Source organism: Flavobacterium sp. GT3R68, assembly GCF_007109225.1.
In the GTDB taxonomy this organism is placed as follows: domain Bacteria; phylum Bacteroidota; class Bacteroidia; order Flavobacteriales; family Flavobacteriaceae; genus Flavobacterium.
The window spans coordinates 960,788-1,001,977 of record NZ_VJZK01000001.1; the positions used below are offsets into that span (position 1 = coordinate 960,788).

Annotated in this window: 41 protein-coding genes and 1 riboswitch (1 of these 42 running past the window's edge); of the genes, 31 read left to right on the top strand and 10 right to left on the bottom strand. The window is 38.8% G+C overall.

Annotated elements, in window-relative coordinates; genetic code table 11:
• The 8 genes from thrA to FNW07_RS04175 form a co-directional block, all read left to right on the top strand.
• Nucleotides 1-1,439 carry the 3' portion of a bifunctional aspartate kinase/homoserine dehydrogenase I gene (thrA, locus tag FNW07_RS04140; protein ID WP_126743704.1) on the top strand. 973 nt of this gene lie to the left of the window's left edge, so only the last 1,439 of its 2,412 coding nucleotides appear in the window; its start codon lies off the left edge, out of view; it ends in the stop codon at nucleotides 1,437-1,439.
• 13 nt (nucleotides 1,440-1,452) lie between these two features.
• Nucleotides 1,453-1,878 carry an OsmC family protein gene (locus tag FNW07_RS04145; RefSeq protein WP_126743705.1) on the top strand — a complete coding sequence of 142 codons (426 nt, stop codon included), beginning with the start codon at nucleotides 1,453-1,455 and terminating at the stop codon, nucleotides 1,876-1,878.
• Nucleotides 1,875-3,047: a PLP-dependent aspartate aminotransferase family protein gene (locus FNW07_RS04150; RefSeq protein WP_126743706.1), complete on the top strand. Its 1,173-nt coding sequence runs from the start codon at nucleotides 1,875-1,877 to the stop codon at nucleotides 3,045-3,047. The genes FNW07_RS04145 and FNW07_RS04150 overlap by 4 nt, the downstream gene beginning before the upstream one ends.
• A gap of 146 nt (nucleotides 3,048-3,193) precedes the next feature.
• Nucleotides 3,194-3,296: riboswitch (SAM riboswitch) on the top strand.
• A gap of 208 nt (nucleotides 3,297-3,504) precedes the next feature.
• On the top strand, nucleotides 3,505-4,503 hold the full coding sequence (locus tag FNW07_RS04155) for a homocysteine S-methyltransferase family protein (protein ID WP_126743707.1): 999 nt from the start codon (nucleotides 3,505-3,507) through the stop codon (nucleotides 4,501-4,503).
• On the top strand, nucleotides 4,503-7,184 hold the full coding sequence (metH, locus tag FNW07_RS04160; RefSeq protein ID WP_126743708.1) for a methionine synthase: 2,682 nt from the start codon (nucleotides 4,503-4,505) through the stop codon (nucleotides 7,182-7,184). Before FNW07_RS04155 ends, metH begins: the two co-directional genes overlap by 1 nt.
• A 31-nt stretch (nucleotides 7,185-7,215) precedes the next feature.
• On the top strand, nucleotides 7,216-8,172 hold the full coding sequence (metF, locus tag FNW07_RS04165; protein WP_126743709.1) for a methylenetetrahydrofolate reductase [NAD(P)H]: 957 nt from the start codon (nucleotides 7,216-7,218) through the stop codon (nucleotides 8,170-8,172).
• A 32-nt stretch (nucleotides 8,173-8,204) separates the two neighbouring features.
• Complete coding sequence (locus FNW07_RS04170; RefSeq protein ID WP_126743710.1) at nucleotides 8,205-9,293, top strand: acyloxyacyl hydrolase; 1,089 nt, start codon at nucleotides 8,205-8,207, stop codon at nucleotides 9,291-9,293.
• Nucleotides 9,294-9,302: 9 nt separating this feature from the next.
• Nucleotides 9,303-10,055 (top strand): GIN domain-containing protein, encoded by a 753-nt coding sequence (locus FNW07_RS04175; RefSeq protein WP_126743711.1) that lies wholly within the window; start codon nucleotides 9,303-9,305, stop codon nucleotides 10,053-10,055.
• 11 nt (nucleotides 10,056-10,066) lie between these two features.
• Here the strand turns inward: FNW07_RS04175 and gldA are convergent, their stop codons facing one another.
• Nucleotides 10,067-10,969 (bottom strand): gliding motility-associated ABC transporter ATP-binding subunit GldA, encoded by a 903-nt coding sequence (gene gldA, locus FNW07_RS04180; protein ID WP_126743712.1) that lies wholly within the window; start codon nucleotides 10,967-10,969, stop codon nucleotides 10,067-10,069.
• 280 nt (nucleotides 10,970-11,249) lie between these two features.
• Here gldA and FNW07_RS04185 point away from each other — a divergent pair, with 280 nt between their 5' ends.
• The 7 genes from FNW07_RS04185 to queA all read left to right on the top strand — a co-directional run bounded on the left by FNW07_RS04185 (nucleotide 11,250) and on the right by queA (nucleotide 16,960).
• The gene (locus tag FNW07_RS04185) at nucleotides 11,250-12,332 is read left to right on the top strand and encodes a bifunctional 3-deoxy-7-phosphoheptulonate synthase/chorismate mutase type II (protein ID WP_126743713.1); all 1,083 of its coding nucleotides are present in this window, start codon (nucleotides 11,250-11,252) and stop codon (nucleotides 12,330-12,332) included.
• A 40-nt stretch (nucleotides 12,333-12,372) separates the two neighbouring features.
• Nucleotides 12,373-13,356 carry a ribosome small subunit-dependent GTPase A gene (rsgA, locus tag FNW07_RS04190; RefSeq protein WP_126743714.1) on the top strand — a complete coding sequence of 328 codons (984 nt, stop codon included), beginning with the start codon at nucleotides 12,373-12,375 and terminating at the stop codon, nucleotides 13,354-13,356.
• A gap of 3 nt (nucleotides 13,357-13,359) precedes the next feature.
• Nucleotides 13,360-13,812, top strand: a complete 453-nt coding sequence (gene dtd, locus FNW07_RS04195; RefSeq protein WP_126743715.1) for a D-aminoacyl-tRNA deacylase — start codon at nucleotides 13,360-13,362, stop codon at nucleotides 13,810-13,812.
• A gap of 162 nt (nucleotides 13,813-13,974) precedes the next feature.
• Complete coding sequence (locus FNW07_RS04200) at nucleotides 13,975-14,157, top strand: hypothetical protein (protein ID WP_126743716.1); 183 nt, start codon at nucleotides 13,975-13,977, stop codon at nucleotides 14,155-14,157.
• Between the two features lie 65 nt (nucleotides 14,158-14,222).
• Complete coding sequence (locus tag FNW07_RS04205; RefSeq protein WP_126743717.1) at nucleotides 14,223-14,549, top strand: nucleotide pyrophosphohydrolase; 327 nt, start codon at nucleotides 14,223-14,225, stop codon at nucleotides 14,547-14,549.
• Nucleotides 14,550-15,773, top strand: coding sequence for a 3-phosphoshikimate 1-carboxyvinyltransferase (gene aroA / locus FNW07_RS04210; RefSeq protein WP_126743718.1), 1,224 nt, complete (start codon nucleotides 14,550-14,552; stop codon nucleotides 15,771-15,773).
• A 137-nt stretch (nucleotides 15,774-15,910) separates the two neighbouring features.
• Nucleotides 15,911-16,960, top strand: coding sequence for a tRNA preQ1(34) S-adenosylmethionine ribosyltransferase-isomerase QueA (gene queA / locus FNW07_RS04215; RefSeq protein WP_126743719.1), 1,050 nt, complete (start codon nucleotides 15,911-15,913; stop codon nucleotides 16,958-16,960).
• A gap of 69 nt (nucleotides 16,961-17,029) precedes the next feature.
• Here queA and FNW07_RS04220 read toward each other — a convergent pair whose 3' ends face one another.
• Nucleotides 17,030-17,761, bottom strand: a complete 732-nt coding sequence (locus FNW07_RS04220) for an SIMPL domain-containing protein (protein ID WP_126743720.1) — start codon at nucleotides 17,759-17,761, stop codon at nucleotides 17,030-17,032.
• A gap of 103 nt (nucleotides 17,762-17,864) precedes the next feature.
• Here FNW07_RS04220 and kynU point away from each other — a divergent pair, with 103 nt between their 5' ends.
• Both kynU and FNW07_RS04230 read left to right on the top strand, forming a co-directional pair.
• Nucleotides 17,865-19,139 carry a kynureninase gene (gene kynU / locus FNW07_RS04225; protein WP_126743721.1) on the top strand — a complete coding sequence of 425 codons (1,275 nt, stop codon included), beginning with the start codon at nucleotides 17,865-17,867 and terminating at the stop codon, nucleotides 19,137-19,139.
• A 26-nt stretch (nucleotides 19,140-19,165) separates the two neighbouring features.
• On the top strand, nucleotides 19,166-20,254 hold the full coding sequence (locus FNW07_RS04230; RefSeq protein WP_126743722.1) for an agmatinase family protein: 1,089 nt from the start codon (nucleotides 19,166-19,168) through the stop codon (nucleotides 20,252-20,254).
• Nucleotides 20,255-20,303: 49 nt separating this feature from the next.
• On the opposite strand, the gene FNW07_RS04235 is transcribed toward FNW07_RS04230, so the two are convergent.
• Nucleotides 20,304-21,866, bottom strand: coding sequence for a hypothetical protein (locus FNW07_RS04235; RefSeq protein ID WP_126743723.1), 1,563 nt, complete (start codon nucleotides 21,864-21,866; stop codon nucleotides 20,304-20,306).
• A 285-nt stretch (nucleotides 21,867-22,151) separates the two neighbouring features.
• Between FNW07_RS04235 and FNW07_RS04240 the strand changes: the two genes are divergently transcribed.
• A complete protein-coding gene (locus tag FNW07_RS04240; protein ID WP_126743724.1) occupies nucleotides 22,152-23,489 on the top strand; it encodes an NAD(P)/FAD-dependent oxidoreductase in 1,338 nt (445 codons plus the stop codon).
• A 28-nt stretch (nucleotides 23,490-23,517) separates the two neighbouring features.
• On the opposite strand, the gene FNW07_RS04245 is transcribed toward FNW07_RS04240, so the two are convergent.
• The 4 genes from FNW07_RS04245 to FNW07_RS04260 form a co-directional block, all read right to left on the bottom strand.
• Nucleotides 23,518-23,880 carry a cupin domain-containing protein gene (locus FNW07_RS04245; RefSeq protein WP_126743725.1) on the bottom strand — a complete coding sequence of 121 codons (363 nt, stop codon included), beginning with the start codon at nucleotides 23,878-23,880 and terminating at the stop codon, nucleotides 23,518-23,520.
• 14 nt (nucleotides 23,881-23,894) lie between these two features.
• Nucleotides 23,895-24,350, bottom strand: a complete 456-nt coding sequence (locus FNW07_RS04250) for a DUF4440 domain-containing protein (protein ID WP_126743726.1) — start codon at nucleotides 24,348-24,350, stop codon at nucleotides 23,895-23,897.
• 56 nt (nucleotides 24,351-24,406) lie between these two features.
• A complete protein-coding gene (locus FNW07_RS04255; RefSeq protein ID WP_126743727.1) occupies nucleotides 24,407-24,958 on the bottom strand; it encodes a hypothetical protein in 552 nt (183 codons plus the stop codon).
• A gap of 124 nt (nucleotides 24,959-25,082) precedes the next feature.
• Nucleotides 25,083-26,603: a helicase HerA-like domain-containing protein gene (locus FNW07_RS04260; RefSeq protein ID WP_126743728.1), complete on the bottom strand. Its 1,521-nt coding sequence runs from the start codon at nucleotides 26,601-26,603 to the stop codon at nucleotides 25,083-25,085.
• 340 nt (nucleotides 26,604-26,943) lie between these two features.
• Between FNW07_RS04260 and FNW07_RS04265 the strand changes: the two genes are divergently transcribed.
• The 11 genes from FNW07_RS04265 to FNW07_RS04315 all read left to right on the top strand — a co-directional run bounded on the left by FNW07_RS04265 (nucleotide 26,944) and on the right by FNW07_RS04315 (nucleotide 36,021).
• Nucleotides 26,944-27,762 (top strand): MotA/TolQ/ExbB proton channel family protein, encoded by an 819-nt coding sequence (locus tag FNW07_RS04265; protein ID WP_126743729.1) that lies wholly within the window; start codon nucleotides 26,944-26,946, stop codon nucleotides 27,760-27,762.
• Between the two features lie 38 nt (nucleotides 27,763-27,800).
• Nucleotides 27,801-28,415: a biopolymer transporter ExbD gene (locus tag FNW07_RS04270; RefSeq protein WP_126743730.1), complete on the top strand. Its 615-nt coding sequence runs from the start codon at nucleotides 27,801-27,803 to the stop codon at nucleotides 28,413-28,415.
• Nucleotides 28,416-28,434: 19 nt separating this feature from the next.
• Entirely contained in the window at nucleotides 28,435-29,019 is a 585-nt protein-coding gene (locus FNW07_RS04275; RefSeq protein ID WP_126743731.1) for a biopolymer transporter ExbD, read from the top strand.
• A 26-nt stretch (nucleotides 29,020-29,045) separates the two neighbouring features.
• Entirely contained in the window at nucleotides 29,046-29,840 is a 795-nt protein-coding gene (locus tag FNW07_RS04280; RefSeq protein WP_126743732.1) for an energy transducer TonB, read from the top strand.
• Entirely contained in the window at nucleotides 29,840-30,070 is a 231-nt protein-coding gene (locus FNW07_RS13865) for a hypothetical protein (protein WP_126743733.1), read from the top strand. The genes FNW07_RS04280 and FNW07_RS13865 overlap by 1 nt, the downstream gene beginning before the upstream one ends.
• Nucleotides 30,071-30,073: 3 nt before the next feature.
• A complete protein-coding gene (locus tag FNW07_RS04290) occupies nucleotides 30,074-31,000 on the top strand; it encodes a PstS family phosphate ABC transporter substrate-binding protein (RefSeq protein WP_126743734.1) in 927 nt (308 codons plus the stop codon).
• 11 nt (nucleotides 31,001-31,011) lie between these two features.
• Nucleotides 31,012-32,682 carry a tetratricopeptide repeat protein gene (locus tag FNW07_RS04295; RefSeq protein ID WP_126743735.1) on the top strand — a complete coding sequence of 557 codons (1,671 nt, stop codon included), beginning with the start codon at nucleotides 31,012-31,014 and terminating at the stop codon, nucleotides 32,680-32,682.
• A 266-nt stretch (nucleotides 32,683-32,948) separates the two neighbouring features.
• A complete protein-coding gene (locus tag FNW07_RS04300; RefSeq protein WP_126743736.1) occupies nucleotides 32,949-33,581 on the top strand; it encodes a 7-carboxy-7-deazaguanine synthase QueE in 633 nt (210 codons plus the stop codon).
• 8 nt (nucleotides 33,582-33,589) lie between these two features.
• Nucleotides 33,590-34,300: an energy transducer TonB gene (locus FNW07_RS04305; protein ID WP_126743737.1), complete on the top strand. Its 711-nt coding sequence runs from the start codon at nucleotides 33,590-33,592 to the stop codon at nucleotides 34,298-34,300.
• Between the two features lie 85 nt (nucleotides 34,301-34,385).
• Nucleotides 34,386-34,790: a DUF2059 domain-containing protein gene (locus FNW07_RS04310; RefSeq protein ID WP_126743738.1), complete on the top strand. Its 405-nt coding sequence runs from the start codon at nucleotides 34,386-34,388 to the stop codon at nucleotides 34,788-34,790.
• A gap of 76 nt (nucleotides 34,791-34,866) precedes the next feature.
• Nucleotides 34,867-36,021 (top strand): aminotransferase class V-fold PLP-dependent enzyme, encoded by a 1,155-nt coding sequence (locus tag FNW07_RS04315; protein WP_126743739.1) that lies wholly within the window; start codon nucleotides 34,867-34,869, stop codon nucleotides 36,019-36,021.
• Here FNW07_RS04315 and FNW07_RS04320 read toward each other — a convergent pair whose 3' ends face one another.
• Nucleotides 36,022-36,564, bottom strand: a complete 543-nt coding sequence (locus FNW07_RS04320; RefSeq protein ID WP_126743740.1) for a YfiT family bacillithiol transferase — start codon at nucleotides 36,562-36,564, stop codon at nucleotides 36,022-36,024.
• A gap of 23 nt (nucleotides 36,565-36,587) precedes the next feature.
• Nucleotides 36,588-37,295: a bifunctional 2-polyprenyl-6-hydroxyphenol methylase/3-demethylubiquinol 3-O-methyltransferase UbiG gene (locus FNW07_RS04325; protein WP_126743741.1), complete on the bottom strand. Its 708-nt coding sequence runs from the start codon at nucleotides 37,293-37,295 to the stop codon at nucleotides 36,588-36,590.
• Nucleotides 37,296-37,372: 77 nt separating this feature from the next.
• Between FNW07_RS04325 and FNW07_RS04330 the strand changes: the two genes are divergently transcribed.
• On the top strand, nucleotides 37,373-37,867 hold the full coding sequence (locus tag FNW07_RS04330) for a YkgJ family cysteine cluster protein (protein ID WP_126743742.1): 495 nt from the start codon (nucleotides 37,373-37,375) through the stop codon (nucleotides 37,865-37,867).
• Nucleotides 37,868-37,928: 61 nt separating this feature from the next.
• Here FNW07_RS04330 and FNW07_RS04335 read toward each other — a convergent pair whose 3' ends face one another.
• Nucleotides 37,929-39,158, bottom strand: coding sequence for an exo-beta-N-acetylmuramidase NamZ domain-containing protein (locus FNW07_RS04335; protein WP_126743743.1), 1,230 nt, complete (start codon nucleotides 39,156-39,158; stop codon nucleotides 37,929-37,931).
• Nucleotides 39,159-39,163: 5 nt separating this feature from the next.
• On the opposite strand from FNW07_RS04335, the gene FNW07_RS04340 reads away from it, so the two are divergent.
• Entirely contained in the window at nucleotides 39,164-40,390 is a 1,227-nt protein-coding gene (locus tag FNW07_RS04340; protein WP_126743744.1) for an ABC transporter permease, read from the top strand.
• Nucleotides 40,391-41,190 lie beyond the last annotated feature (800 nt).

Below are 41,190 nucleotides of genomic sequence, written 5' to 3' on the forward strand. Positions count from 1 at the left end.
TGGGCGATCATGATATCAGCGTCAGCATTATATCTCAGGGTTCTTCCGAAAGAGGAATCGGAATTGTGGTCGCTGCCGATAAAGCATCAAAAGCCATTATTGAATTGGAAAAAGAATTTGAAAATGATTTCTATTCGAAAGACGTCAATAAGATTTCAGTGACCGATAATGTTTCAGTGATTTCAATTATTGGCCAGGATTTAAGCACGTTTCATAAACCCTATACTGCGTTAATCAAAAATAAGATTGTGCCGATACTCTTCAACAATACCGTGACAGGCAAAAATGTGAGTCTGGTAGTGCATAAGTCACAATTATATAAAGCACTCAATGTGATTCATGGAGAAATTTTCGGGGTTTCCAAAAAAATAAACATTGCCATTTTCGGTCATGGTGTCGTGGGAGGAACGCTAATCAGCCAAATTTTGACATCGGCCGAAAGCATTGAAAAACGCAAAGCCATTAAACTGAATATTTTTGCCATCGCGAATTCCAAAAAAGTGTTATTGAACAAAAACGGAATCACATCCAATTGGGAAACCGAAATCCAAAATAACGGAATTTCATATACCATTGAAGATATTATCGCTTTTGCCAATGAACATCATCTTGAAAATTTAATTGCTATCGATAATACGGCAAGTAGCACGTTCGTCGAAAATTATATTCCACTGGCGGAGAGTAGTTTCGATTTGATTTCTTCCAATAAAACGGCCAATACATTAAGCTATGATTTCTACAAAAAAATCCGCAAATCCCTCGCCGACAACCAAAAGAATTATTTGTATGAAACCAATGTAGGTGCCGGTCTACCTCTTATCGACACCATCAAATTACTGCACCATTCCGGTGAAAACATCACGAAAATCAAAGGAGTGTTTTCGGGAACCTTAAGTTATCTGTTCAATCATTTCTCTTCAGAAGACCGGCCTTTTAGCGAAGTGTTGCAGGAAGCCATCAACAAAGGTTTCACCGAACCAGATCCACGGGATGATTTGAGTGGCAATGATGTCGGAAGGAAATTATTGATTTTAGCCCGGGAACTTGATCTGCAGAATGAATTCGATGAAGTCAATATTCAAAATTTAATTCCCGACAAATTGATCAATGGCGATAAATCTGATTTTCTGAATCGTTTAACCGAGATGGATGCGGAATACCAAGCAATTAAAGAGAACCAAAAACCGAATCACGTATTGCGATATATTGGGGAATTGTCCGGAGATTTACAACAACAGAAAGGAAATCTGGAAGTGAAATTAGTTTCAGTTCCCGTCGATACAGCATTAGGCCAATTGAAAGGTTCCGATTCATTCTTTGAAATCTATACTGAATCTTACGGCGACCGTCCTATTGTCATTCAGGGTGCAGGGGCAGGTTCGGCGGTGACCGCCAGAGGAGTTTTTGGGGATATTTTAAGACTATCAGAAAAAGGATAAAAACAATATACACATGAAAATAACATTAAACAGAATCAACGACAATTTCCATTTTCAACTAAAAAATGAAAGAGGCCACATTGTAGAATTGGACAGTAAGTCCGAATTTGGCGGCAATGATTTGGCCCCAAGCCCCATGGAACTATTACTGATGGGAGTGGCAGGCTGCAGTGCCATAGATGTAATTTCGATACTCAAAAAACAACGTCAGCAAATCATTTCGTATAAAACAGAAGTGGAGGGTATCCGGGAACAAATTATGGACGCCAAACCTTTCAAAATCATCGATGTTACGATTTTTATCGAAGGGAAAATCACAGCAGAAAAAGCGCTTAAAGCCGCAGAGCTTTCTTTTGAAAAATATTGTTCGGTTTCCAAAACATTAGAACCAACAGCCAAAATCAACTATAAAATAGTTTTAAACAATATAATATTATGAGTGAAACGCAATTTGGTTTTGAAACCAAAGCCATCCGGACTCAATTAGAACGGTCGCAATATCAGGAACATTCGGTGCCCTTATATCTGACGTCCAGTTTCCTTTTTGAAGATGCCGAAGACATGCGCGCTTCGTTTGCAGAGGAGAAAGAAAAGAACATTTACAGCCGTTTCAGTAACCCGAACACCAATGAGTTCATTGATAAGATCTGCCAGATGGAAGGCGCCGAAGCAGGTTACGCTTTCGCCACAGGAATGGCGGCTGTGTATTCGACCTTTGCGGCGTTGCTGAATTCCGGGGATCACATCGTTTCGGCCAGCAGTGTTTTTGGTTCTACACATACTTTATTTACCAAGTATTTCCCGAAATGGAATATCGAAACCTCGTATTTCAATATTAACGAACCGGAAACGATTGAGAATTTTATTCAGCCCAATACCAAAATCCTGTACGCGGAATCACCAACGAATCCCGCAGTGGACATTTTAGATTTGAAATATTTGGGCAAAATCGCCAAAAAACACAGCTTGCTACTAATCATCGACAATTGTTTTGCGACACCGTATCTCCAAAACCCAATCCAATTTGGGGCCGATTTGGTAATTCACTCTGCCACGAAATTAATCGACGGTCAGGGACGTGTGCTCGGCGGAATTACGGTCGGCCGGGAAGATTTAATCCGGGAAATTTATTTGTTCTCCCGAAATACAGGTCCTTCATTGTCGCCTTTCAACGCCTGGGTATTATCCAAAAGTTTGGAAACATTAGCTGTCAGGGTCGAAAAACATTGTGAAAATGCGTTAAAAGTTGCCCGGTTTCTAGAAAGCCATACCAATGTAGAACTTGTGAAATATCCTTTCCTGAAGTCGCATCCGCAACATGAAATTGCCAAGAAACAAATGCGTCTGGGAGGAAACATCGTTGCTTTCGAAATCAAAGGCGGCATCGAAGCTGGACGCAAATTCATAGACAAAATAAAACTCTGTTCGCTGTCGGCAAATCTTGGTGACACCCGGACCATCGTCACGCATCCGGCCTCAACAACCCACAGTAAATTAACTGAGGACGAACGATTGGCGGTTAGTATCACCGATGGATTGGTACGGGTATCGGTCGGATTGGAAACGGTTCAGGATATTATCGATGATTTAAAACAGGCTTTGGAATAATAGCTGTATTTTAGATATAAAATCTATATACTCGATATTAAACAGAATAAAAATCTAATGTAGCATTTAATTAAAGTAGATTTTAGAAAATATTTCCGAATCTGATTTTTATTGTTACATTTGCAGTGTTCATACACACACTGATTTTGTTATCACGAAAGGCCGAGGGATTAGACCCAATGAAGCCTTAGCAACCCTTTATCCGTAAAGAAGGTGCTAAATTCTACCAAGCAATTGGATAGATAACGACAGAATACTTCCTGAGTATTCCCTCGACTTTTCCTGATTACTTATCGCTATTTTTTGAAGCAGACGGCTTGGGTACTTCAACCAATCCTGTTCCCGCTTTTTGTTGCAATCTTTTATTTTTTAAAGAAAAAAATAAAAGGATTTTCACTTCAATCGGGGCTAAAAAATAGATGTATTGAAGTTTTGTAAATTTTTTAAAGAAAACTAAATGTCAAAAATTCACGACGCGATTAAAAACCGGATATTGATCCTCGATGGAGCGATGGGAACGATGTTGCAGCGCTATAATTTCTCCGAAGAAGATTTTCGGGGCGAACGTTTCAAAGATTTTCCTCATTCCCTGAAAGGAAATAACGATTTGTTATCACTCACCCAGCCACAGGCGATTCGGGATATCCATGCCCAATATTTTACAGCAGGAGCCGATATTGTAGAGACCAATACTTTCTCGGGAACCACCATCGGTATGGCCGATTATCACCTGGAAGATTTAGTATATGAACTTAACTACGAATCGGCACGAATTGCCCGTGAAGTAGCAGACGAATTTACCACCAAAAACCCTAATAAACCAAGGTTTGTAGCCGGTTCTATCGGACCTACAAACCGAACAGCGAGTATGTCGCCCGACGTAAACGACCCGGGGTACCGCGCTGTCACTTTTGATGATTTGCGGATTGCCTACAAGCAACAAGTAGAAGCGCTGATCGATGGCGGCAGCGATATTCTGTTAGTGGAAACCATCTTCGATACGCTCAATGCCAAAGCGGCCTTGTTCGCCATTGAAGAAGTAAAGGAAGATCGAAAAATTGATATTCCAATTATGGTTTCAGGAACCATTACCGATGCTTCCGGAAGAACTCTTTCAGGTCAAACTGTGGAAGCTTTCCTGATTTCCATTTCCCATATCCCGTTGTTGAGTGTGGGATTCAATTGTGCTTTGGGTGCCGACCAGCTCAAGCCTTATTTAAAACAATTGGCGCACAATACCTCATTCAATATTTCGGCACATCCCAATGCCGGTTTACCCAATGCTTTTGGGCAATACGACCAGACGCCGGCGGAAATGCAGGCACTGATAAAAGAATATTTAGAAGATAACTTAATCAATATCATCGGTGGTTGCTGCGGAACCAATCCGGAACACATCCGCTTAATAGCAGAAGTCGCCAAAGAATACCAACCGAGAACTTTAGAAACGATATAATGGCAGAAGCTGACTGTAAAAAGTACCTGAAACTTTCAGGATTGGAACCTTTGATTATTACTCCCCAAACGAATTTCGTTAATGTCGGAGAACGGACCAATGTAACCGGTTCCCGAAAATTCCTTCGTCTGATCAAAGAAGAGCGCTACGACGAAGCGCTTTCTGTAGCCCGTGACCAGGTGGAAGGCGGCGCGCAAATCATCGATATCAATATGGATGAAGGCATGCTTGACGGCGTGCACGCGATGACGACTTTCCTAAATTTAATTGCGTCTGAACCGGATATTTCCCGCGTTCCGGTAATGATTGACAGCTCCAAATGGGAAATCATCGAAGCCGGTCTGAAAGTCGCTCAAGGCAAAAGTGTGGTAAATTCCATTTCGTTAAAAGAAGGAGAAGAAACGTTTATCCATCACGCCAAATTAGTAAAACGCTACGGTGCGGCTGTGATTGTCATGGCATTTGACGAAAAAGGCCAGGCCGATAACTACGAACGACGCATCGAAATTTGCAAACGTTCTTATGATATTTTAGTGGATAAAGTAGATTTTCCTGCCGAAGACATTATTTTCGATCCCAATATTTTCCCGGTGGCCACGGGAATGGATGAACATAAACTGAATGCGCTTGATTTCTTCAGAGCGACCAAATGGATTCGGGAAAATTTGCCATACGCTCATGTTAGTGGTGGTGTGAGTAATGTCTCGTTTTCTTTCCGTGGCAACGATAAAGTGCGTGAGGCCATGCATTCCGCCTTTTTATACCATGCCATTCAACATGGAATGACCATGGGAATCGTCAATCCCGAAATGCTTGAAATCTATGATGAAATCCCAAAAGATTTACTCGAACGCGTCGAAGATGTTTTACTCAATAGGAGAGAAGATGCTACCGAAAGATTGCTCGATTTTGCCGAAAATGTAAAAGGCGATGTCAAGAGTACTGAAAAAGCAATCCAAGAGTGGCGTTCGGGAACAATTCAGGAAAGATTGACGCATTCCTTAGTCAAAGGTATTGATGAATTTATCGAACTGGATATTGAAGAAGCCAGACAAGCGGCATCAAAACCCATCGAAGTTATCGAAATCAATCTTATGGCAGGTATGAACGTTGTCGGTGATTTATTCGGAAACGGGAAAATGTTTTTGCCTCAAGTGGTGAAATCTGCAAGGGTAATGAAAAAAGCAGTAGCGTATCTTTTGCCATTCATCGAATTGGAAAAAGACGGTAAGTCTACCTCTGCCGGAAAAGTCCTGATGGCGACCGTAAAAGGGGATGTTCACGATATCGGAAAAAATATTGTAGCGGTGGTTTTGGGCTGCAACAATTACGAAATCATTGATTTAGGGGTAATGGTTTCGCCGGAAAAAATCATCGAAACTGCCATCAGAGAAAACGTAGACATCATTGGATTGAGCGGATTGATTACGCCATCACTCGACGAAATGGTGTATCTGGCGAAAGAACTGGACAAACTCAACATCAAAATCCCAATAATGATTGGTGGTGCCACAACGTCAAGAGCACATACGGCCGTGAAAATTGCACCCGAATACACCGAAACTGTGGTTCATGTAAACGATGCTTCACGTGCAGTGACCGTTGCCGGAAATTTATTGAATATTGAAAGTAAAGTAGAATACTCCAAAGCTCTGCGTTCCGAATATGATGAATTACGGGAAGGGTATTTAAACAGAAGCCGGGATAAAAATTTCCTGACCATTGAAGAGGCGAGACTCAATAAACTAAAATTGGATTGGGAAAATTTCACTCCGGTAAAACCGAATTTCATCGGAACAAAAACCATTGAAGTCAGTATAGAAACTTTAGTCCCTTATATCGATTGGACACCATTCTTCAGGACGTGGGAATTATTCGGAAAATACCCAGCCATCTTAAATGATGAGGTTGTGGGTGAACAGGCAAAAGACGTTTTTAAAGATGCGCAGCAAATGCTGGCTGTGATTTTGAAAGAAAATAAACTTTCGGCTAAAGGGATTTACGGTATTTTCCCGGCGAACCAAATCAACGATGACGACATTGAATTATCAGATGCAAACGGAAAAAAATTACACACATTTTTGACCTTACGCCAGCAATCACAGAAAACCAAAGGAGCTTGTAACTTGGCTTTAGCCGATTTCATAGCGCCAAAAGACACCGGGAAAACGGATTATATGGGCGCGTTTTGCGTCACGACCGGTTTCGGTGTGGATGAATGGGCAGCCGAATTTGAGAAAAATCTAGATGATTATAATTCAATAATGGTCAAAGCACTCGCCGACCGTTTAGCCGAAGCTTTTGCGGAATACCTGCATGAAAAAATACGGACAGAAATCTGGGGCTACGCTTCCGAGGAACATCTTTCCAAACAGGATCTGATTGAAGAAGAATATAAAGGGATTCGTCCCGCGCCTGGTTATCCTGCCTGTCCCGATCATTTGGAAAAACCGACCATCTGGAAATTATTAAATGTGGAAGAGCAAATCGGTGTGAAACTTACAGAAAGTATGGCGATGTGGCCCGCTTCATCGGTTTCAGGATATTATTTCGGAAATCCGCAGAGCAAATACTTCGGTTTGGGAAAAATCAAGGAGGATCAGGTAATCGATTATGCCAAACGAAGAAATATTCCAACCGAAACGGCCAAAAAATGGCTCAATCCTAACATTGCCGATTAAATTTCAATTTTAAAATAAAACAATTACTTAAATGAAAGTAACGCAACATATAGAAAATGCAAAGGGGAAATCACTATTCTCTTTTGAAATATTACCTCCCTTAAAAGGACAAAACATACAATCTATTTTCGACAGCATCGATCCGTTGATGGAATTCAATCCGCCTTTCATAGATGTAACCTATCACCGGGAAGAATTTGAATTCAAGGAATTACCAAGTGGTTTATTGGAGAAAAAAATCGTCAAAAAACGCCCGGGAACTGTTGGGATATGTGCTGCCATTCAAAATAAATACCAGGTTGATGCGATTCCTCACATCCTTTGTGGCGGTTTTACCAAAGAAGACACGGAGAATTTCCTGATTGATATCGACTTTTTGGGCATTCAAAATGTAGTGGCGCTTCGCGGGGATGCCATCAAAAGCGAAACATATTTCAAGGCGGAAAAGGGGGGCCATCTGTATGCATCCGATTTGGTATCCCAAATATCAAATCTGAACAATGGCGTGTATTTAGATGCTGATTTACAAAATTCGTGCAGAACTGATTTTTGCATTGGTGTCGCCGGTTATCCCGAAAAACATATAGAAGCTCCCAGTCTGGATAGTGACATTCATTTTTTAAAGAAAAAAATCAAACATGGCGCAGAATACATCATCACTCAGATGTTTTTCGACAATCAAAAATATTTCGATTTTGTGGCAAAATGCAGGGCTGCAGGAATTACGGTTCCCATTATTCCCGGATTAAAACCCATCGCCACCAAAAAACAACTGAATTTAATTCCACATCGTTTTAGTGTAGAATTACCGGATGATCTGATTATGGAAGTCGTTCGTGCAACCGATGCAGAAGCGGTAAATCAGATTGGGATTGAATGGTGTATCAACCAAAGCAAGGAATTGATAAAAGCAGGAATTCCCGTATTGCATTACTACTCAATGGGTAAATCCCAAAACATAAAACAAATAGCGCAGTCCATATTCTAAAAAAGAATATATTTGCGGCTTTAATTGGTCAGATGAGAGTTTATTTAACGGGAGTATTGTTGTTGTTTTTCGGATTCGTTTCAGCGCAGGAATTTAACGATTCCAATGCTTTTGATGTGAATTATTTCACAGGAAATGTAATGCGACATGCACCGGATTTATCGCATTTGATAACCGGTCATCCCGAGGCCGTAATGTTTAGTTTTTCGAAAGAGACACATGGGAAAGAAGAATGGCATGCTATTTATAATTATCCGGATTATGGCGCTTATTTTTTATACCAGGATTTAAAGAATGAATATTTGGGACAATGCTATGCACTGGGTGGGCACTATAATTTTTATTTCCTGAAAAGAAAGCTGATGGTAAAAATAGCGGAAGGAATTGCAATGACTACCAATCCTCATGATAATATAACCAACAGTAAAAACAACGCATTTGGTTCCAAAATCATGGCCAATACCGATTTCGTCGTGAATTATAAGAAGGAAAATCTGATTGACAGATTTGGTATTCAGGCGGGATTTGTCTTTACGCATTTTTCCAACGGAAGAATTAAATCACCAAACAGCGGAATAAATACGTACAATATCAATTTTGGAATTAACTATAATTTTGGCAAGATTCAGCAAAATGCACCGGATACCATTTTTAACAGAGTAAAATTTACACAACCTATTAAATACAATTTCGTCCTGAGAACCGGAATTAATGAGAGTCCTATAATTGGTAGCGGAACGCATACTTTCTACCATATTGGATTGTATGCAGACAAACGCTTGGGCAGAAAAAGTGCAGTACAATTTGGGACCGAACTTTTTTTAACCAATTCTTTTAAAGATTTTATCAAGTACCAAGCTGTAGCTTATGAAAATGTAGATCCAAATACCGATTATAAAAGAATAGGAGTATTTATTGGTCACGAACTGTTCATCAACAAAATTTCGCTGGAAGCACAAGTGGGATATTATGTATACCAGCCTTACAAATATGATATCCCGGTTTATGACAGATTGGGAATGAAATATTATATCAGCGATAAATTTTTTACTGGCGTGTCCATTAAGACCCACGGATTTTTAGCGGAAGCATTAGAGTTTGCAATTGGAGCACGATTATAATTATTATATATGAAAAAAATACTACCCGTAATTGCATTATTATTTTTGATTTTAGGTTGTTCCAAACCTGGTGACTGTGTGGAATCAACCGGACCGATAACTTCCAAAGAATATGGTGTTCCGGAAGGAACTAACTTTGATAAAATAATTGTTTATCCCGGCATTGCACTTGTGGTCGCCGAAGGGCCTTATAAAATCGAGGTAAAAACGGGTGAGAATTTAATCGACGATATCGAAGTAAAAATCGTCGATGGATTATTGTCCTTACGCGATAATACTACGTGTAATTGGGTCCGTGAATACGGACAGACGACGGTCTATGTAACAGCCCCTGATATTATTGAATTGCACTCCAAAACCGAAAAAACCATTTCATCTAATGGTGTCCTGACTTTTCCAATATTGCGTTTGTTCTCTATGGATTTAACTGATGGTGCAGGAACCGGAGATTTTAATATTCAGGTCAATAATGTGCAGACAGTTATAGAAAACAACAATGTTGCCCGATACTATATCTCAGGGCAAACTAATCAGGTATTGCTGAATTTTTATGATGGAAATGGTCGTTTTATGGGCCAAAATTTAACTGCCAAATGGATTAAAGTTTTTCACCGGGGTTCCAATGATATGATTGTGAAGCCTGTGGATAGTATTACGGGAAAAATGGTCAGTACCGGAAATATAATCCTAAAAAGCACACTTCCCACTGATGGGATGAAAGTCAAAGAACTGTACCACGGACGCGTCATTTATAACCAATAGTTCTCTCAGAATTACTTCTTCTTGGTCATTTCCCTGAAAAGGGTTTCCAGGTTTTTGTTTTTCTGATTCAGCTGCAAGGTTTTGAGTCCATTGTCATGAGCGAAATCAAAAACCACAGGACGCATATCCTTATCGGAAGAGAATGTCAATTCCCAAACCATATCGTGCACGTTTTTGTATGATTTTAAATGAGGTATTCTTGCAATAAATTCTTCTTCGATTTTAAAATCAAATTCCACTTCAATAATCTGTTCTTTTTCAGCGGATATCAGGTTGTCCAGTTTTTTATCAGTGACGATTTTTCCGTTATTGATGATAATCACCCGGTCGCAAATCGCTTCGACTTCCTGCATGATATGTGTGGACAGAAAAACAGTTTTGTCTTTCCCAACATTCTTAATCACATTCCTGATTTCAACCAATTGATTCGGATCCAGACCTGTGGTCGGTTCATCCAGAATCAAAACATCCGGATTGTGCAGTAAAGCATTCGCCAAACCCACACGCTGACGGTATCCTTTGGACAATTGTCCTATTTTTTTATGGCTTTCAGAAGTCAAACCGGTCAACTCGATCACTTCTTCAATACGGGATTTTGCCACTTTATAAACATCGGCATTAAAGGCCAAATATTCACGGACATACAAATCAAGATATAACGGATTGTGTTCCGGCAAATAACCAACAGACAGCTGAACGGATTTTTGTTGTGCAGTCACGTCAAAGTTGTTGACGCTCGCCACACCTTCATCGGCGATGATATACGTTGTTAAAATTTTCATCAAGGTGGATTTTCCGGCACCGTTTGGCCCCAGGAAACCAACAATTTCTCCCCTATTTACAGAAAAAGAAATGTTGTCCAATGCTTTTTGGGCACCGTAACTCTTGGAAATATTCTTAACATCAATTGACATAATTCAGGATTTGAAGCAAAAGTAACAAAATAAATGATTGAATTATGACTGAAAAACACGAATTAAAAATCCAATTTTTTATATTTGCAGGAATGACATCGAATAAACAAAATATCTGGAACAATTCTCTTTGGTCTGCTTGGAAAAGCAGCAGGGATTGTCATGTCGTTATTTAATTGAAATTAAATAGAAACGAAAATACAAATCCCGGTCTCGCATCGGGATTTTTTTTGCTCCCAACCAAAGGGCAAAAACCTTAATTTTGTAACAAACAACAACTATGGAAAATAGTAAAGCATTGGGAACCTGGTTAGACGATTTCAAACTATCGCATCCAATAGTAATAGCGGGGCCTTGCAGCGCGGAAACCGAAGAACAGGTTTTGAAAATTGCACACGAATTGAAGGATTCGGATGTCAGTATTTTCAGGGCCGGTATCTGGAAACCAAGAACCCGTCCGGGCGGTTTTGAAGGCGTGGGTGCCATCGGATTAAAATGGCTTCAAAAAGCGAAAGCCGAAACAGGTCTGTTGATGGGAGTCGAAGTAGCCAATGCTGCACACGTAAAATTGGCGTTGGAACACGACATCGATATGCTGTGGATTGGCGCGCGCACTACCGTGAATCCGTTTGCGGTTCAGGAAATAGCTGATGCTTTGCAAAATACCGATAAAATAGTTTTGGTAAAAAACCCGGTAAATCCCGATTTAGCACTATGGATAGGTGGCGTAGAACGCCTGTATAATGCTGGAATCAAAAAATTAGGGGTTATTCACAGGGGATTTTCAACCTACGAAAAAACAAAATACAGAAACATACCTGAATGGCAGATTGCGATTGAATTACAAAACCGATTCCCGGATTTGCCATTGATTTGCGATCCGTCACATATTTCCGGAAAACGTGATATGATTTTGGAGGTTTCCCAGCAGGCATTGGACTTAAACTATGATGGATTGATGGTCGAAACCCATATTGACCCCGATCATGCTTGGAGTGATGCCGCCCAACAGGTAACTCCGGCCGCACTGAAACAAATATTTTCCGATTTGAAAATCCGGAATGTAGGAGTAGAGGAAGCTGATTTTAATCAAAAACTGGCTCGTCTTCGTATCGAAATTGATGATTTTGACACCAAATTGGTGGATATATTGGGCAAAAGAATGCAGGTTTCCAATAAAATTGGGGCGCTCAAGAAAGAAAAAAATGTTGCTGTTCTTCAAAGTAAACGGTGGAACGAGATATTGGGAAAAATGATACTGGAGGGCGAACAAAAGGAATTGAGTGAGGAATTTATTTTAAAAATCTTCAAGGCGATCCACCAAGAAAGCATTGTGCATCAGGAAAGAGTGATTAACAAGTAGTATATTCTGAATTTTAGACAAAACCATTTATCTTTGCTGCATGACAGGAATCGTTTATAAATCTACAGGGAGCTGGTATACCGTAAAATCCTCGGAAGGGGATTTTATTGAATGCCGTATGAAAGGGAAATTCAGGATAAAAGGAATCAAAAGCACCAATCCAATCGCGGTTGGAGATATTGTGGATTATGAACTGGATGAAAACTCGGATATCGTTACCGGAGTGATTCATAAAATCCATGACCGGAAAAATTATATTGTCCGTAAATCCGTGAATCTGTCGCATCAAATGCATATCATCGCCTCCAATATCGACCAGGTTTTTTTATTGATTACGATTAACAATCCGCCAACGACCACTAATTTTATCGACCGTTTTCTAGTTACAGCAGAAGCCTACGGAATTGAAGCCATTTTGATTTTCAATAAGATCGATACGTACGATGAGGCGACCGTTGAAGAACAATTGTACCTGCAACATATCTATCAGCAAGTGGGATACAAATGTCTTCGGGTTTCTTCCACACAAGGAAAAGGAGTGGAGGAGCTTAAGGAGATGATGTTTGGAAAGGTCAGTATGTTTTCGGGTCATTCCGGTGTTGGAAAATCCACATTAGTCAATGCGATGGAACCGAGCCTGCATTTAAAAACCAAAGATATTTCGGAACAAAGCAAACAGGGACAACACACCACTACTTTTGCAGAAATGTATGATTTGGCTTTTGGGGCTCATATTATTGACACACCAGGAATAAAAGGATTTGGAATTGTTGATATGGAAAAAGAAGAAATCAGCGGGTATTTTCCGGAATTCTTCAAACTGAAAGACCAGTGTAAATTCAATAACTGCCTGCATAAGGAAGAACCCCATTGCGCCATCAAATCAGCATTGGAAAGAGACGAGATTGCATGGTCGCGTTACAACAGTTATCTGAAAATTTTGGAAGGTGATGATGAGCATTATCGCACCGATATCCATAATGAGGATCGTATTGCCAGTGACGAAACTAGGAATAAGCAATAAAGGATGAAAGCAGTGATTCAAAGAGTTGCCGAAGCTTCCGTAACCATCAATGGACAAAAAACAGCAGCTATTCAGAAGGGATTGTTAATTCTCATCGGAATAGAAAATGAAGACAATCAGGAAGACATCAATTGGCTGGTGAGTAAAATTATCAACCTTCGTATTTTTGGGGATGAAAACGAGGTGATGAATTTATCAGTAAAAGATGTAAACGGTGATATTATTATCGTAAGCCAGTTCACACTTCATGCCAGCACAAAAAAAGGAAATCGCCCATCTTATATTAAAGCCGCAAAGCCTCAAATTGCCATTCCGATGTATGAAAATTTCATTACTAGGACAGAAGCTGAATTAGGTAAAAAAGTTCAGACAGGAGAATTTGGTGCAGATATGAAAGTCAGTTTAATTAATGATGGCCCGGTTACGATTCTTATAGACAGTAAAAACAACGAATGATGAACATATTTTAATACAGCAACCACCTGAGAAAAAACTATTTTCTAATAGTTTTTTTGTTTTGGTTGGTTTCCATGCAGTAGGTCAAATAGCCACATTATCCATTCCGGACAGTCTGAAAACTAACGCGAATGCAGTAGTGCGATTGAATCAGTAAAAAGCATGTTGATTTCCACGAAACGTATTGTAACGATATTGAATGTAAAAGGCGAATCGCGTATTGATGCCAATCAATTTTATGATAATTCCACGCGTGTAAAATCCTTGGAGGCAGTAATCTATAATCAGTTCGGAAATGAAATAAAAAGGTTTAAAAAGAAGGATTTTAATTTTATGATGAGTTGAAAGAGTTCTATGCCCTGATAATTAAAAAACAAAACGAAAAAATTGTCCTTAAAAAAGTATAAATCATGAATCTAAAAAACGCACAACTCGATGTCGATACCTGGATCAAAGAACATGGTGTACGCTATTTCAATGAGCTGACCAATATGGCGCAGCTTACCGAAGAAGTAGGCGAGGTAGCCCGGATTATTGCCCGCCGTTATGGAGAGCAGTCCGAAAAAGAAAGCGATAAAAACAAAGATTTAGGTGAGGAATTGGCCGATGTGGTTTTCGTTGTACTATGTTTGGCGAATCAGACCGGAATTGATCTTCAGGCCGCTTTTGACAAGAAAATGGATTTGAAATCGGTCCGCGACAAAGACCGTCACCGCAACAACGAAAAGCTAAAATAAATGCATTTACTGCTGATAGCAAATAGTATCGCCAATAAAACGGCAATTTCAATCACCGGTTCAAAATCTGAAACGAACCGTTTGTTATTGCTCCAGGGTCTATATCCCAATATTACCTTACATAACATTTCCAATTCGGATGATTCCGATGTAATGATAAAAGCCTTGCAAAGCGATGATTCGATAATCGACATCCATCATGCAGGAACAGCGATGCGATTTCTGACTGCTTATTTTTCGGTCCAGCAAGGTAAGACAGTAACGCTGACGGGCTCCTCCAGAATGAAAGAAAGACCAATTCATGTTTTGGTAGCGGCATTACGCCAATTGGGTGCCGAAATAGAATATTTGGAAAATGAAAATTTCCCACCAATCAAAATTAAAGGGCAAAAACTCCAACATCATGCCATTACTTTAAAAGCAGACGTCAGCAGTCAATACATTTCTGCATTATTGCTGATTGCGCCCAAACTTGAAAAGGGATTGGAATTGACTCTTGAAGGTAAGGTTACATCTGTCCCTTATATAAAGATGACTTTGGCTTTGCTGAATGAAATCGGTGTGGAAACATCTTTTGCAGATAATAAAATAATAGCTTTCCCTAAAAAAGAAATTTCGGATTCCAAAATCACCGTCGAAAGCGACTGGTCTTCGGCTTCTTACTTTTATTCAATTGTCGCTTTATCTGACGAAAATACCCAGATTACATTGTCGAGTTACAAACAAAACAGTTTTCAGGGCGACAGTACCCTGGCTGAACTCTATCAGAATCTTGGCGTGACCACCACATTTCATGAAAATCAAATAACGTTAACAAAGCAGAAACAACAGCTAGTGTCACTGGATCTAAACCTGAATCACACACCTGACCTTGCCCAAACGATAGCGGTAACCTGTTTCGGATTGGGAATCGGATGTCATTTGACGGGCCTGCATACCTTGAAAATAAAAGAAACCGACCGTTTGGAAGCGTTACAAGCGGAGTTGTCAAAATTAGGTGCAAGCGTTCAGATTAATGATGATAGTATTACAATCGAACCTTCCGCAGCAATCAAATCCGGAATTACAATACAAACCTATGACGACCACCGTATGGCAATGGCATTTGCTCCTTTGGCGATAAAAGTGCCCATCGAAATCGAAAATGCTGAGGTAGTTTCCAAATCCTATCCCGATTTTTGGCAGGATTTGAAAACAATCGGGTTTAATATTTTAGAAAAATAAACCTAAGAAAGCACTGTTTAATGACCTTGCGCAGTTTTCAACAGTTTAAGTTACAGCCTCTAAAATAAATAAACATCAAAACACTTGACAACGCCTATTCCACAATCGTATATTTGCAACCTAAATAAAAAGACTTCATGAAATTATCCCATTTTCAATTTAATTTACCAAAAGAACTTCTTGCAGAATATCCGGCTGAAAATAGAGATGAGGCACGTTTAATGGTTATCAATCGTGCGAAAAAAACCATTGAGCACAAAATGTTCAAGGATGTAATCGATTATTTTGATGATGGAGATGTTCTGGTTCTGAATAACACCAAAGTTTTTCCAGCCCGTTTATACGGAAATAAAGAAAAAACAGGAGCCAGAATTGAAGTATTCTTGTTGAGAGAATTGAATGCCGAACAACGTCTTTGGGATGTTTTGGTTGATCCGGCACGTAAGATCAGAATCGGGAACAAGTTGTATTTTGGTGATGATGATTCGTTGGTGGCTGAGGTAATCGATAATACTACCTCCCGTGGTAGAACATTGCGTTTTCTTTATGACGGTTCGTATGAAGAATTCAGAAATAAATTGACAGAGTTGGGTGAAACCCCAATCCCTAAATACATCAACAGAGAAGTAACCCCAGAAGATGCGGAACGTTACCAAACTATTTATGCTAAAGAGGAAGGTGCTGTTGCGGCTCCAACTGCAGGATTGCACTTCTCGAAGCATTTGTTGAAAAAATTGGAAATCAAAGGTGTGAATTTTGCCGAAGTGACTTTGCACGTTGGTTTGGGAACTTTCAATCCTGTTGAAGTAGAAGATTTATCCAAGCACAAAATGGATTCGGAAGAGTTGAAAATTACTCAGGAAGCCTGCGATATTGTGAATACGGCCAAAGCCAAAAAGAAAAAGGTTTGCGCAGTAGGAACAACTTCTATGCGTGCTGTAGAAAGCGCTGTTTCTTCACAAAAAACATTGAATACATTTGATGGATGGACAAATAAATTTATTTTTCCTCCTCATGATTTCAGTATTGCGGATTGTATGATTACTAATTTCCATACGCCTAAATCAACTTTATTAATGATGGTTTCGGCATTTTGCGGACATGATTTAATGAAAAAAGCATACGAAGAAGCGATCAAAGAAGAATATAAATTCTATTCTTACGGTGATGCGATGCTAATAATATAAGCTATTCCACATTTAACAAAAAATCCCGTCAGCAATGACGGGATTTTTTGTTATAAAATCTATGAGGAATTAATTTACTTCATAAACCAATTTTACCGTGATGTTGGCAGTCTTATTCTTGGAATTGGTGTTAAACGAACCGCCGTATGAAAAATCTTCTGATGAATTCTGACCCGTAATCTGAAAAACGCCCATATCAGATTTCTTCAGATGACCCAAACCGGCATCTGCATTTTCTGCTATGCTTTTAGCACGTGTACTGGCATCTTTAGTGGCTTCTGCAATCATTTTTATTTTCAGCTCTGCAAGTTTTGTATAGTAATATTCAGGTGGATTGGAGTAGAATTCCACACCGGAGTTAATCAATTCACTGGATTGCCTGGAAATATCTTCAATTTTATTGACGTCCTTAGACTGAACTGTTACACTTTGGGTTAAGGTGAATCCGGCAAAAACCTGTTGTCTGGTGCTTCCGTTTTCGTTATAAATGATGTCAAAATCTTTGTTGAAATTTACTGCAGAAAAAACCATTTCATCGGATTTGATCCCTTTGGATGATAAATATCTTTTGATACTTTCCCTGTCGCTATCCAATGAAGCATAGGCATCTTTCAAAGTCAGGCTCTTTTTTGAAAAAGAACCACTCCAGACTATCAAATCGGAAACAAAATCCTTTTTCCCCAATCCTGTAACGCTAATAGTGTCGTTACCCTTATTCCTGTTCTGAAAGGCATTTGAAAATAAAAAGGCCGAAACGATTACGGCAATAGCAATAATGATAGCGTTCGAATAGGTTTTCATAAAATTGAACTTTAAATTTATAAATGTATGAAATTATTGGAATGGTTTAATCCGTGGGAATTCTTATTTTTTCTTATTTTTACCGTCTTTAAAAGAAAAACCAATGACTTTTCAAAATACAAGGGAATTTGCGCAGGAACTCGATGCTCAGGATATACTGGCTCACTATAGAAACGAATTTATTTTTCCGGAAGTCAACGGAAAAAAAGTGATTTATTTCACCGGAAATTCCCTTGGATTACAACCTAAAAGAACCAAAGCATACGTTGATGATGTCATGAATGACTGGGCGAATCTTGGCGTTGAAGGGCATTTTTATGCCGAAAAACCTTGGTGGGATTATCACGAACGTTTTGCAAAACCATTGAGTAAAATTGTCGGTGCTTTGCCAAGTGAAGTAACCGTGATGAATACCCTTACGGTAAATCTTCACTTGCTAATGGCCTCGTTTTACAAACCGACTCCAAAAAGATATAAAATCCTTTGTGAGGCGAAAGCTTTTCCGAGTGACCAATATATGATTCAGAGTCAGGTGCAGTTCCATGGATTAAACCCGAATGACACTATTGTGGAAATCCAGCGCCGTGAGGGCGAACATAATATCCGTCTCGAAGATGTATTGGCAAAAATCAATGAAGTCGGAGATGAGTTGGCATTAGTTTTGATTGGTGGTGTGAATTATTACACCGGACAGGTTTTTGACATGAAAGCCATTACCGAAGCAGGTCACAAAGCCGGTGCATATGTGGGTTGGGATTTAGCGCATGCTGCAGGAAATATCAAATTGGAATTGCACGATTGGAATGTGGATTTTGCCGCGTGGTGCAGTTATAAATATATGAATTCAGGACCTGGTAATGCGTCGGGTTGTTTTATTCATGAAATGCATCACAATAATACAAAACTGTCCAGATTAGCCGGATGGTGGGGACATAACAAAGAAAGACGTTTCAAAATGGAACCTGTTTTCGATCCCGTTCGCGGTGCGGATGGTTGGCAGGTGAGCAATTTGCCCATCTTATCGCTTGCTCCGTATTTGGCTTCAGTGGATATGTTTGATGAAGTTGGAATGGACGCACTTATTAAAAAAAGAGATAAAATTACAGCGTATTTAGAATTCATACTACAACAAATTGATTTGGAGGTCGACAGTACGTTTGAAATCATCACACCAACCAATTCAAGTGAAAGAGCATGCCAGTTGTCTGTTTTTCTGCATGGGGAAGGCCGTTCGTTATTTGATTATTTAATGAAAAATGGTGTGATTACCGATTGGAGAGAGCCAAATGTAATCCGTTTGGCACCAGTTCCATTGTACTGTTCTTTTGAAGACATGTATGAATTTGGACAAATATTAAAAAAAGGAATTATTGGGTAATTGATTTTACCATAAAAATATATAAAATGACCAAAGAACAAAAAATAGCCAATTTCGATCCTTCACAACCGGGATTAGCCGATGAAAGTATTTTCGGATTACCATTTACGGCAGAGGAAAGTGAAATCATTATTATTCCCGTGCCTTGGGAAGTTACCGTGAGTTATGGCGCCGGTGCATCCGATGGTCCTGAGGCTATTTTGGATGCTTCTTTCCAAGTGGATTTGCACCACCAGGAATTTCCGGAATTATGGAAATTAGGGATATTTTTGGATTTGAGTACCGAAACCGCACAATGGGCAGATGACAGTGTTCGTTTCAAAGCTTTGGCGCAGCCAATCATTGAAGCATTGGAAAACGGAGAGAAAATTGAAAACAATCTGGTCTTGAAAAGGGATTTGGATTCCATTAATAATGTTTGCCATGAATTGAATGAAGCGGTAAAAGCCAGAACCCTTTACTGGATGTCAAAAGGTAAAATGGTCGTTTTGTTAGGTGGTGATCATAGTACTCCACTGGGTTACTACCAGGCCCTGGCAACCAAACACGAGGAATTCGGAATTCTTCATATTGATGCACACATGGATTTGAGAATTGCCTATGAAGGGTTTCAATATTCGCATGCATCCATTATGTATAATGCGTTACAGCTTCCGCAGATAAAAAAAATTGTTCAGGTGGGAATCCGTGACTTCTGTAAACAGGAAGTAGAGGTGGTGACCGGCGAAAAAAACAGGGTATTGGTTCATACGGATATCGATTTGAAAGCAGAATCTTTTAAAGGGGTAACCTGGGAACAGCAATGTGACGCTATTATCAGTGCTTTGCCGCAAAAAGTTACCATCAGTTTTGATATTGACGGATTGAGTTTTTGGCATTGCCCTAATACGGGAACTCCTGTTCCGGGTGGACTTTCTTTTGAGCAGGCTGCTTATTTGTTAAGTAAATTAGCCGACAGCGGTAAAGAAATCATTGGATTTGATTTGGTTGAAGTAGCACCTGGTGATGACGACTGGGATGGCAATGTAGGCGCGAGAATGTTGTACCATATGTGTGGTGTTTTTGCTAAAAACAATGGGTTGGAAGTAGGAAACAGGATTGATTTCAATAAATAATTGCCAGAAATATTCTAACATGAAAAGGCTTGCGTAATGCAGGCCTTTTTTAGATTAAAATTTTCTTTAATCCTTCGGCAATGCCTCGCCATAGTAGGTTATAAAAAGATTTTTCCGGAATCCTTTTTACCTCCACATCGGCTTTTTTGGTCTTGTTATCGGAATCATTTTTAATCAGCAGATTGGCAATAAAGCTCTTTAACTTGTTTTTCTTTTCCGGTTTGTTCTTTCTGTAGAAGGTCACTTTCACGTCATGATACTTCAGGTCCAAATCCCCCTTCATGACATCACTATTACCTGTAAAATTAAAATGGATTTCGTCTAAAACACCTTTGATAGAGGCATTCATATATGGCTTTACGAACGGATACAGTTTCTCGGTATTGAAATTGTGGACACTTCCCCTAATCTTAAAACCATCACTTCTATCCATCACATTGAAAGTCCAGTTTGCTTTTAGCTGTGAAGTGTTCATCAGTCGGCAATTGATTTTTATCTTCGTATCAGGAAGTTTCTTTTGGCCAAAACCGCTCTGGATATTGGTGGCTGTCAAATTGAATTGACTGAAACTTACTTTCGCCGGTCCTCGTTTCGGTTCAATTTCCTCTTCATAAACCACTAATGAATTACGCATCGAAAGCGTGTCAATCTTCATTGAAAACTTGAGATCTCTTAAAAGTTTGTTGTTCAATGATTTTTTTTTCAAATCATCGGGAGGCGTTTTGCTTCGGTAAATATTGGCTGATAGCTGGTCTAAGTGGATTGCATTCGCATTGATGAAAAATCGGTCATTTTCAAAACCCCAATGAATGTTATTTATAGAAGCGGAATCTGTGGTCACGGTATATAAATCTTTTTCCTTTTGCAATCTTTTTACAAAACCTTTGCGCCCATAAGAGGGGATTAGAGCCAGTTTGGAAATGCGAACCTGATTGCCCTCTTTTTGGAATAAGGCTGCCTCCAAATGGTAAAATGGATTGATGCGATAATAAATTTTTTCACAACTTACGCTTGATTTCTGATAAGAAAAGGGTATTTTGTTTTTAAGTGTTTCCTCTGTTATTACAATTCCTTCCAGCTGCAGATTTATATTTCCGGCACTAAGAATGTCTTTGTTGTTTTTGACATACACCATTTTTAACCGACCCTCCTTTAAATAAATATCCGAAACCACAATTATTTCACGGAAAGGATCCACCACTTTGGTACGGAAGCTTTTGGTATCGTTGATGGCTTTTTCATTTTTTTTGTAAATGACCACTTCGGGACCGTTGATGGTAATGCTTCTTGCTCTGATCTTATCATCAAATATGAGATCCCAAGCTTTAAATTTTTTGATTTGTAATGATTTGATTTTGGAGTAGATCCCTGCTTTTTGGAGTGTATCGTTCAGTGCAGCTTTGGGAACTATAACTACTTCAGTTGCGTCAATGTTTCCCGACCATAAGGACACATCCAAATTTTTGTACGTGATGTTATAGGAACTCTTATTTTTATTAGAAATGATTTTAGGGAGTTGCCGGTCGACCCAAAAATTTACTCCCAAATTGATTAACAAAAGGAGTATTATGATGCTCACTAACCCAATTATTACTTTTTTGTATAAAGGCATCGTTTTAGTTTTGTTGAAATCTAATGGGATTAGTACTAGATCTGGCCAGCGTATCACTTTTTATAGAATTATATCTTTCATTAAAAGCAACCGCTTTTGGATCTTCCATCCTTGAAATTACAAAAAAATAGGCATTGCTCAGATTATATTATAATAATTTTAACGGGAAATCTGCCTAAAACGGAATGAATGTGTCATGAAATGTGTTTAAATTATTATTGATTTTTAAAGGATTATATTTATAATTACTTAATTTTGTGGACTTACATTTACATTCATTTCTTGATGCAAAAAACTCTTAAAATTGCTGTTGTCGGGTCCGGATTAGTGGGGTCGTTATTGGCAATTTATCTCAAAAAAGCCGGTCATATTGTTCATGTTTATGACAGAAGCCCTGATATTCGTAAAATAGAATTTTCGGGACGTTCCATAAATCTGGCCATGTCGCACCGCGGCTGGAAAGCTTTGGATGCAGTGGGGATAGGTGATGAGGTACGCACAATTGCCATTCCTATGGAAAAGCGCGCCATCCATTTGATTGACAAGCTTAACTTCCAGAATTACGGGCAGGAAGGGGAGAGTATTTATTCGATTTCGAGAGGCACACTGAACAGAAAAATGATTGATTTGGCTGAACAAGCCGGTGCTGAATTTTTCTTCGAACACAAAATTTGGGATGTGACCTTGGCGGAAGCGACTTTGCATATTGGCGAAGAAGAGCGTGGTGAATGGAAAGCATTTAAATACGATATGGTTTTTGGTGCTGATGGCGCATTTTCCAGAGTTCGTCACAGAATGCAACGTCAAAGCATGTTTAATTATTCACAGGAGTTTTTGAACTCAGGCTATAAAGAATTAAATATTCCGGCGAATCCTGATGGTACCCATAAATTAGATAAAAACTCTTTTCATATCTGGCCCAGAGGGGAATACATGCTGATTGCCTTACCCAATCTCGATGGAAGTTTTACCTGTACCTTATTCATGCCTTTTGAAGGGGAAAATTCGTTTGCATCCTTAACCGACAGAAAATCGGTAGAAGCTTTTTTTGAGAAAAATTTGCCGGATACCATTGACGTTATTCCAAAATTGACCGAAGATTTTTTCAAAAACCCAACCAGTACTTTGGTTACGATGAAATGTTTTCCATGGACTTATGAAGATAAAGTAGCATTAATAGGCGATGCGTGTCATGCCATTGTTCCGTTTTACGGTCAGGGAATGAATGCCGGTTTTGAGGATATTACTGTTTTATATGAATTAACAAAAAAATTGGGCGACGACTGGAAAGCGATTTTTTCGGAATATGAAACCTTAAGAAAACCAAACGCGGATGCTATTGCCGAATTGTCATATCGTAATTTTATGGAAATGAGTTCCAAAACGGCAGATGAGAAATTTTTACTTCAAAAGAAAATTGAAAAAAGTTTCGCAGAAAAGCACCCTGAAAAATGGCTACCCTTATACGACCGGGTAACTTTCAGCCATCGTCCGTATTCTGAGGCGTTGGCTATCGGAAATCACCAAAATGAGATTATGGAGGAGATAATGAAAACCCCCAATATCGAAACCGTATGGGATAGTCCCGAAGTAGAAAATAAAATTTTGGATTTATTGCAATAACAAAAGGAGCTCCACTCGGGCTCTTTTTTTATTCTTCCCGATGCACCAAATCCATACTGAAGGCGGGTTGGCAGACTGCAATGTATTCGCAGGGTTCGTCAAACGGATTGGAATATTGAATCCTCGTGTTTTTTTCGATTTTGATGGATTGCCCCGCTTCCAAGATCACAAGTTCTCCTTCGATAACGAATTGCTTCTTACCTCTAATAATATAGGTATATTCATCAAATTCGGGAGTCTGGAAAGGTTCACTCCATTTCGGCGGAGCAATCATGTGTGCCAGTGAAATTTCGGAATTGCTGGTTGTGGCGTTTCCGTGGTGTTCTTCAATCAGTTTGCCATCGCTTGTCGGAACTACAAATGGGTCTTTTTGGATAAAATATTTTTTCATAAATGAGGTATTGATTAATCCCATACATATTTCCATGATCCGTCGGGCTGTCTTTTCCAGACGGTATGAAAAACGCCTTTGGAAACCTGTTCTTTTCCGGAAGCATCGGTCGAATGCCATTCGTATTTTCCGTACGTATAGGCTAAATCACCCGCTTTTGAAACTTCAATGTAGTCCGGGGTCCATTTTACGGAAACATTTTTATAATTGGGTTGGGAATAATATTTTCGGATATTATCTCTTCCAGTGATTAACGTGTCACGCTCTCTTTTGATAGTCGCATTGGCATCGGCATAGTGATAAAAGCCTTCTGCTACACCTTTATCCGCGACCAATTTTTCAAAATCCTTTTCGGCTTTCATAATTTCTCCTTTGTATATTTCGGCTTGGGCAATTGCATTTTTATTGGGACTGCACCCAATAATAATTACTGCTGCCAAAACGATGAAGGTAAAATGTAACTTTTTCATTTGATGTCTTTGATTTTTTGAATTTTCAAATTTAATTGGTCTTAAGCTTGCGTTTTTTAGTTTAATGAATAATTGATAGAAAAAGTAGCCATTCCGATCCAACCTTGGCCAACTTCTTCACCCTTATTCAATATATTAATTTCACGCCCAATGCCCAAGGTTATTCCGGCATTAATTTTTGTTGAAATTGTGTATAAATATCCCGAATTTATCCATGGCTGAACCACTAAATTGGTTGTTGTCCCTTTAATATTATTGTCTTCCCATTCGGTTTTCATACTCCAAAAATCGGTGGTAAAACCTGCAATTATATTTCCTTTGCAAACCCGAAAATATTTCACAATTCCTGCACTTACACCGAAACCTTTAGCGACTTCACTATCGTTCAGGCCACTTAAATCTTTTCTGTCGGCAAAATTTGCTCCCAAACGAAATCGTAGTGCCCAAGTTTCTTTTATAAATATATTTGAAGTAATTGTCGGCATATATCCCACAGGATATATTTCTAACTCTATTCCTACTTCTAATTTTTTCAAACTCTTTTCTTCAGATTGAGAAAATGTGTTTAGCGAAATGAACAGTATCAGGCAATTTATAATTAATTTCATTTGGGAGTAATTTAGATATATGTATTAATCTTTTTTCCAATGTTAACAATAATAAGCCAATCCGCGGTTCTTAACAAGAATAATCAGGCTGGATTCAAGTAATAAAACTCCTCATCACCGGATTTTATTTTTTGAACATTTTACTCAGAATCCCAAAAGCCCCGCGGATAAAAGTAGCGCTGGTCAATACTTTTACTACCGATTTTGTTATGGCGCCGGTAGTATCCGATGTTTTTTTATCTTCCTTTTCTTCGGTTTCCTGCTGTTGTTGTTCCGCAGCCGCCTTTTCCACGGTTTCTATTTTTTTGTTCAGCATTTCATAGGCACTGTCGCGATCCATGAGTTCACTGTATTTCTTCACTAATTTCGATTTGGCATTAATCTCGTCGATTTCGTTATCTGTCAAAATATCCATCCGGCTCATCGGGGCACGCATCATGGTAGCGGCAAGCGGGGTCGGAATTCCTTTTTCATTCAGGGCGGTGACCAAAGCTTCACCAATACCAAGGCTGGTCAGGACGACATCGGTCTTATAATACTCGGAAATGGGGTAATTATCAGCAGTTTGTTTGATGGCCTGGCGGTCATTGGCGGTAAAAGCACGTAAGGCATGCTGGATTTTTAATCCCAATTGGGACAAAACCCCACTAGGAACGTCCATCGGATTTTGGGTTACAAAGAACACTCCGACACCTTTGGAACGTATCAATTTTATGATGGTTTCAATTTGTTCCAACAATGCTTTGCTGGCTTCGTTAAATATTAAATGCGCTTCGTCAATAAAGATGACCAGTTCGGGTTGGTCAGCATCTCCTTTTTCGGGCATCTGCTGATAGATTTCTGCCAATAAACTCAGCATAAAAGTAGAGAACAGTTTAGGTTTGTCTTGAATATCCGTCAATCGGATAATGTTGATGTATCCTTTGCCGTTTTCATCAAAACGCATTAAATCATCAATATCGAAGGACATTTCGCCAAAAAACAAATCCCCTCCCTGTTGTTCGAGTTCAATTACTTTTCTAAGGATTGTGCCCGTTGTCGAGGTGGAAATTTTCCCATAGCTTTCTTCAATTTCATCTTTACCTTCTTCAGTAATGTAATTAAGTACTTTTTTGATGTCCTTTAAATCCAGTAACGCCATTTTATTGTCATCACAGTATTTGAAAATTACCGAAACCACTCCGGCCTGCGTATCGTTTAAACCCAGGATTCGGGAAAACAGGACCGGGCCGAATTCCGAAACGGTCGCCCGTAGCCGAACGCCATTTTGTTCGGATATCGTCATCAGTTCTACCGGGAATCCGCAGGTAGAATATGGAATGTTGATTTTGGCATGACGTTCCGTAATAAAAGGAAGTTCTTCTCCAGATTTGGCAATACCACTAAAGTCACCCTTGATATCCATCATCAGCACCGGAATTCCGAGCGAAGATAATTGTTCCGACAGAACCTGAATGGTTTTGGTTTTTCCGGTTCCGGTTGCTCCGGCAATCAATCCGTGACGGTTCAGGGTTTTCAATGGTACTTTAACATGCGCATCGGGCAGGGCTTCCCCATCCAGAAGGGCACCGCCCAGAATGATGCTTTCACCTTTGGAAATATACCCGTTATTGATGAAATTGATAAAATCTTCTTTCTTGCTCATGATGGTTTATAATAAAATGAATGAATAGTATAGTGCAAGTTATTAAATTTTTAAGAACGGTTTTTAAGAACTTGCGATAACATTTATCCTAATTTCAATTATAATATAAAATTGGAAATACTTTTATCAGGATATCCCCGTTAATGCTTGTAAAGCCCGGATAAGGTGAGGCGTAAATTTTTGATTACCAGCGGGGATGTAAGTAAATTCCAATTTAATTAAAAAAATATTTTTTTATTTAAACTAAAAAATTAAATTTGCTCCTACGCAAGTTTCTATAACAACTGTAAGATTAATAAAATTATTTAAAAAACTAATTAAACTATTTAAAATTAAAAAAATGGCAAACGTTAAAAAAGGAAGTGGTTCTAACGCAGGAGGTATGATTTCAGGAATTATTATTGTAGCATGTGTACTTATAGGATGGGCAATTTGGACATTTCTAATGGGGGCACCATCAAATTTTGAAGGAGGAGATCCAGAAAAAGGACATCCATTGAATACACTAGGAATGGTTTACAAGGGAGGATTTATCGTGCCGGTTTTATTAGGAATGTTATTAATGGTTATCGTTTTCTCTATTGAGAGATTCATTGTTATTTCAAAAGCTTCCGGTAAAGGAAACTTAGACCAGTTTATGAGAAATATCAACACTAGTGTTACTTCTGGAGATATTGATGGTGCTTTGGCAGCTTGTGATAAACAACAAGGTTCTGTTGCAAATGCAATCAAATCTGCTTTAGTTAAATATCAGGATGTTAAAAAAGAAGGATTCAACAGCGAAGAGGCATCTGAAACGATCCACAAAGAAATTGAAGAAGCAACTTCTCTTGAAATGCCAATGTTGGAAAAAAACATGACTATTATTTCTTCTTTAGTTTCTTTAGGTACATTAGGAGGTTTGTTAGGAACAGTATCGGGGATGATTAAAGCGTTTGGTGCATTAGCTAGCGCAGGTACTCCTGATCAAGCTGCTCTTGCAACAGGTATTTCTGAGGCATTGATCAATACTGCAACAGGTATCTCTACTTCTGTATTGGCGATTATTGCTTACAACTTTTTTACTTCTAAAATTGATGATTTAACCTACTCTATTGATGAGGCTGGCACAACAATTGTGAATACTTACAGACACTTCAGAGGTAGCTTAAAACAATAATTTTTGATATTAAATTATCAAATAACAGATAAAAAATAATGGCTAAAATAAAAATGAAAAAAAAGTCAACATCTACCGATATGACGGCGATGTGTGACGTAGCTTTTCTTTTGCTTACCTTCTTTATTTTGACTGCTACAGCCAAAGTACCGGAAGTGTTGCCAGTAGATACACCTGCATCAACTGTACAGACGAAGTTGCCTGAAACAGATTTGGCTACTATAACTATTGGAGGGAAAAATAAGGTTTTCTTCGATTTGAAAGGTAGAGAAATCCGTAAAAGAACACTCGAACTGATGAGTGATAAATATGGTGTCAAATTTTCAGATACGGACAAAGATAAATTTGCATTAATGGAAAGTTTTGGTGTGCCAATTCAGAACCTGAAGCAGATCCTTGATATGAAAAGTGCTGACAGAAGCAAAGCGATACAGCCTGGAATTCCAAAAGATTCATTGGACAATCAATTGAAAGAATGGATTTACAATGCCCGTATTGCAAATATTGAAGTAAATGATAAGGAATTGAAAATTGCCATAAAAGGAGATGCAAAGGAAGAATATCCTGCCATCAAAAAAGTAATGGATATTTTACAGGACCAAAAAATCAATAGCTTTAATCTGGTTACTGGTTTGAGAGCTAAAGATAAATAATTAAAAAAAATATACTACAATGGCTGAATTAAATACCGACGGCGGTGGAGGCGGAAAAGGTGGTAAGGTAAGAAGTAAAAAACAAAACGCAAAGGTCGATTTAACGGCAATGGTGGATTTGGCATTCTTATTGATTACTTTTTTTATGTTGACCACAACGTTGTCAAAACCCCAGTCTATGGATTTGGCTTTGCCAGATAAGACACCACCAGACCAAATTGAAAAACCAGTTAAAGTAGATGAAAACAGGACTTTGACGGTAATGTTAGGCAGCAATAATAAAATGATTTATTATATGGGGCTACTAGAGAAACCTATTGCTGGTCCAAAGGATATTTCCTACGGAAAAGAAGGTATTCGTCAAGAATTATTGAAAAGAAAAAAATCTGTACTTGAGTATTCCACGGCTAAAGGTCTTCCAAAAAATGGAATCATTGTAATTATCAAGCCGGGTAAAAAATCCAACTACAGAAATTTGGTTGACATCCTTGATGAAATGGCAATTGTAGGAGTAGAGACCTATGCTATTGTAAACGAGTTTTCACCTGAGGAAACAAAATTGTTGGACGGAAATAAGGTGGAGCCAACAACGGCAGCGCCTTAAGGCTCAATAACCTAATAAGCAAGAAAATGAAATTAGATATATTAAAACAGTCATGGATAGAGATCGTTTTCGAAGGACGTAACAAAGTTTACGGTGCCTACGAATTGCGTAAAACGAATCCAAAGACTACAATTAAGGCACTTATTATTGGTTCTTTGTGTTTTGGATTTGCTATTGCTGCACCGCTTATCATTAATATGATTCCTGATCGTAATAGCGATGATGACACTTTAGATCAAAAAATCACTACTGTAAAATTGCCACCTAAACAGGAAAAGCCTTTAGAGAACATTCCACCACCACCACCACCCCCACCCAAAGTGGATCAGATTAAATTTGTGAAACCGGTAGTGGCCAAGGCGGAGGAAGTAACGGAAGATCCACCAAAAATCACTGAAATTAAAGACAAGAAAATTGGTGATGAAACCATCAAAGGTGATCCTGATGCTGAATTAACAGTTGAGCCTGTAGGTAACGGTCCTGCTGACGTTGTTGAAGAGGATAATAATATCTACAACACGGCTGGTATTGAAGTGAAACCTGCTTTCCCTGGAGGAATTGATAAATTCTACAAGTTCGTAGGAAACAATTACAGAACTCCTGAAGAAGAAGGTTTAAAAGGAAAAGTATATGTTACGTTTGTGGTAGAAAAAGATGGGTCTTTAACTGATATCAAAGTAATCAGAGATATTGGTTTCGGAACTGGAAAAGAAGCGATACGCGTACTTAAATCTTCACCTAAATGGGTTCCTGGAGAACAAAATGGTAAAAAAGTGAGAGTACTTTATTCGCTACCGATTACAATCCAATCTGCAGAATAATGTTGCGTAAAACAACTTTAAATAATGAGAAGAAATCGCTTAAAGAGCGATTTTTTCTTGTTATAGGTATCGTCTTTTTTTTAGCCTATTTAGGAATGGGTGTACTGGTGATTTTCTGGAGAAACTTCCCTTTGAATATTCCCACCCATTACAGGATAGCGTTAGGAGTGATTCTGATTATGTATTCTTTCATTAGGTTTTTCAGAATTATAAAAGATAATAAAGAGTAGGTTATGAAAAAAGTCAGCAAATTATACTATGTTATTATTCTTTTTGTAGTTGCAATTATTTTTGCGTGCAACCAATCATCTGATTCTAAAAATAATGAGGAAACCATTATCACAGGGTCAACAAGCATTCTGGTAGACGAAACACTAAAGCCTATAGTCGAAGATCAGATTGCTGTTTTTGAAAGCAAGTACGCTGCAAAAATTAAAATGATTGCACAATCAGAAGCAGAAGTAATCGATTTACTGGTGAAAGATTCATCCGGTATAGCGGTTTTATCGAGAACACTTACTTCAAAAGAAGCGGAACTTTTCGAAAAAAGAAAAATCACTCCGAAAGTAACCAAATTCGCCATAGATGCCATCGCATTTATAAGCAACAAAAGCAATAAAGATACTTTAATAGCGTTACAGGATGTTATTGACTTTATGAAAGGAAAGCCAAGATCAACTATTAAAGGATTGGTTTTTGACAATCCAAATTCAAGTACAGTTCGGTATATGAATGGTCTGGCTGGACTCGAGATTACACCCGAAAAGGGAATATTTTCTTTTAAAACAAATGAAGAAGTTATTAAATTTGTTTCGGAAAACGAAGGCATGATTGGTGTTGTGGGGGTAAATTGGCTGTCACAGCCATCGCCAGCCATGACAAGTTATGTTGAAAAGGTGAATATGCTTAGTGTAAAAAGCATTACCGGTACAGGTTTTTTTGAACCAACCCAAAATAATATTGCGGAAGGTACTTACCCTTTGGCACGCGATTTGTATATTATCAATTGTCAGGGATTTTCCGGGTTAGGAATGGGATTCTCATCCTTTGTTGCCGGCGATATCGGACAGCGTATAATTTTGAAATCAGGATTATTACCCGTTAGAATTCCCGGAAGAAATATTAGGATTCGAAAAGAAATTGAAAACAAGAAAAAATAAAATTTATCAAGATGAACAAAATTAAGATATTTAGTATTGCTTTATTGGCTTCGGCTGCAGTAGGACAGGCTCAGGATTTAGATCAGGCAAAAAAAGCGATTGACGCAGAACAGTTTGAAAAAGCTAAATCAATGTTGAAATCGCTAGTTCAAACCAAACCTGCAAATGGTAAGGCTGCCTTTCTTTTAGGGAATGTTTATCTTACACAGAATATGGCGGACTCCGCGAAAATTTATTTTCAAAAAGGAGTTGCTGCTACCGAAGATGCCAGGCTGAACTATGTAGGTCTGGGTCAAATGGACTTGGATAATGGGAACCTTGCTGCAGCTCAGGCTAATTTTGCTTTGGCAACCAAGGATCTCAAAAAGAAAGACACTGAGGAATATGTATATGTTGGTAAGGCATACATGAACTCCAACAAACCGGATTATAAAAACGCATTGTCCGTATTAGGAAAAGCAAAATTAATCAATCCGCAGGATGCACAAGTACAATTAGCTTTGGGTGATGCGTATTATGGTGACAAAAACCAAAACGAAGCATATGTTTCCTATCGAAGCGCGCTTCAAGCTGATCCAAGCCTGGTTCGTGCAAAAATGCAACAGGGTGTTTTGCTGAAAGGTGCCAAAGCATATTCTGAAGCAGTCAAATTATTAAATGAAACGGTAGCGACCAGTCCTAATTACGGTCCTTCTTATAGAGAATTGGCTGAAACCTATTACTATTGGGGAAATAATGACCCGAAAAACTATAAGGATTACATCCAAAAAGCATTGGGTTACTATGAGAAATACATGAGTTTGACCGATTATTCTTTGACATCCCGTATGCGTCACGCCGATTTCCTAATCTTAGCTAAAGATTATACAGCTTTGGAAGCAGAGGCAAAAAAGATGAAAGAATTGGATAACGTAAACCCAAGAATATTACGTTACTTAGGCTATTCTGCTTATGAAAACGGAAATATTGATGATGCCATCAAGGCTTTGGAAAATTTTATTGCGAATCCGTCAAACAAAATCATCGCAAGAGATTACCTGTATTTAGGACTTGCCAAAATGAGAAAAGCCAATAACGTAGAAGCCAAAACAATTGATCAGGTGGCTTTCAATGCAGGTGTGGCGAACATTAAAAAAGCGGTGGAGCTGGAAATTACAATGACTAATGATTTGAATGAAGTCGGAAAAAAATTCTACGAATTGAAAATGTTCAAAGAAGCGGCAGCAATCTATGAAATCGCGGTAACGAATGTGAATTCTAAAAACTATCTGTTGGACAATTTTTATCTTGGGAACTCCTTGTATTTTGAGAATACCAGAAAAGACGTGGTGAAACCGGATCCGATAGCGTTGCAAAAAGCAGATGTGGCCTTTGGTAATGTGATTACCGCTTCTCCAACAACTCAGGACGCTTACCTTTACAGAGCGCGTACCAACAGTTTGTTAGGAAATGACGAGCAAACGATTAAATTTTACGAAGAATACGTAAAAATCGTAACGGCGAAAGGTGCTGAAGAGCTTGCAAAACCGGCAGTTAAAACGAAGTTTATCGAAGCGTACAATACCATCGCCGCAAGTTATGCGAACTCAGATAAAGTGAAAGCAAAAGAATACTTTGCTAAAACACTGGCTCTTGATCCAACCAACAAATATGCAATGGATTCATTGAAAACGTTGAAATAATAAAATGTTATTTTAAATATAAAAACCGACAGTCTCAACACTATCGGTTTTTTTGTTTTTTGGGAGCAGCAGTTTTGCGCCGGTCAGCCAAAATTCGTTCCTGCCATCCGCTGTATCCACGCTGAAAAGCGCGGGATGTCGCTGCTGTCAGGGCTAAGGAGTTAATGCCGGCATTTTTAGGAATTCCGCCATCGGACTCCTAATCTCGGGTTAAAATTCGTCAATACTCAATCTTAATCGTATCTTTGCAAACTATTTAAAATACAATGCTTAATAAAGAAACACAAACCGCTGTCGAAAAAGGAGCCATGCTTCCGTTAATGGAAGAGTTCTATACCATTCAGGGCGAAGGATATCATACCGGAACCGCTGCCTATTTCATCCGAATTGGTGGTTGCGATGTAGGCTGTCACTGGTGTGATGTCAAGGAAAGCTGGAATGCCGCTTTGCATCCCCCAACCGATACCGATACCATCGTAAGCAATGCAAGTAAATATTCGGAAACTGTAGTGGTCACGGGTGGCGAACCTTTAATGTGGGACATGACACTATTGACCCAAAAATTAAAGGAGAAAAACCGCCGCGTTCATATTGAGACTTCCGGTGCGTATCCGTTATCCGGAGCCTGGGACTGGATATGCCTTTCACCTAAGAAAAACAAACTACCCACGGAGACCGTCTATGATAATGCCAACGAACTAAAAGTGATTATCCACAATAAGCACGATTTCATTTTCGCAGAAGAACAAGCAGCAAAAGTAAATCCGAATGCCATTCTCTTTCTGCAGCCCGAATGGAGCAAAAAAGAAGAAATGACTCCGCTAATTGTTGATTATGTTATGAACAATCCCAAATGGAGGGTATCGTTGCAAACGCATAAATATTTAAATATCCCTTAAAATTTCAGATGCGAGTAATCATAATGTTTTTAATGTTGGTAGCAATTCCTTTTTCAGGCCTGTCTCAAATTCAGGGTGATGGGGAAGTATATCTCTCTCAGGAAAAAAGCGACCCCGTTTTTAACGGCGGCGATCTTAATAAATTTCAGGAATTTATTAACCAGGAATTTGATTTCTTTAAAGTGACCAAATCGGAGAAACTGATTTTTTCATTTACCGTTAATGAATCCGGGGAAGTCAAGAACATCCGTGTACTTCAATATACCAATGTCGCGGCAGCTTCCGAAATAATCAGGGTACTTCAAAAATCACCAAAATGGGAACCGGCAAAAAAAGGAGGTAAAGCCATTAGCGTCGAAATTAAAATGCCTTTGAATTTTACGGCGAACAGTCAAAATAGGCATGCAGAGTCGGGAAATTTGAAATCACTAGAAACAAAGCCCGAATTTGTAGGAGGTAAAAAAAACTTTTATGAATTTATCGCACTAAATTACAGAACTCCTTCGGTTGAAGGTTTAAAAGGAAAAGTTTTATTAACTTTTGTTGTAGAAGTAGATGGTAGCCTCACTGATATTAGAGTTTTAGAAGATATTGGGTACGGAACTGGCAACGAAGCAATAAGGGTATTGAAAAAATCTCCAAAATGGAAACCCGCGGAACAGAATGGTACTAAAGTCAGAGCTATATATCAGTTACCACTCCAGATTCAATCAAGGTAAGATTAAAAATTACTGCCGCAGTTTATCAGATAGTGGAGTAGATTTTCAATTTATATTTACAATTATATAACAAAACAAAAATCAAATGAAAAAAGTATTCGTAACATTAGCTTTCGTATTAGTTGCACAAATTGGAATGGCTCAGGATGATGCCTTCAAAAAGGACGTGCAAAAAGTGGTTCAAATGAGTGGTACAGTAGCACAAATCGATTTAGCCAAAGGGCAGATTCTAAAAATGATTCCGGAAGCCAAGCAAGCTGCTTTCCTTATTGAGTTTAATGCTACACTGCCGAGTTTGTATGATAAAATTACAAAGGTGTATATGGACACCTATACAAAGGAAGACGTCAAAGCAATGCTAGCTTTTTATGAAAGCCCGGTAGGAAAAAAAATGACTGCTAAATCCGGCGAACTTGCTGAAAAATCACAAGCTGCTGCCCAAGAATGGGGACAAGGCTTACAGGCCATGATGATGAAGTATGCGCAGTAATAAATTTATATTTATAAATTATAAAAATCCCAAACATTGTTTGGGATTTTTTATTTTTACAGAAATATATAAATAAATGAAATCGCAATTCCTTCTCAATCCGGAAATTACCTATTTGAATCACGGCTCTTTTGGTGCATGCCCTAAAACCATTTTTGATAATTACCAGTACTTTCAATTGGAACTGGAGAAAGAACCGGTTCAGTTTATTACCAAAAAATCTGTGGATTATCTTCAACAATCCAAAAACGCACTGGCAGACTATATAGGTTGTGCAGCAGAAGATTTTTTCTTAACACCCAATCCAACGATAGCAATCAATACGATTATGCGAAGTCTGGAATTACAACCCGGTGATGAAATCCTGGCTACCAATCATGAATATGGTGCGATGGATAAAACGTGGAATTTCTTCTGCAAAGAAACAGGCGCTAAATACGTCCGTCAAAACATTTCTCTTCCGATAATTTCGAAAGAACAGATTCTCGAAGAATTCTGGAGCGGCTATACGTTTAAAACCAAAGTTATTTTCATCAACCAGATTTCCAGTTGCACCGCATTGATTTTTCCGGTTCAGGAAATTTGCGACAAAGCACGCGAATTAGGATTGCTGATTATTGTTGATGGCGCCCATGTTCCGGGGCATATTGGTCTGAATATTGCCGAAATGAATCCGGATTTTTATACCGGAACCTTACACAAATGGATGCTGGCACCAAAGGGATGTTCGTTTTTGTATGTGAAGAAAGCCTTGCAGAACACCATCAATCCGTTAGTGGTCAGTTGGGGTTACGAAAGCGAAATGCCGGACGCCAACCAGTTTTTGGAGAATCACGAATATCAGGGAACAAGGGATATTTCTGCTTTTTTAACTGCTCCGGCGGCCATTCAATTTCTGAAGGATAATAATTGGGATGAAAAATCAGCTCAGTGTCGCCAATTGATATTGGAAAATTATCAATCGTTCTGTGATTTATTAAATACGAAACCCATTTGCCCGGTATCAGAAGAATTTTTGGGGCAGATGTGCAGCATTCCAATAAGGACCCAAAACATTTCGGAATTAAAAGAACTATTGTATCATAAATACCAAATCGAAATCCCGATAATGAAAATTGACGAGAAAATATTTCTGAGAATTTCAATCAATGTGTATAATTCGCAAGAAGATTTGGATAAATTACGAGATGCAATTATTGATATTAAAGCAACAACTGATTTGTTGCAATAACTATCTCCAATCCATTCGTTTTTTTAACTCCGTAATATGAGCCAGATGATGGTTGCAGTGCCACGCATACAGACCAATGGTTTCTTTAAGTTGAAAAGCAGTGTTATGTTCCGGATGAATAAATGATTTTTCTAATTCCTGTTCTGATAAAGATTTTAACAAAACGGACCAACGCTGATGCAGTCCTTCTAATATTAGCAAACTCGGTTCAATTACCATTTGACTGTCGGCCAAAGTTGCCCAAAGATTTTCAAAATATGGCTTTATGATTGGTGCTTTTTCAGTCAAAGCCAATTTAAACCGGATCAGACTATTCATATGACTGTCCGCACAATGATGCACCACTTGTCGGATAGTCCAGCCGCCATCTCTATAGGGAGTATTTAATTGTTCTTCATTCAGATGCGAAACTTCCGCTTTTAACCTTTCCGGGAAGAACGCTAAAGTTGCTATGAAATCGGAAACAATTTCTTTGGTATATATTTTTGGTTTTTCAAAATGCCCGATGGGGAAACGTAATTTTTCAAGCTGTAAATTTTCCATATAAAAACAATTTTTTATTTTTTCTAAAGAGAAAGTTTCGCCAAATAATCGTAATGTTCACCTTCAACAACCAATTCACATAGCAAACCATTGGCATGTGCCGCGTTCTGCAGCGTGTTGTAATCCATATACAACCATGGGAATGCGGTCTCTTTTTCGCCTTTATAAGTGACGCTGAATTCCAGTTCGCCATAGTAATCTTCGCCTGGAATCCATTTTCCGCCATCTTTATCTTCGTCAAACATGTAAATGATATCGGTGGAATCAATCAGGATTTGCCCGTTTTCCGCCAAAAGCGATTTTAATTTTTGAAGAAACTGTGGCGTTTTCTTTAACGTGCCAAAAATTCCGGTCCCATTCATCAATAAAAGAATGGTGTCAAATTTTTCATTCGGATCCAAATCCAGCATATTTGCAACAATAGCATCTTTAACGCCTCTTAATTTACAGGCATCAATAGCATTTTGTGAAATATCGACAGCCGTTACTTCCAGATTTTTCTCGTTTTGCAAATAGAGACTGTGACTGCCTGCGCCGCAACCTACATCCAGAATTTTTCCTTTTGCCAGTTGTAATGCTTTTTGTTCCAATAGCGGCATATCAGAAAAGTCGCGAAACAGATAGGAAACACTCATTTCATCGGGATCCGAAATGGAAGTTTCCGTGATTAAATCTTCCGGTGCATTTTGGGTTTGGAAATCTAATATGGCTTTTCCGAAAAGGTCCTTCATAATAGTTTATTTGGCGATGTGGTAATTAGTTTAGTCGAAATGAGTAATTTTGCAGCCGTCAACATTAAAATTGAAACTTGAGACCATCTTTAAATGAGCTGGGCAAACTTGCCAAAGATAAGCATATCGAAAACAAAAAGTATTTCGTTAAGTTAAAAAACAAGCCGCCCAAGAATTTGGATTACGTGATGCAGGACATTCATGAAGCCGAATTTAAAAAAACGGATTGTCTGAAGTGTGCCAATTGCTGCAAAACTACGGGACCTCTATTTACCGATGCCGATATCGAAAGGGTTTCGAAACACTTAAGGCAGAAACCCCAGCAGTTTATTGAGCAGTATCTGCGTATTGATGAAGATAAGGATTATGTGTTGCAAAGCGTTCCGTGTACGTTTTTAGATCATGAGAACTATTGCATGATTTATGATGTGCGGCCCAAAGCCTGTCGCGAGTTTCCACATACCGACCGGAAAAAGTTCCAGCAGATTTCTGATTTGACTTTACAAAACGTCGCCATTTGCCCGGCAGCTTATAATATTGTCGAAGAGATGAAAAAACGATTACCTCTTTAAATATAATAATAATGGTTACTTACTTGCAATTGGGAACGGAAATTGTTCAATAAATTAGGCTTCATTCCCCATAAATAAGATACGGTTTTCTTATTTTTCTGAAGTTTTCCAAACCGATTTTCCAACTTTCCCTGATTTTTGATTCAGTAGTGCCGTCTTCAATTTGCTGCTGCAATTTTTTCGTTCCGGCAAGTTTGGTAAAAAACGAATTGAAGAATTTAGTTTTATCAGCTGTTTCAGTGTAAGCCTTAATTAGCCATTTCAATTCCAGTTGGTGCACTTTTGAAGCTGTAGATAAATCCTCGCCATAACATTCTACCCCATTATACGTTGGCTCTTTGGCCCCCAAATTTGGTTTAGGAGTAAAACTAAAGTTTGTTTTCGGTAAAAAAGGAGAACCATAAATCTGGAACTGCTTTTCTGTTCCGCGTCCCATACTCACATTGGTTCCTTCAAATAAACATAAACTCGCATATAAATTGATAGCTTGGTCATTGGGTAAATTCGGAGAAGGTTTCACCGGAATATTATAGGCCATTTTTCTTTTGTAATTCAAACATGGAATCACCGTCAACGAACATTGTACCGCGTTTTTAAGCCAGTTTTCGCCGTTGATCATTTTGGCATATTCACCGATAGTCATTCCATGCAATACCGGAATAGGGTGCATACCGACAAAACTGGTGAACGATTTCTCTAAAATCGGGCCGTCAATGATATTTCCGTTCGGATTTGGGCGATCCAGGACTATTAACTGAATATTGTTTTCGGCACAGGCTTCCATCACATAATGAAGGGAAGATATATAGGTGTAAAAACGGGCCCCCACATCCTGCAAATCAAAAACCAGGATATCGATTCCCGCTAACTGTGCCGGTTGTGGCTTTTTATTGTCGCCATAAAGCGAAATAATAGGCAATCCGGTTTTGGTATCTTTTCCATCAACGACATGTTCGCCTGCATCTGCCGTACCCCGAAACCCGTGTTCAGGAGCAAAAATAGTCCGGAGGCTAATTTTCTTCTCCATCAAAAAATCAACCACATGGGTTTTATCCGAAAGGATTCCGGTCTGGTTGGTAACAATTGCGATTTTTTTATCTTTTAATAAGGGAAGGTATTGACTATAATTATCGGCTCCGGTTTTTATTTCGTGGGTCGAAACGGCAGTCTTTTCTTTTTCAATAACGGCGATATCTGAATTACGTGTGACATTCTTCTGCGAACAAGCCGATGAAAAAATTATCAAAACCAAGAATAAAGCTGTATTTTTGAACACCGAACTAGATACCATATCAATTGAATTTAGAATATTTTATAGCCAAAAGACTTATTACTGCTAAAGATCATAAAAGTAGTATATCTGCACCAATTATAAAAATTGCAATTTCCGCTATAGCAATTGGCATGGTGATGATGATTATCTCAGTAGCTACCGGTATTGGTCTCCAGCAAAAAATACGCCAAAAAGTGTCTGCGTTCAACGGGCATATCATTATTTCGAATTACGACGACAACCAATCTCAGGTTAGTGTGGAACCCATTTCCATCAAACAGGATTTTTACCCCAAGTTCAATTCCGTTCCGGGAATCAGCCATATTCAGGCTGTGGCCAGCAAATCAGGAATTATCAGGACCGAAAACGCTTTCGAAGGAATTATTTTCAAAGGCGTCGGGAAAGACTATCAATGGGAAAACATCCAGGAATATATAGTACAAGGCCGGATTCCTAACTTTAAATCCAGTATAAATGAGGAAGTGATCATTTCCCAATTCATCGCCAATCGGCTGAATCTGAAAGTAGGCGATGGGTTTAATACCTATTTTATGAAAGAGAATGGATATAATGTCCGAAACTTTGATGTCGTGGGAATATACAATTCCGGCTTCCAGGAATTTGATGCTTCATATATACTAGGAGACATTCGCCATCTGCAGCGTATCAATAAATGGAAACCTGATGAAGTGGGGGCATTTGAAGTCTTCGTTGATGATTTTGCCAATATCGAATCCAAAGGTTCAGAAGTATACCAACAGATTGCTTCCACACTCAACACGCAAACTATAGTCGAGAAATATTATTTCATTTTTGAATGGCTGAAATTATTCGACTTCAATATCATTGTGATCCTGATTATCATGATTGTCGTGGCCACCATTAATATGGTAGTGGCGTTATTGGTGCTTATCTTGGAGCGTACCCAAATGATCGGCATTCTGAAAGCATTGGGGGCAAACAACTGGGCGGTACGCAAAATATTTCTCTACAATGCCTTCTACTTAATAGTAAGGGGATTGTTTTTGGGAAATGGGATCGGTATCGGACTGGTGCTGATTCAGCAGTATTTTGGAATCATCACCCTGAATCCCGAGAATTATTATGTCAACGTGGCGCCGGTCACTCTTAATTTGGGATATATACTGCTTCTAAACATTGGCACCGTGGTCATTTGCCTGATCGTATTGCTGGTACCTTCCTTTATCATTACCAAAATATCTCCGGTTACAGCGATCCGTTTCGACTAATATTTTCTTCAGGAGCTACAACCAAACCCTTTTCAATAGCATTCAGTCCCGCTTTCCGCTCATATCCACGCGAAAAGGCGTGGGATACCCGCTTCAATCGGGGCTAGGGAAGGAAATTTACGGTCCTTATATATATAAGGAAGCATCTCAGGAACATTATCGAACATCGAACAACGTGAAAAACCAACCCAAAACGGTTTACCTGCGACAACCCTACAACGACCTGAAAAAACTTTCGCCTCCAAAAAACGGGTTCCCAGCGAGTTAGGGAAGGATGTAAATAAAAGGTAAAAAAAACATGATCAAAAGCTTGTGAAAGCGAATAAAGGTGCTACTTTTGCACCCGCAACAACGCAGAGGTTCTTATACAAATACTGGGAAACGAATTAAAAAAATCGGCATCAAACCCGAAAAAAGATTTGCGGGATAGTAAAAAAGTATTTATCTTTGCCGACCCGAAAGGGAGCAAGTTCATAGACAGATTGAGTGGGTGTGGTGATAAGGAAACGAAGAGTAAAAATTTTCAAAAAACTTTCTCAAAACACTTGTGAGATATAAAAGAAGTTGTAGTTTTGCAACCGCAAATAAAACGGCGTTCTTATACATATTGAGTGAGTGAAACGAGAGAAAACGAAGAATAAAATTTTTCAAAAAAAACTTTCACAAACGCTTGCGAGATTAAAAAGAAGTTGTACTTTTGCACCCGCTTCCAGAGACACACGGTGTGGGTCAAACGAAACGAAAAACATAGAAGAACACGTTCATAGACATATTGAATTGACAGCCGTTTTAAGGGAAAC

Excerpts from the sequence above, each read along its gene's own strand:
- FNW07_RS04310 (WP_126743738.1), top strand. The coding sequence starts at position 34,386 with ATGAAAAAAGTATTCGTAACATTAGCTTTCGTATTAGTTGCACAAATT.
- FNW07_RS04205 (WP_126743717.1), top strand. The coding sequence starts at position 14,223 with ATGAATCTAAAAAACGCACAACTCGATGTCGATACCTGGATCAAAGAA.
- rsgA (WP_126743714.1), top strand. The coding sequence starts at position 12,373 with ATGACAGGAATCGTTTATAAATCTACAGGGAGCTGGTATACCGTAAAA.
- FNW07_RS04295 (WP_126743735.1), top strand. The coding sequence starts at position 31,012 with ATGAACAAAATTAAGATATTTAGTATTGCTTTATTGGCTTCGGCTGCA.
- gldA (WP_126743712.1), bottom strand. The coding sequence starts at position 10,969 with ATGTCAATTGATGTTAAGAATATTTCCAAGAGTTACGGTGCCCAAAAA.
- aroA (WP_126743718.1), top strand. The coding sequence starts at position 14,550 with ATGCATTTACTGCTGATAGCAAATAGTATCGCCAATAAAACGGCAATT.
- FNW07_RS04235 (WP_126743723.1), bottom strand. The coding sequence starts at position 21,866 with ATGCCTTTATACAAAAAAGTAATAATTGGGTTAGTGAGCATCATAATA.
- kynU (WP_126743721.1), top strand. The coding sequence starts at position 17,865 with ATGACTTTTCAAAATACAAGGGAATTTGCGCAGGAACTCGATGCTCAG.
- FNW07_RS04275 (WP_126743731.1), top strand. The coding sequence starts at position 28,435 with ATGGCTGAATTAAATACCGACGGCGGTGGAGGCGGAAAAGGTGGTAAG.
- FNW07_RS13865 (WP_126743733.1), top strand. The coding sequence starts at position 29,840 with ATGTTGCGTAAAACAACTTTAAATAATGAGAAGAAATCGCTTAAAGAG.
- FNW07_RS04200 (WP_126743716.1), top strand. The coding sequence starts at position 13,975 with ATGTTGATTTCCACGAAACGTATTGTAACGATATTGAATGTAAAAGGC.
- FNW07_RS04300 (WP_126743736.1), top strand. The coding sequence starts at position 32,949 with ATGCTTAATAAAGAAACACAAACCGCTGTCGAAAAAGGAGCCATGCTT.
- dtd (WP_126743715.1), top strand. The coding sequence starts at position 13,360 with ATGAAAGCAGTGATTCAAAGAGTTGCCGAAGCTTCCGTAACCATCAAT.
- FNW07_RS04220 (WP_126743720.1), bottom strand. The coding sequence starts at position 17,761 with ATGAAAACCTATTCGAACGCTATCATTATTGCTATTGCCGTAATCGTT.
- FNW07_RS04325 (WP_126743741.1), bottom strand. The coding sequence starts at position 37,295 with ATGAAGGACCTTTTCGGAAAAGCCATATTAGATTTCCAAACCCAAAAT.
- metH (WP_126743708.1), top strand. The coding sequence starts at position 4,503 with ATGGCAGAAGCTGACTGTAAAAAGTACCTGAAACTTTCAGGATTGGAA.
- FNW07_RS04305 (WP_126743737.1), top strand. The coding sequence starts at position 33,590 with ATGCGAGTAATCATAATGTTTTTAATGTTGGTAGCAATTCCTTTTTCA.
- FNW07_RS04240 (WP_126743724.1), top strand. The coding sequence starts at position 22,152 with ATGCAAAAAACTCTTAAAATTGCTGTTGTCGGGTCCGGATTAGTGGGG.
- FNW07_RS04290 (WP_126743734.1), top strand. The coding sequence starts at position 30,074 with ATGAAAAAAGTCAGCAAATTATACTATGTTATTATTCTTTTTGTAGTT.
- FNW07_RS04260 (WP_126743728.1), bottom strand. The coding sequence starts at position 26,603 with ATGAGCAAGAAAGAAGATTTTATCAATTTCATCAATAACGGGTATATT.
- FNW07_RS04265 (WP_126743729.1), top strand. The coding sequence starts at position 26,944 with ATGGCAAACGTTAAAAAAGGAAGTGGTTCTAACGCAGGAGGTATGATT.
- metF (WP_126743709.1), top strand. The coding sequence starts at position 7,216 with ATGAAAGTAACGCAACATATAGAAAATGCAAAGGGGAAATCACTATTC.
- FNW07_RS04155 (WP_126743707.1), top strand. The coding sequence starts at position 3,505 with ATGTCAAAAATTCACGACGCGATTAAAAACCGGATATTGATCCTCGAT.
- FNW07_RS04315 (WP_126743739.1), top strand. The coding sequence starts at position 34,867 with ATGAAATCGCAATTCCTTCTCAATCCGGAAATTACCTATTTGAATCAC.
- FNW07_RS04230 (WP_126743722.1), top strand. The coding sequence starts at position 19,166 with ATGACCAAAGAACAAAAAATAGCCAATTTCGATCCTTCACAACCGGGA.
- FNW07_RS04175 (WP_126743711.1), top strand. The coding sequence starts at position 9,303 with ATGAAAAAAATACTACCCGTAATTGCATTATTATTTTTGATTTTAGGT.
- FNW07_RS04335 (WP_126743743.1), bottom strand. The coding sequence starts at position 39,158 with ATGGTATCTAGTTCGGTGTTCAAAAATACAGCTTTATTCTTGGTTTTG.
- FNW07_RS04280 (WP_126743732.1), top strand. The coding sequence starts at position 29,046 with ATGAAATTAGATATATTAAAACAGTCATGGATAGAGATCGTTTTCGAA.
- FNW07_RS04170 (WP_126743710.1), top strand. The coding sequence starts at position 8,205 with ATGAGAGTTTATTTAACGGGAGTATTGTTGTTGTTTTTCGGATTCGTT.
- FNW07_RS04320 (WP_126743740.1), bottom strand. The coding sequence starts at position 36,564 with ATGGAAAATTTACAGCTTGAAAAATTACGTTTCCCCATCGGGCATTTT.
- FNW07_RS04145 (WP_126743705.1), top strand. The coding sequence starts at position 1,453 with ATGAAAATAACATTAAACAGAATCAACGACAATTTCCATTTTCAACTA.
- queA (WP_126743719.1), top strand. The coding sequence starts at position 15,911 with ATGAAATTATCCCATTTTCAATTTAATTTACCAAAAGAACTTCTTGCA.
- FNW07_RS04250 (WP_126743726.1), bottom strand. The coding sequence starts at position 24,350 with ATGAAAAAGTTACATTTTACCTTCATCGTTTTGGCAGCAGTAATTATT.
- FNW07_RS04245 (WP_126743725.1), bottom strand. The coding sequence starts at position 23,880 with ATGAAAAAATATTTTATCCAAAAAGACCCATTTGTAGTTCCGACAAGC.
- FNW07_RS04185 (WP_126743713.1), top strand. The coding sequence starts at position 11,250 with ATGGAAAATAGTAAAGCATTGGGAACCTGGTTAGACGATTTCAAACTA.
- FNW07_RS04270 (WP_126743730.1), top strand. The coding sequence starts at position 27,801 with ATGGCTAAAATAAAAATGAAAAAAAAGTCAACATCTACCGATATGACG.
- FNW07_RS04255 (WP_126743727.1), bottom strand. The coding sequence starts at position 24,958 with ATGAAATTAATTATAAATTGCCTGATACTGTTCATTTCGCTAAACACA.
- FNW07_RS04150 (WP_126743706.1), top strand. The coding sequence starts at position 1,875 with ATGAGTGAAACGCAATTTGGTTTTGAAACCAAAGCCATCCGGACTCAA.